This is a genomic window from Croceitalea rosinachiae, assembly GCF_031846445.1.
Taxonomy (GTDB): domain Bacteria; phylum Bacteroidota; class Bacteroidia; order Flavobacteriales; family Flavobacteriaceae; genus Croceitalea; species Croceitalea rosinachiae.
Genome location: NZ_JAVRHR010000003.1, coordinates 459,264 through 509,569, shown reverse-complemented (window position 1 = coordinate 509,569; position 50,306 = coordinate 459,264). Strand labels below are relative to the sequence as shown.

The 50,306-nt window shown below is 35.9% G+C and carries 51 protein-coding genes and 2 tRNA genes (1 of these 53 only partly in view); 30 read left to right on the top strand and 23 right to left on the bottom strand.

Going from position 1 to position 50,306, the window contains the following annotated elements:
- Positions 1-228 precede the first annotated feature (228 nt).
- The 4 genes from thrS (at position 229) to rplT (ending at position 3,408) form a co-directional block, all read left to right on the top strand.
- A complete protein-coding gene (thrS, locus tag RM706_RS14965; RefSeq protein ID WP_311352997.1) occupies positions 229-2,166 on the top strand; it encodes a threonine--tRNA ligase in 1,938 nt (645 codons plus the stop codon).
- A 36-nt stretch (positions 2,167-2,202) separates the two neighbouring features.
- A complete protein-coding gene (infC, locus tag RM706_RS14960; RefSeq protein ID WP_311353016.1) occupies positions 2,203-2,754 on the top strand; it encodes a translation initiation factor IF-3 in 552 nt (183 codons plus the stop codon).
- A 26-nt stretch (positions 2,755-2,780) separates the two neighbouring features.
- Positions 2,781-2,978, top strand: coding sequence for a 50S ribosomal protein L35 (gene rpmI / locus RM706_RS14955; protein WP_311352995.1), 198 nt, complete (start codon positions 2,781-2,783; stop codon positions 2,976-2,978).
- Positions 2,979-3,063: 85 nt separating this feature from the next.
- Positions 3,064-3,408 carry a 50S ribosomal protein L20 gene (gene rplT / locus RM706_RS14950; RefSeq protein WP_311352993.1) on the top strand — a complete coding sequence of 115 codons (345 nt, stop codon included), beginning with the start codon at positions 3,064-3,066 and terminating at the stop codon, positions 3,406-3,408.
- 78 nt (positions 3,409-3,486) lie between these two features.
- On the opposite strand, the gene RM706_RS14945 is transcribed toward rplT, so the two are convergent.
- On the bottom strand, positions 3,487-3,909 hold the full coding sequence (locus tag RM706_RS14945) for a secondary thiamine-phosphate synthase enzyme YjbQ (protein ID WP_311352990.1): 423 nt from the start codon (positions 3,907-3,909) through the stop codon (positions 3,487-3,489).
- Between the two features lie 71 nt (positions 3,910-3,980).
- On the opposite strand from RM706_RS14945, the gene RM706_RS14940 reads away from it, so the two are divergent.
- Positions 3,981-4,775 (top strand): HAD family hydrolase, encoded by a 795-nt coding sequence (locus RM706_RS14940; RefSeq protein WP_311352988.1) that lies wholly within the window; start codon positions 3,981-3,983, stop codon positions 4,773-4,775.
- Here RM706_RS14940 and RM706_RS14935 read toward each other — a convergent pair.
- The 5 genes from RM706_RS14935 to tgt all read right to left on the bottom strand — a co-directional run bounded on the left by RM706_RS14935 (position 4,772) and on the right by tgt (position 11,061).
- Complete coding sequence (locus tag RM706_RS14935; RefSeq protein WP_311353014.1) at positions 4,772-6,064, bottom strand: asparagine synthetase B; 1,293 nt, start codon at positions 6,062-6,064, stop codon at positions 4,772-4,774. The genes RM706_RS14940 and RM706_RS14935 overlap by 4 nt on opposite strands.
- Positions 6,048-7,592, bottom strand: a complete 1,545-nt coding sequence (gene dnaB, locus RM706_RS14930) for a replicative DNA helicase (protein WP_311352985.1) — start codon at positions 7,590-7,592, stop codon at positions 6,048-6,050. The genes RM706_RS14935 and dnaB overlap by 17 nt, the downstream gene beginning before the upstream one ends.
- Positions 7,593-7,760: 168 nt before the next feature.
- Positions 7,761-8,714 carry an acetyl-CoA carboxylase carboxyltransferase subunit alpha gene (locus tag RM706_RS14925; protein ID WP_311352983.1) on the bottom strand — a complete coding sequence of 318 codons (954 nt, stop codon included), beginning with the start codon at positions 8,712-8,714 and terminating at the stop codon, positions 7,761-7,763.
- An 89-nt stretch (positions 8,715-8,803) separates the two neighbouring features.
- Positions 8,804-9,886 carry an LptF/LptG family permease gene (locus RM706_RS14920; protein ID WP_311352981.1) on the bottom strand — a complete coding sequence of 361 codons (1,083 nt, stop codon included), beginning with the start codon at positions 9,884-9,886 and terminating at the stop codon, positions 8,804-8,806.
- Complete coding sequence (tgt, locus tag RM706_RS14915) at positions 9,886-11,061, bottom strand: tRNA guanosine(34) transglycosylase Tgt (protein WP_432264977.1); 1,176 nt, start codon at positions 11,059-11,061, stop codon at positions 9,886-9,888. Before tgt ends, RM706_RS14920 begins: the two co-directional genes overlap by 1 nt.
- A 116-nt stretch (positions 11,062-11,177) precedes the next feature.
- On the opposite strand from tgt, the gene RM706_RS14910 reads away from it, so the two are divergent.
- The 3 genes from RM706_RS14910 to RM706_RS14900 are packed head-to-tail and all read left to right on the top strand — an operon-like array spanning position 11,178 to position 13,638.
- Positions 11,178-12,023, top strand: a complete 846-nt coding sequence (locus tag RM706_RS14910) for a transketolase (protein WP_311352977.1) — start codon at positions 11,178-11,180, stop codon at positions 12,021-12,023.
- Between the two features lie 16 nt (positions 12,024-12,039).
- Positions 12,040-12,993, top strand: a complete 954-nt coding sequence (locus tag RM706_RS14905) for a transketolase family protein (RefSeq protein WP_311352975.1) — start codon at positions 12,040-12,042, stop codon at positions 12,991-12,993.
- Positions 12,994-13,050: 57 nt separating this feature from the next.
- On the top strand, positions 13,051-13,638 hold the full coding sequence (locus tag RM706_RS14900) for an outer membrane beta-barrel protein (RefSeq protein WP_311352973.1): 588 nt from the start codon (positions 13,051-13,053) through the stop codon (positions 13,636-13,638).
- 30 nt (positions 13,639-13,668) lie between these two features.
- Here RM706_RS14900 and RM706_RS14895 read toward each other — a convergent pair whose 3' ends face one another.
- Positions 13,669-14,613, bottom strand: coding sequence for an FKBP-type peptidyl-prolyl cis-trans isomerase (locus RM706_RS14895; protein WP_311352971.1), 945 nt, complete (start codon positions 14,611-14,613; stop codon positions 13,669-13,671).
- A gap of 83 nt (positions 14,614-14,696) precedes the next feature.
- Here RM706_RS14895 and RM706_RS14890 point away from each other — a divergent pair, with 83 nt between their 5' ends.
- Both RM706_RS14890 and RM706_RS14885 read left to right on the top strand, forming a co-directional pair.
- Entirely contained in the window at positions 14,697-15,068 is a 372-nt protein-coding gene (locus tag RM706_RS14890) for an RNA-binding S4 domain-containing protein (RefSeq protein ID WP_311352969.1), read from the top strand.
- 27 nt (positions 15,069-15,095) lie between these two features.
- On the top strand, positions 15,096-15,593 hold the full coding sequence (locus RM706_RS14885) for a phosphoribosyltransferase domain-containing protein (RefSeq protein WP_311352967.1): 498 nt from the start codon (positions 15,096-15,098) through the stop codon (positions 15,591-15,593).
- On the opposite strand, the gene RM706_RS14880 is transcribed toward RM706_RS14885, so the two are convergent.
- Positions 15,585-16,112 (bottom strand): shikimate kinase, encoded by a 528-nt coding sequence (locus tag RM706_RS14880; RefSeq protein WP_311352965.1) that lies wholly within the window; start codon positions 16,110-16,112, stop codon positions 15,585-15,587. The genes RM706_RS14885 and RM706_RS14880 overlap by 9 nt on opposite strands.
- A 110-nt stretch (positions 16,113-16,222) precedes the next feature.
- Between RM706_RS14880 and RM706_RS14875 the strand changes: the two genes are divergently transcribed.
- Both RM706_RS14875 and RM706_RS14870 read left to right on the top strand, forming a co-directional pair.
- Positions 16,223-16,295, top strand: a tRNA-Lys gene (locus RM706_RS14875).
- Between the two features lie 228 nt (positions 16,296-16,523).
- Positions 16,524-17,747, top strand: coding sequence for a site-specific integrase (locus RM706_RS14870; protein ID WP_311352962.1), 1,224 nt, complete (start codon positions 16,524-16,526; stop codon positions 17,745-17,747).
- Positions 17,748-17,928: 181 nt separating this feature from the next.
- On the opposite strand, the gene RM706_RS14865 is transcribed toward RM706_RS14870, so the two are convergent.
- From RM706_RS14865 to RM706_RS14845, 5 genes are all read right to left on the bottom strand, one after another.
- Positions 17,929-18,501: a BfmA/BtgA family mobilization protein gene (locus RM706_RS14865; RefSeq protein WP_311352960.1), complete on the bottom strand. Its 573-nt coding sequence runs from the start codon at positions 18,499-18,501 to the stop codon at positions 17,929-17,931.
- 673 nt (positions 18,502-19,174) lie between these two features.
- A complete protein-coding gene (locus tag RM706_RS14860) occupies positions 19,175-20,557 on the bottom strand; it encodes an APC family permease (RefSeq protein ID WP_311352957.1) in 1,383 nt (460 codons plus the stop codon).
- Complete coding sequence (locus RM706_RS14855) at positions 20,554-21,519, bottom strand: hypothetical protein (protein WP_311352955.1); 966 nt, start codon at positions 21,517-21,519, stop codon at positions 20,554-20,556. The genes RM706_RS14860 and RM706_RS14855 overlap by 4 nt, the downstream gene beginning before the upstream one ends.
- A 192-nt stretch (positions 21,520-21,711) precedes the next feature.
- Positions 21,712-22,446, bottom strand: a complete 735-nt coding sequence (locus RM706_RS14850; protein ID WP_311352953.1) for a DUF6090 family protein — start codon at positions 22,444-22,446, stop codon at positions 21,712-21,714.
- 201 nt (positions 22,447-22,647) lie between these two features.
- On the bottom strand, positions 22,648-22,839 hold the full coding sequence (locus RM706_RS14845; protein ID WP_311352951.1) for a hypothetical protein: 192 nt from the start codon (positions 22,837-22,839) through the stop codon (positions 22,648-22,650).
- Between the two features lie 184 nt (positions 22,840-23,023).
- Here RM706_RS14845 and RM706_RS14840 point away from each other — a divergent pair, with 184 nt between their 5' ends.
- Complete coding sequence (locus RM706_RS14840) at positions 23,024-23,440, top strand: hypothetical protein (protein ID WP_311352949.1); 417 nt, start codon at positions 23,024-23,026, stop codon at positions 23,438-23,440.
- 9 nt (positions 23,441-23,449) lie between these two features.
- Positions 23,450-23,869 carry a hypothetical protein gene (locus RM706_RS14835; protein ID WP_311352948.1) on the top strand — a complete coding sequence of 140 codons (420 nt, stop codon included), beginning with the start codon at positions 23,450-23,452 and terminating at the stop codon, positions 23,867-23,869.
- 380 nt (positions 23,870-24,249) lie between these two features.
- Here the strand turns inward: RM706_RS14835 and RM706_RS14830 are convergent, their stop codons facing one another.
- Positions 24,250-24,924, bottom strand: a complete 675-nt coding sequence (locus tag RM706_RS14830; RefSeq protein WP_311352946.1) for a DinB family protein — start codon at positions 24,922-24,924, stop codon at positions 24,250-24,252.
- Positions 24,925-25,287: 363 nt separating this feature from the next.
- Here RM706_RS14830 and RM706_RS14825 point away from each other — a divergent pair, with 363 nt between their 5' ends.
- Positions 25,288-25,485 carry a hypothetical protein gene (locus RM706_RS14825; RefSeq protein ID WP_311352944.1) on the top strand — a complete coding sequence of 66 codons (198 nt, stop codon included), beginning with the start codon at positions 25,288-25,290 and terminating at the stop codon, positions 25,483-25,485.
- A gap of 328 nt (positions 25,486-25,813) precedes the next feature.
- On the opposite strand, the gene RM706_RS14820 is transcribed toward RM706_RS14825, so the two are convergent.
- Positions 25,814-26,974 (bottom strand): hypothetical protein, encoded by a 1,161-nt coding sequence (locus RM706_RS14820; protein ID WP_311352942.1) that lies wholly within the window; start codon positions 26,972-26,974, stop codon positions 25,814-25,816.
- A 168-nt stretch (positions 26,975-27,142) separates the two neighbouring features.
- On the opposite strand from RM706_RS14820, the gene RM706_RS14815 reads away from it, so the two are divergent.
- The 9 genes from RM706_RS14815 (at position 27,143) to RM706_RS14775 (ending at position 35,282) form a co-directional block, all read left to right on the top strand.
- Positions 27,143-28,303: a BtaA family protein gene (locus tag RM706_RS14815; protein ID WP_311352939.1), complete on the top strand. Its 1,161-nt coding sequence runs from the start codon at positions 27,143-27,145 to the stop codon at positions 28,301-28,303.
- 235 nt (positions 28,304-28,538) lie between these two features.
- Positions 28,539-28,727, top strand: coding sequence for a hypothetical protein (locus tag RM706_RS14810; RefSeq protein WP_311352937.1), 189 nt, complete (start codon positions 28,539-28,541; stop codon positions 28,725-28,727).
- Between the two features lie 577 nt (positions 28,728-29,304).
- A tRNA-Leu gene (locus RM706_RS14805) sits at positions 29,305-29,388 on the top strand.
- Positions 29,389-29,499: 111 nt separating this feature from the next.
- On the top strand, positions 29,500-30,420 hold the full coding sequence (locus tag RM706_RS14800; RefSeq protein WP_311352935.1) for a MerR family transcriptional regulator: 921 nt from the start codon (positions 29,500-29,502) through the stop codon (positions 30,418-30,420).
- Positions 30,417-31,874, top strand: coding sequence for a phytoene desaturase family protein (locus RM706_RS14795; RefSeq protein WP_311352933.1), 1,458 nt, complete (start codon positions 30,417-30,419; stop codon positions 31,872-31,874). Before RM706_RS14800 ends, RM706_RS14795 begins: the two co-directional genes overlap by 4 nt.
- 2 nt (positions 31,875-31,876) lie before the next feature.
- On the top strand, positions 31,877-32,716 hold the full coding sequence (locus RM706_RS14790) for a phytoene/squalene synthase family protein (RefSeq protein WP_311352931.1): 840 nt from the start codon (positions 31,877-31,879) through the stop codon (positions 32,714-32,716).
- A 4-nt stretch (positions 32,717-32,720) separates the two neighbouring features.
- Complete coding sequence (locus RM706_RS14785; RefSeq protein WP_311352929.1) at positions 32,721-33,170, top strand: sterol desaturase family protein; 450 nt, start codon at positions 32,721-32,723, stop codon at positions 33,168-33,170.
- Positions 33,170-34,651 (top strand): 1-hydroxycarotenoid 3,4-desaturase CrtD, encoded by a 1,482-nt coding sequence (gene crtD / locus RM706_RS14780; RefSeq protein ID WP_311352927.1) that lies wholly within the window; start codon positions 33,170-33,172, stop codon positions 34,649-34,651. Before RM706_RS14785 ends, crtD begins: the two co-directional genes overlap by 1 nt.
- Positions 34,641-35,282, top strand: coding sequence for a carotenoid biosynthesis protein (locus tag RM706_RS14775; protein WP_311352925.1), 642 nt, complete (start codon positions 34,641-34,643; stop codon positions 35,280-35,282). Before crtD ends, RM706_RS14775 begins: the two co-directional genes overlap by 11 nt.
- 2 nt (positions 35,283-35,284) lie before the next feature.
- Here the strand turns inward: RM706_RS14775 and RM706_RS14770 are convergent, their stop codons facing one another.
- From RM706_RS14770 to RM706_RS14750, 5 genes are all read right to left on the bottom strand, one after another.
- Entirely contained in the window at positions 35,285-35,848 is a 564-nt protein-coding gene (locus RM706_RS14770) for a TlpA family protein disulfide reductase (RefSeq protein WP_311352923.1), read from the bottom strand.
- A 68-nt stretch (positions 35,849-35,916) separates the two neighbouring features.
- On the bottom strand, positions 35,917-38,187 hold the full coding sequence (locus tag RM706_RS14765; RefSeq protein ID WP_311352921.1) for an aconitate hydratase: 2,271 nt from the start codon (positions 38,185-38,187) through the stop codon (positions 35,917-35,919).
- Between the two features lie 165 nt (positions 38,188-38,352).
- Positions 38,353-39,306 (bottom strand): AAA family ATPase, encoded by a 954-nt coding sequence (locus RM706_RS14760; protein WP_311352919.1) that lies wholly within the window; start codon positions 39,304-39,306, stop codon positions 38,353-38,355.
- 1 nt (position 39,307) lies between these two features.
- A complete protein-coding gene (locus tag RM706_RS14755) occupies positions 39,308-40,729 on the bottom strand; it encodes a peptidylprolyl isomerase (protein ID WP_311352917.1) in 1,422 nt (473 codons plus the stop codon).
- Complete coding sequence (locus tag RM706_RS14750; protein WP_311352915.1) at positions 40,719-41,594, bottom strand: peptidyl-prolyl cis-trans isomerase; 876 nt, start codon at positions 41,592-41,594, stop codon at positions 40,719-40,721. Before RM706_RS14750 ends, RM706_RS14755 begins: the two co-directional genes overlap by 11 nt.
- 116 nt (positions 41,595-41,710) lie before the next feature.
- On the opposite strand from RM706_RS14750, the gene RM706_RS14745 reads away from it, so the two are divergent.
- The 4 genes from RM706_RS14745 to RM706_RS14730 all read left to right on the top strand — a co-directional run bounded on the left by RM706_RS14745 (position 41,711) and on the right by RM706_RS14730 (position 46,288).
- The gene (locus tag RM706_RS14745; protein ID WP_311352913.1) at positions 41,711-42,163 is read left to right on the top strand and encodes an SRPBCC family protein; all 453 of its coding nucleotides are present in this window, start codon (positions 41,711-41,713) and stop codon (positions 42,161-42,163) included.
- A gap of 9 nt (positions 42,164-42,172) precedes the next feature.
- On the top strand, positions 42,173-42,424 hold the full coding sequence (locus RM706_RS14740) for a hypothetical protein (RefSeq protein ID WP_311352911.1): 252 nt from the start codon (positions 42,173-42,175) through the stop codon (positions 42,422-42,424).
- A 14-nt stretch (positions 42,425-42,438) separates the two neighbouring features.
- A complete protein-coding gene (locus tag RM706_RS14735; RefSeq protein WP_311352909.1) occupies positions 42,439-43,578 on the top strand; it encodes a serine hydrolase in 1,140 nt (379 codons plus the stop codon).
- A 151-nt stretch (positions 43,579-43,729) separates the two neighbouring features.
- Positions 43,730-46,288, top strand: coding sequence for a cyclic nucleotide-binding domain-containing protein (locus RM706_RS14730; RefSeq protein ID WP_311352907.1), 2,559 nt, complete (start codon positions 43,730-43,732; stop codon positions 46,286-46,288).
- Positions 46,289-46,320: 32 nt separating this feature from the next.
- Here RM706_RS14730 and RM706_RS14725 read toward each other — a convergent pair whose 3' ends face one another.
- From RM706_RS14725 to RM706_RS14715, 3 genes are all read right to left on the bottom strand, one after another.
- On the bottom strand, positions 46,321-47,931 hold the full coding sequence (locus tag RM706_RS14725; protein ID WP_311352905.1) for a Gfo/Idh/MocA family protein: 1,611 nt from the start codon (positions 47,929-47,931) through the stop codon (positions 46,321-46,323).
- A complete protein-coding gene (locus RM706_RS14720) occupies positions 47,928-48,392 on the bottom strand; it encodes a DoxX family membrane protein (protein WP_311352903.1) in 465 nt (154 codons plus the stop codon). The genes RM706_RS14725 and RM706_RS14720 overlap by 4 nt, the downstream gene beginning before the upstream one ends.
- Before the next feature lie 181 nt (positions 48,393-48,573).
- A complete protein-coding gene (locus tag RM706_RS14715) occupies positions 48,574-49,092 on the bottom strand; it encodes a fasciclin domain-containing protein (protein ID WP_311352901.1) in 519 nt (172 codons plus the stop codon).
- Between the two features lie 121 nt (positions 49,093-49,213).
- On the opposite strand from RM706_RS14715, the gene RM706_RS14710 reads away from it, so the two are divergent.
- Positions 49,214-49,774: an RNA polymerase sigma factor gene (locus RM706_RS14710; RefSeq protein WP_311352899.1), complete on the top strand. Its 561-nt coding sequence runs from the start codon at positions 49,214-49,216 to the stop codon at positions 49,772-49,774.
- Between the two features lie 2 nt (positions 49,775-49,776).
- Positions 49,777-50,306: the 5' portion of an anti-sigma factor domain-containing protein gene (locus RM706_RS14705; RefSeq protein WP_311352897.1), read on the top strand. 223 nt of this gene lie beyond the right edge of the window; only the first 530 of its 753 coding nucleotides appear in the window; the start codon lies at positions 49,777-49,779; the stop codon falls past the right edge of the window.

Sequence of the window (50,306 nt, the reverse complement as noted above, 5' to 3'; positions counted from 1 at the left end):
CTTTTTGAATAAAAATTAAAAAAAAATTTAACCTTCTGTTTATCAGATAAATAAAATGATTAAAAATTAAAAAAAACGGACCAATAAGATAATAACTTTTAGTGGTTTTACCAAATACCCTTGAATACCTGTTCTTTATCTAAATTTTTATGCACACGAAACCAGCTAATATAATTGTAGCATTCGCACAAGATATTATCTTTGCGGCTATTCTAATTTTAAAGTAAGATGATTAATATTACGCTGCCCGATGGTGCTGTAAAAGAAGTTAAAGAGGGAAGTTCTCCTTTTGAAGTAGCTAAGAGTATTAGTGAAGGTTTGGCCAGAAACGTGATTTCAGCAAAATTTAATGAAACTATTGTGGAGGCCAATACTCCATTAAACTCAGACGGTAGCCTTACCTTATATACATGGAACAATAATGAAGGTAAAAAAGCATTTTGGCATTCATCCGCCCATATATTAGCACAGGCCCTCGAAGAACTATATCCAAAAGTTAAGCTTTGGGTTGGACCTGCTATTGAGAATGGGTTTTATTACGATGTTGATTTAGGAGATGAATCATTATCTGAAAAAGACTTTAAAAAAATTGAAGACAAAATGCTCGAAATTGCTAGGGGCAAACATGATTTCAAAATGAGGTCTGTTAGCAAAGCTGATGCCTTATCCTATTACAAAGAAAAAAATGAATACAAAGTAGATTTGATTTCCAATCTTGAAGATGGCGATATTACTTTTTGCGATCACTCTACTTTTACCGACTTATGCAGAGGTGGACATATCCCAAATACTGGAATTGTAAAAGCTGTAAAAATTTTAAGCGTTGCCGGCGCTTACTTTAAAGGAGACGAAAAAAACAAACAACTTACTAGGGTTTACGGAATATCATTTCCAAAACAGAAAGAGCTTACTGAATATTTAGAATTGATTGAAGAAGCCAAGAAAAGAGACCATAGAAAACTTGGTAAAGAATTAGAGCTATTCACCTTCTCTCAAAAAGTGGGGCAAGGCCTACCACTATGGCTCCCAAAAGGCGCAGCACTTAGAGAACGTTTAGAAGACTTCTTAAAAAAAGCACAGAAAAAAGCTGGCTACGAAATGGTGGTTACTCCTCATATAGGCCAAAAAGAGTTATATGTTACTTCTGGACACTATGCCAAATATGGTGAGGATAGCTTTCAACCTATACATACACCAAAGGATGATGAAGAATTTTTATTAAAACCCATGAATTGCCCGCATCACTGTGAAATTTACAATGCAAGCCCTTTCAGCTATAAAGATTTACCTAAGCGCTATGCTGAATTTGGAACGGTATATCGTTATGAGCAAAGTGGTGAACTACATGGTCTGACCAGAGTTAGGGGTTTTACACAAGATGATGCTCATATTTTCTGTACTCCAGATCAGTTAAGTGGTGAGTTCAAAAATGTAATTGACCTAACTTTATACGTATTGGGTTCTTTAGGATTTGAAAATTTTACTGCTCAAGTCTCGGTTCGTAATTTAGATCAACCTGAAAAATATATTGGAGAGGTCGAAAATTGGCAGAAAGCGGAACAAGCGATTATCGATGCTGCAGAAGAAAAAGGACTTGATTATGTTATTGAAACTGGGGAAGCAGCTTTTTATGGGCCTAAATTAGATTTCATGGTCAAAGATGCCCTAGGGAGAAACTGGCAATTAGGCACAATTCAAGTAGATTACAATTTACCTGAACGCTTTGATTTAACATATAAAGGTAGCGACAATGAGCTTCACAGACCTATAATGATTCACAGGGCTCCATTTGGGAGCTTGGAGCGTTTTGTTGCATTATTATTAGAACATACTGGTGGAAACTTTCCGTTATGGTTGATTCCAAAGCAAGCTATAATATTGCCAGTCAGCGAGAAACATGAAAATTATGCAGAAAAAGTTTTGAATTCGCTAGAAAATCACGAAATTCGCGCGCTCATTGATAATAGGAACGAGACTGTAGGTAAGAAAATTAGAGAAGCTGAGTTAAAGAAAATACCCTTTATGCTCATTGTCGGTGAAAGCGAAGAATCGGCTGAAACCATTGCTGTTCGCAAACATGGAGGAGAAGACTTGGGTAGTATAAGCATATCGCAATTTTCAGACTTGGTTTCAAAAGAAATAAATAGTACCTTAAAGTCGTTCTAAAAAATTAAGTTTAATTAAAAAGTGTAAGTCATAGCAATACGAAGAAGATTTAAGCCCCAACCAAGAAGGGAGAATAAAAACCCTCACAATATCAATGAAAAAATACTTGCTCCTGAGGTGAGGTTGGTTGGAGACAATGTAGAAATAGGTGTATACCCTATTAGAAAGGCTTTAGATAAAGCCGAAGAATTGGAATTGGATTTGGTAGAAATTTCACCAAAAGCTGTTCCCCCTGTTTGTAAGATAATTGATTACAAAAAGTTTCTCTACGAACAGAAAAAGCGCGAAAAGGTCATGAAGGCCAAGGCGACAAAGGTCATTGTAAAGGAAATAAGATTTGGCCCACAAACGGATGACCATGATTACGAATTTAAGAAGCGACATGCTGAAAAATTCTTAAAGGAAGGTGCTAAATTAAAGGCATATGTTTTTTTCAAGGGTCGTTCCATTGTGTATAAAGACCAAGGAGAAATATTATTACTAAGATTGGCCTCTGAGCTAGAGGAAGTTGGAAAAGTAGAACAAATGCCAAAATTAGAGGGTAAAAGAATGACTATGTTCATAGCCCCGAAAGCAAGTAAGAAGTAAGCGGAAATAAATCATAAAAAAGAAAAATGCCTAAAATGAAAACAAAATCCAGTGCTAAAAAGCGATTTAAGCTGACCGGCTCTGGTAAAATTAAAAGAAAGCACGCTTTTAAAAGTCATATTCTGACTAAGAAGTCTAAAAAGCGTAAACTTAAATTGACACACTCTGGCCTAGTGCACGAATCTGATGTCAATAGTATCAAAGAACAATTACGTTTAAAATAATTGTTCATTCGGTAAATTATTAACCCTGGAGTTAGGCTTAAAAAAGTGTCATAAATAGACCGCCTACTACAAAAAAATTAAAAAAATGCCAAGATCAGTAAATGCAGTAGCTTCTAGAGCCAGAAGAAAAAAGGTGATGAAGCAAGCAAAAGGTTACTTCGGAAGACGCAAAAATGTCTGGACAGTAGCGAAAAATGCGGTAGAAAAAGCAATGCTTTATGCTTACCGTGATAGAAGAAACAAAAAGAGGACTTTCCGGGCGCTTTGGATTACCCGTATCAATGCAGGTGCCCGTTTACACGGAATGTCTTATTCGCAATTTATGGGAAAAGTAAAATCTAATAGAATTGACTTGAACAGAAAGGTTTTAGCCGATTTGGCTATGAACCATCCAGATGCTTTTAAGGCTATTGTCGAAAAGGTGAAATAAAAATTTTAGTAAACTTACCCCGCTTATTAAAATCCTGTTCTGTAAAGAGCAGGATTTTTTTATTGTAGTTTCTTTTCTTCAACTTCCAAAAGCAGTTATCGTTAAATCTCTTCCTTTAGCATGGTTACGGTGCTCGCAAAGATAAATTCCTTGCCAAATACCCAGATTAAGTTTTCCATTACTTATTGGTATTTGTACTGAAGCTCCCATTAATGATGCTTTAATATGGGCGGGCATATCGTCTGAACCCTCATAATCATGTTTATAATATGGCATATTTTCCGGTACCATTTTGTTCATATGAGTTTCAAAATCTATTCGAACCGTTGGGTCAGCATTCTCGTTAAGGGTTAAACTAGCCGAAGTATGCTTAATGAACACTTGTAACATACCTATCTCAATACTGCTGATTTCAGTGATAGTGCTCAATATTTCACTTGTAATCAAGTGGAAACCCCTTGAAAATGGATTAAGTGTAATTTGTTTTTGATAAAACTTCATCTTACTAAAATAATATAAACTTAACCGCATAACCTGAACATACCTGTACATTTGCAGCTTAAATTTTATTGATGGATTTATCAAGTATAAAAATGGTCGTTACCGATATGGATGGCACCCTACTGAATGCGAATCATGAAGTTAGTAGCCGATTCTTTGAATTATTCAAAAAAATGAAACAAAGAGGTATTCAGTTTGTTGCAGCCAGTGGGCGCCAATATTCTAGTATGGTTTCAAAACTAGATTCCATAAAAGATGATATGATTTTTATCTCTGAAAATGGGGCCTATGTAAAAAGGCAAGAAGAAGTCTTGCTTACGACCCCAATCAAAACAGAAAACATTAATGACATTCTAAAATTAATGAAGAATGTAAAAGATGCTCACCCGGTCCTTTGCAGCAGAAACAATGCTTATGTGGGTGGTTCATCAAATAAATTTATAAACTTGCTAAAAGAGTATTATTCTGAATTTGAGATAGTCGAAAATCAATCAGATATTACCGACGAAGTTTTAAAAGTAGCTATTTATCATTTTGAAAGTTCAGAACAATTCATTTACCCCGTAGTAAAGCATTTAGAAGATTCCTTAAAGGTTAAAGTCTCTGGGGCTAATTGGGTCGATGTATCACATCAAAATGCCCATAAAGGCTTTGCTTTGGAAAAAGTAATGAAAGAATACAGTATCGCTTCTAATGAAGTATTAATATTTGGCGACTATAATAATGATATTGAAATGTTACGACTCTCCGATTATAGTTTTGCTATGGCCAATGCGCACTCAAATGTGAAAGAGGTCGCAAAATTTGAAACCGCCAATAACAATGAATTTGGAGTTGAGGTAATCTTAGAAAAACTATTCAATTAAGTCTTCTGCTTTTTCTTTCTCGCAGCTGGGAACAATACATTATTTAAAATAAGTCGATACCCAGGCGAAGTCGGATGCAGTTCTAATTCTGTTTTAGGGTCACCGACCCTATGTTGATAATCTTCAGGGTCGTGTCCACCATAAAAAGTAAAAAATCCTTTACCTTTTATTCCATGAATATAACGGGCTTCGGCATTTATTTTATTCTCGCCAAGTATCATAACAGTTGGTTTGACCTCACCCCTAGTAAAAGAAGTTGTTTGCCCCATAAAACCTTTTACCAATGTGGTATGATTCTGTGTTAGCATAGTGGGAACAGGATCCCACTTGGCAGAGAATTCCATTAAAGAAAAGTAATCCGATTCTTTAGGGATTTTTCTTTTTGCAGTCATATCTATAGACGAGAATTCATAGCGTAAAGGGTTTCTTTCCAAAACAAAGTTTTGAAAGGCAAATGTGCGATCAAAATTTAACTGACTTTGATAATTGGCATTGGATGGGTCATTATCAAACATGGGTTCACAAATATCAACTCCATTTGCGGCTAGAGCAATATCAAAACTATCTGTTGCCGAACACATTGCAAACATAAACCCTCCGCCAATGACATACCTCCTTATTTTTTCAGCTACCGCCCCTTTCTCTTCAGATACTTTGGAGAATCCTAATTTAACGGCACGCTCTTCCGCTAAACGTTTTCCTTCAATGTACCAAGGAGCTGCGCGATATGCCCCATAAAACTTGCCATATTGCCCTGTAAAATCTTCATGATGTAGATGTAACCAATCATACAGGGCCAATTTATCATCTAAGACTTCTTCATCATAAATTGTAACATAGGGAATTTCAGCATAGGTCAACACCATCGTAACAGCATCATCCCAAGGGAAATTATCTTTTGGTGAATACACTGCAATCTTTGGGGCCTTCTCTAAAATTACTGCATCTTGATTTTGAGACGGACTGCTGATATCATCCAAAATATTATTCGCTTCACCATCGGAAAGTATTTCAAAAGATACTCCCCTAATCTGACATTCTTTGCGAATAGCTTCGCCATCTGGCAGTAAAAAAGAACCTCCTCTATAATTCAGCAACCATTGCACTTTTTGCTGTTTGGTCAAAACCCAATAGGTTATTCCGTAAGCTTTTAAATGATTCTTTTGACTTTCAGCATCCATAGGAATTAAGATAACCGATGCTGATGTTGAGATAGAGAAAAATAATATTAAAATAGTTAGATACCTAAAATGCCCTCGAAATAGCAAACCCTTAAAAAGGAACGTCATCATCAGCATTCGCATCATCATTGAACGAACTACCAAAGGCCTCATCCGTGCTTGGAAGATTTGGACTTGCAAAAGGATTTTCTTCATTGGCATTCATCTTAGATTGAAACTCAAAAGGAGAATCAAAATCATCTAAGTTATCAAACTTCCCTAAATTTCCGATAAACTTTAACCTAATATTATCCAGTCCGCCATTACGGTGCTTTGCAACAATAAATTCCGCTTGCCCTTGTGTTGGCGTTCGTTCTTCATCATCCCATTCATCAATTTTATAATATTCCGGACGATAAATAAATGATACAATATCTGCATCTTGTTCAATAGCACCAGATTCCCTCAAATCAGAAAGAATAGGTCTTTTACTTCCTCCACGTGTCTCTACCGCTCTAGACAACTGTGATAAAGCAATTACAGGCACATTCAATTCTTTGGCTAAAGCTTTTAGATTTCGTGAAATAGTGGAAATTTCTTGTTCACGATTTCCCCCTTTTTGACTACCACCAGCTGTCATTAATTGCAAGTAGTCAATAACGATAAGTTTAATTCCATGCTGTGAAGCTAATCTTCTGGCTTTTGCACGTAAGTCAAATATGGAAAGAGAAGGAGTATCATCAATAAACAATGGTGCTTTTTCTAAGGTTTTCACCTTTACATTAAGTTGCTCCCACTCATGTTTCTCTAATCGGCCTGTTCTCAGCTTTTCTGATGAAAGACCGGTCTCCGAAGAAATTAAACGAGTAATCAACTGGACTGAAGACATCTCTAAAGAGAAAAAAGCTACAGGAATTTCAGCATTTACAGCAATATTTCTTGCCATAGAAAGTGTTAAAGCTGTTTTACCCATACCGGGTCTGGCCGCTACAATAACTAAGTCGCTAGGTTGCCAGCCAGAAGTAAGCTTATCCAATTTATCAAAACCAGATGGAATTCCACTTAACCCCTCTTTATTTGCAATCTCTTCAATTCGCTTTTTTGCCTGAATTACCAGATTCTGAGCAGTTTCTGCGGAACGTTTTAAATTACCTTGAGTTACCTCATATAATTTTGATTCCGCATTGTCCAATAAATCAAAAACATCAGTCCCTTCGCTGTAAGCATCTTCAATAATTTCATTTGAGATTTTTATGAGGCTTCGTTGAATGTATTTCTGTAAAATAATACGGGCGTGAAACTCAATATGTGCAGAAGAAGCGACTTTTTGAGTGAGTTTAATAAGGTAAAAATCACCCCCAACTGCCTCTAAATGACCATCTTTCTTTAATTGGGAAGAAACGGTTAATAAGTCAACCGGTTCAGAAGATTCGAACAATTTAAAGATTGCTTCATAAACAAACCGATGCGCATCTTTGTAAAAAACTTCTGGATGTAAAATATCGATAACTTCATCAACCCCTTTTTTATCAATCATCATTGCACCCAACACAACTTCTTCTAAATCAACAGCTTGAGGTGGAATTTTTCCACGCTCCAAGTTGATGATAGTAGTTTTATCAACCTTGCGTCCAACAATAGGGTTTGATTTGTCCATGAGTGCGAAAGTATGGAATTAACCTTTAGTTAACTTTGAATTTAGAGGTATGGATGTTCACATCTATTCAACAAAAATACTGTTGATAACTTAAAAAAGCTGTTAATAACCCTAATAAATAGGAAAAGGTTGACAAATTAGTTTTTAAGGTAAACCAAAATACAAGGCTTAGCCGTTGAATACACCCATATTGGCATATTTATCCATACGTTGATTCACCAATTCTTTTGGTGATAACTTTTTTAGTTCCGCAAAATGAGTAGAAATTTTGTTTTTTACCGTATCAAAAGTTTTCGCCCTATTTGTATGCGCACCTCCTAAAGGCTCACGCACTATTTCGTCAATAAGTTTCAACTTTTTCATGTCAGGAGCCGTCAACTTCAGTGCTTCGGCCGCTTGTTCCTTATACTCCCAACTACGCCATAAAATGGAAGAACAAGATTCTGGGGAAATTACCGAATACCAAGTATTTTCAAGCATCAATACTTTGTCACCAACACCTATGCCTAAAGCACCACCTGAAGCACCTTCACCAATAATAACAACTACTATTGGCACCTTTAAACGGGTCATTTCAAGTATATTTCTGGCAATTGCCTCACCTTGGCCGCGTTCTTCTGCTTCAATGCCAGGATAGGCGCCGGGAGTATCTATAAAGCATACTACAGGGACATTAAACTTTTCAGCTGAGCTCATTAAACGCAATGCCTTGCGGTAACCCTCAGGATTTGCCATTCCAAAGTTTCGGTATTGACGAGTTTTAGTGTTGTATCCTTTTTGTTGTCCAATAAACATAAAGCTTTGGTCACCAATCTTACCCAAACCACCTATCATCGCTTTATCATCACCCACTGTTCGATCTCCATGCAATTCTAAAAAAGTATCACCACATATAGCATTGATATAATCCATTGTATAAGGTCTATTAGGGTGCCTTGATAGTTGGACCCTTTGCCAAGCAGTTAAATTTTTATAGATATCTTTTTTAGTTTCCGCAAGCTTCTTCTCTATCTGCTGACATGTTTCAGTCACATCAACATCACTCTCTTCTCCTATTACCATGCATTTTTGAAGCTGGTCTTCAAGTTCTTTGATAGGAAGTTCAAATTCTAAATATTCCATAAAAAGTTGTTGTAGTCAAATTGGTTTGGTTGGGCAAATATATAACATGTATCAAATACTGCAACATCAACTTACCAGTTGCAGAAAAGTTAACGTTTGGCCTTTTGAAGTAACACCAACCCTAAAATGCCAAATAATACATTAGGTATAGTTACTGCCAATATGGGTGAGAAGCCTGATTGTTCCGCCATTGTGCCAAAAACTCTATCGAAAAAGATATACACCATGCCTAATGCTATCCCTAAAAGAAGACTAAAGCCCATACCTCCCCTACGCTTTACAGATGATACGGCAACTGCAATAATAGTTAAAATAAAAGCTGCAATTGGTAATGCCCAGCGCTTGTACTTTACTACCATGTAAGTATTTATATTTGATGCCCCTTTTCGTTTTTGATCATTAATAAAGTCATTTAGTTCAAAAAGATTTTTGGTGTCTGCTATATAAGAAACAGGAGTCAAATCATCAATTCTAAAATTGAACAGTGTGTCTAACCTTCGCTTTGTCTCGACCAATTCATATCCATCTTTCATCTTACGTTTTGAATACGAAGTAAGTCTATAAGTACTGTCCTTTTCGACCCACCTAATATTGGCAGCAGCTAGTTTATAATCCAGCTGATTTTCTTCATTAAAATGTTCGTATGTGAAATTATAGCCTATCTGCCTATTCGCATCAAAACTACTTAAGTAAAGAAAGTCTTTATCATTAAGCTGGGTGAATATATTCTTGTCTTGTCGATTCTTTCGACCTTTTTTAAAATATTTATATTCAAATTCGTTGAACCCAATACTGGCATGCGGTACAATAAATTGCCCCATAACAAATATTAAAACGGCTACTATACTAGCCCCGATCAAATAGGGTCTTAAAAAACGCCAATACGAAATACCCGAGCTCAAAATGGCAACAATCTCCGTATTTCCTGCAAGTTTCGCAGTAAAGAAAATAATGGAAAGGAATAGAAGAATTGGCATTAAAATATTGCCTAAAACCAAGCTAAAATTTCCATAAAAAACTATTACCTCTCCTAGCGGAGCCTCGTTATCTATAATCTTGCCTATCTTTTCGGCCAGACTGATCATTATTCCTATAGGAATAAATAGTAATAGAATCCCAATAAAGGTGAACAAATATCGCTTTAAAATGTATTTGTCAAGTATGGTTAGCATTACAATCTTTTATCCATTTGTTTGACCATTGTATTTTTCCAAGAGGCAAAGTCACCCGCTATTATATGTTCCCTAGCTTCTCTGGTTAACCACAGGTAAAATCCTAAGTTGTGAATCGTGGCAATTTGTTTGCCCAAATACTCATTTGCGGCAAAAAGATGCCTCAAATATGCTTTTGAATATTCCATATCAACAAAAGTAATTCCCATTTCATCAATTGGTGAAAAATCATTTTCCCATTTTTTATTCTTGATATTAATTGTTCCGTGCGCAGTAAATAACATTCCATTTCTTGCATTTCTGGTAGGCATAACACAATCGAACATATCCACACCAAGGGCAATATTTTCCAAAATATTGATTGGAGTACCTACGCCCATAAGATATCTAGGCTTATCTTCAGGTAGAATATCACAAACAATTTCTGACATTTCGTACATCTCTTCTGCAGGCTCACCAACAGATAACCCCCCAATCGCATTTCCAACTGCACCTGCCTCGGCGATATATTCTGCCGATTGTATTCTTAAATCTTTATAGGTAGATCCCTGAACAATAGGAAAAAAAGCCTGACCATAGTCATATTTCATAGGCAATTTTTTCAAGTGATCAATACACCTATCCAGCCAGCGATGTGTCATGTGCATTGACTTTTTTGCATAACCATAATCACATGGATAAGGTGTACATTCGTCAAATGCCATAATAATGTCTGCCCCAATTATCCTTTGTATTTCCATTACACGCTCTGGGGAAAAGAAATGACTGGAACCATCAATATGGGATTTAAAACTAACCCCTTCCTCCTTTATTTTCCTGTTTCCAGAAAGGGAATATACTTGATAGCCCCCACTATCGGTAAGTATATTTCTATCCCAGCCCATAAACTTATGCAAACCACCGGCCTGTTCTATAATTTCAATTCCTGGTCTTAAATAAAGATGATACGTGTTCCCCAATATAACATCGGGCTTAATATCGTCTCGTAGTTCACGTTGGTGAACACCTTTTACTGTAGCTACAGTGCCAACGGGCATAAAAATTGGTGTTTCAATAGTACCGTGGTCTGTTGTTATTTCCCCAACTCTAGCTTTTGAGCCAATATCTTTATGTAAAAGGCTATATTTCAAAAGTGATTTTTTGAATGGCAAATATAGGAATCTCCTACGCAGCATGTCCTTAACAAAAAAATAAAATTATGTGTGTAAATGGGTTCATAAAATATTGGTTTTTGGTTTGTTTACTCAACTGAATGCGATTACATTTGAAAAGGTTCAATAAACTAAATCTAATGGCAGAAATTAAAGAATTACAAGATCTCGTAGTTCAAGTAAGGCGAGACATTCTAAGAATGGTTCATAAAGTTAATTCAGGACATCCAGGAGGTTCTCTTGGTTGTACCGAGTTTTTTGTTGCATTATACAATGAGATAATGGAACTTAATGATGGTTTTGATATGGATGGAAATGGAGAAGATTTATTCTTTTTATCTAACGGACATATTTCTCCAGTTTTTTATAGCGTTCTTGCTCGCAAAGGGTATTTTCATGTGGATGAGTTAAACACTTTTCGATTAATCAATTCAAGATTACAAGGTCATCCAACAACTCATGAAGGCTTACCAGGAATAAGAATTGCTTCAGGTTCTTTAGGACAAGGAATGTCTGTTGCCATAGGTGCCGCCTTAGCAAAAAAATTAAATGGTGATAACCATTTAGTCTATAGTTTACATGGTGATGGGGAATTACAAGAAGGTCAAAATTGGGAAGCCATTATGTATGCGGCAGGGAACAAGGTTGATAATTATATTGCTGCCATCGATTTAAATGGTCAACAAATCGACGGAGCTACCGACGATGTTTTACCTATGGGCAACATAGCAGAAAAGTTTCGAGTATTTGGATGGGATGTTCTAGAAATTGAAAATGGGAATGACCTACAACAAGTTATTGACGGTCTTAGCGAAGCCAAAAGCAGAACGGGTAAGGGAAAACCAGTTTGTGTAATCATGACAACAATGATGGGCAATGGTGTAGATTTCATGATGCATACTCATGCTTGGCATGGCAAAGCACCAAGTGATGAACAGCTCGAAAATGCACTATCGCAAAATCCAGAAACTTTAGGTGACTATTAATCTTTAAGAAATTGACATGACAAAATATATAGATCAAGGAAAGAACGATACCAGAAGCGGTTATGGGGCCGGTATGACAGAACTTGGGAGAACCAATCCAAATGTGGTAGCATTATGTGCCGACCTTGTGGGATCGCTGAAAATCCAAACATTTATTGATGAGAATCCTGAACGTTTCTTTCAAGTGGGTATTGCCGAGGCAAATATGATGGGGATTGCTGCTGGCCTGACCATTGGAGGAAAAATTCCGTTTACGGGCACTTTTGCAAATTTCTCAACAGGTCGGGTTTACGATCAAATTCGACAATCCATAGCATATTCTGATAAAAATGTAAAGATTTGTGCATCTCACGCTGGTATTACTTTAGGGGAAGACGGAGCAACACATCAAATTCTCGAAGATATTGGCCTAATGAAAATGCTACCGGGAATGACCGTTATCAATCCATGTGATTATAATCAGACCAAAGCTGCGACTTTGGCCATTGCAGAACATCACGGACCAGTTTATTTACGTTTTGGAAGGCCAAAAGTTGCGAATTTTACTCCATTTGACCAGAAATTTGAAATCGGTAAGGCCTTAATGCTCAGTGAAGGTACCGACGTTACGATTATTGCAACAGGTCATTTAGTATGGCAATCATTGATTGCTGCTGAAACACTAGAAAACCAAGGGATTTCTTGTGAGGTTATAAATATCCATACTATAAAACCCTTAGATGAAAAAGCCATCTTAAATTCTGTTAAAAAGACAGGATGTGTTGTGACCGCAGAAGAGCATAATTTTTTAGGTGGATTGGGAGAAAGCGTCGCTAGAACATTAGCGATACATCACCCAACGCCGCAAGAATTTGTGGCTACTCAGGATACTTTTGGCGAAAGTGGCACTCCTGAACAATTGATGGATAAATATGGGCTTAACAATAAAGCCATCGAAGCGGCCGTTTTAAAAGTGTTGAAAAGAAAATAGTCTTTGGTATCGTCTTTGATACCTCTTTTCATCGTAACTATTAAAACGAAACACATTATGAAAAAAACACTTCTAGTTTTAGTTATGGTGCTTTTTAGTACTACCGCTTTTTCGCAAGCAGGTTCAGGTTTTGGTATCAAAGCTGGATTAAATTACAATGGCAATGGAGATTATTTTGATGATGCTCAAAGCGCATTCGAAAACCCGGATAGAAATGCTGGTTTTCACATCGGGGTATATGGAAAATTAGGAAATCGAATATATATTCGTCCTGAAATTGTATATACCAGCACCAGTTCTGGATATAATGAAGGTGATCTTAAAATCAAGAAATTAGATGTTCCTGTACTAGTTGGCACAAAAATAATCGGACCCCTACATGTTTTTGCAGGGCCAGCTTTTCAATATCTTTTAGATACTGAATTTGATGGAATTACTTTTGATGATGTTGAGAATGATTTTTCAGTTGGGCTTAATCTAGGAGCTGGGGTCAACTTAGGTAAGTTCGGAATTGACCTTAGGTATGAAAGAGGTTTTAGCGAAAACGAAGTGAGTTTTATCAATTCAAATATTACAAATTTAAATGGCGATCGTGTTGATACAAGACCTGATCAACTCATACTCAGCTTTTCTCTAAAACTATAAAATTAAAAAGCCCCGAATTTGGGGCTTTTTTTAACTATTATCCGGGTCTAAATAATCTGGGGTGCCATCACCATCAGTATCCGGATATGGAATAATGACGTTACCTTGCTCGTCAGTAATTTCGTCAATCGTAAATGTACTATCACCATCATCGTCGAAATCTAGATAATCAGGAATACCATCCTCATCGGTGTCGTCATTAAAAAGGTTTTTATCGTTATCCCTATCTTCTTCTATACTCGGCACGCCATCTCTATCATGATCAGCAGTTTCCACTGCCAAGAGATTGACGTTAAAAATAATAGGAGCATATGAACTGCCTGGCTGTGTACCATTGAAATAAGCAAGACCAGAGGGCATAATAATCAGACCTGATCCAAAATCTTCAATAGTAAAAGTACCGTCTTCCATTTCGATAACCGTCGTCCCTGACCTAAATTTTGAAATCCCTTCTTTAAAACCCGTAATTGCTCCAGGAATAGTAAATGTTCCTTGTAAGTCAAACCATATACCGCTACCTAAAGCACTGTCAAATATGCTTCCGTCCAAATTTGTTCCATCATAAGATACAAAGGTAGAATCTGCAATAGTTGGAAAGTCTCCACCACCTTCTCTAGCTAACAAATAATAGTAAGTATGTGGTATATCTTCTTCATCTTCATCCAAACCAAAATCGGCTGAGGAAATATTAATAACCTCTGAATTTAATTTATCTGATTGAGATAAAGGGGTTTTTGTTGCATTTTCGCCCGCAATGGTATCTATTACAACCCTGTAGTCAAAACCCGCCGGAGGGTTTTCAAATTCTTCATAATTATAAAAATGGGTATCCAAATATTCTTGTATCTCCATTTCATCTTCTGGAGCAACCTCGCTCAACAACCTTGGAGGCACAAACTCCGCGCTAATTCCATCATCATTATTACATGACCAAAAAACTATTATCATGAAAACAACAATCAAATATCTAATCATTTAGCAACATTTTTTGTTTAGTCGCGCAAGATACAATTTTCCACTATTTTTGCTTATTACCTTAACAAACATTTGCATACTAAATGCGTATTGACAAATATCTTTGGAGCGTTCGTTACTTCAAAACTAGAAATATTGCCACAATAGCTTGTAAAAAAGGACAAGTGAAAGTCAATGGATCTCTAGTAAAACCTTCTCGCGAAGTTTACCCAACTGATGGTATTGTAGTAAGGAAGAATCAAATTAATTACCAATTAATTGTTTTAGATATTCCGACAAGTCGAGTTGGTGCAAAACTTGTTGACATATATCGAAAAGATACTACCCCAAAAGAAGCCTTTGAGCATGATGAGCTTTTAAAACATGCTAAAGACCACTACAGAAAAAAAGGAATAGGACGCCCAACAAAAAAAGATAGACGCGATATTGATGACTATTTAGACGAATCAGAATAGTATTATCTTTACTGAAATCATTGACTTATGGTAAGCCAGATTCTAACACACGAGCAAATTCATCATAAAACCAAGCGCATAGCCTATCAAATTTACGAAGCCAACGTGGATGAGACTGAAATTGTAATAGCTGGTATTGAAGGGGGTGGATTAAATTTTGCAAAAAAAATAAGTACAATTCTTCGTAAAATCACTAATGCCCAAATTACGCTATGCAAAGTACATATGGACAAGCAAAACCCATTAAAAAGCGGTGTTTTTACTTCTTTAAAAGAACACGATTATGCAAATAAATCTGTAATTCTTGTAGATGATGTTTTAAATTCTGGCACAACACTTATTTACGGTGTTCACCATTTTTTAAGAACACCCTTAAAACAACTAAAAACTGCTGTTCTAGTCAATAGAAATCATAAAAAATATCCTGTTAAGGCAGATTTCAAGGGCATTTCTTTATCCACTTCGTTAAATGAGCATATAAGAGTAGTCTTTGAAGCTAAAAATGATGCTGTCTTTTTAAATTAAAGTTCTTGAAATTTCTTTGGCAATATCTTCAACTGATTTTTGATTACAATCAATTATTTGCTTCGCCAACAAATAAAATTGATTTCTTTCGAAAATGTGTTTTCCTACAAATTCTGGTAAATCATGGTCCATAATATTTGCAACTAAAGGGCGCTTGTCCTTTTCTCTTGATATACGACTTACCAATGAGCCAATGGTCAATTTTAAGTAAAAAGTATTTGAGGTATTTATATGAACAATATCAATATTGTTCGCATAACATGGGGTACCACCACCCAATGCGAGTACAAATCCATCTTCACTACCCATAACTTGCTTTAGTATTTCAGTCTCTTTTTTTCTAAAAAACAGTTCTCCTTTTTTATCGAAAATTTGTTCTACTGACATTCCAACAACCTGTTCAATTTCATCATCAAGATCTTTAAAAGGTAGATTTAATTTTTGGGACAATAGTTCGCCAACAGTAGATTTTCCACTCGCCATATAACCTAATAACACTATTTTCAAGCCCTTACTCATCTTATAAATTTAAAAAGACAAATTTATTACTAAATCAGCTTGATAAATTAATATTTGATATTATATTTGCAGCCGCTTAAGGCAATTATTTTTTTGCAAAAAGTGCAGATGACCTGATAGCTCAGTTGGTAGAGCATCTCCCTTTTAAGGAGAGGGTCCTGGGTTCGAGCCCCAGTCAGGTCACTTTTAAGAGTCCATAATTATTCAAAAAGTCTGTAAATCGTTGATTTACAGACTTTTTTGTTTTTTCTGATTTCATTTGATATCAAATAATGCCATTATTCGCGGTGTACAAATCGGTGTACACTTTGTTGAATTCGAAAAGTGTACACCACGAGGCTGTTAAAATTTGTGATTATCAAGTTCTTACAAAGAAAATTTAACATTTTAAAAATCAGTAAAATCACTGTTATGGAAACAAATTCTTTCTCCATTTTATGCTACATCCGCAAGGCTAGAATAAACCAACAAGGCGAAGTACCTATCTTTCTTAGAATTACCGTAAACTCAAAAAGAGCTGAATTCAGTCTAAAAAGAAAAGTGAAACTGGAAAAATGGTGTTCAATTAAAAGCAGGGTAAAAGGTTCTAATACTAAGATTAAAGCTCTAAATCACTATTTAGATGAATTGGAAGCCAAAGCCTACAACATTCATTCAAAATTGGTAATCAAAAAGAAACCTTTTTCAGCCGAAACCATAAAGAATAAAATTATTGGCACAGAGACAGTTCACAAGACCTTACTAGAAGTTTATGACGAACATAATACTCAAATTGAACAGTTATTAGGTATAGAATACTCCTATGGAGCATACAGAAGACATATTCGTACTAGAAATCATCTAGCAAACTTTATGGAAAAAGAATATAAGCTGAAAGACCTATTTATTAGAGATGTGGACTTAAAGTTTATCAATCGTTTTCATCATTTTTTAAAAACTCGGAAAATTGGTAATCAAAATACCATTACCAAATATGTGGTCAACTTTAAAAAGATAATGAGGATAGCTGTAGCAAACAATTGGGTGAATAAAGACCCCTTTTATCACTGGAAAGCAAAATGGAAAAAGGTAGAGCGAGATATTCTAACGGAACTGGAACTACGCTCATTAATTGAACAAGAGTTCGATATAACCCGCTTGGAACAAATTAGAGACATTTTTGTTTTCTCATGCTTTACTGGTTTAGCCTATGTAGATGTCAAAAAATTATCATCAGATCACATCGTTATCGGTATGGATGGGCAACGATGGATTAAAATAAATCGTTCAAAAACTGATTCTCGAAGTGTTGTCCCCCTTCTCCCAACTTCGGAAGAAATTTTAACCAAATACAAAGACCACCCTTTGACCAAAGAGAATGGATTGTTATTACCCGTAATCAGCAATCAAAAAACCAACGCCTTTTTGAAAGAAATTGCCAAAGTTTGTAAAATTCAAAAGAACCTAACCTTTCACTTGGCAAGACACACATTTGCCACTACTGTAACTTTAGCTAATGGTGTACCAATTGAATCCGTCAGTAAAATGCTGGGGCACCAATCATTGAAAACAACTCAGATCTATGCCAAGGTGATTGATAAAAAATTGATGAAAGATATGGAGGTTGTCAAGGCTAAATTCAAATTGGGTTCTTGATTTTGGTACAATATGAGCGAGCGAAACGAGGTTTCGCGCTGCAAGTCCCAAATACTTACCCAGAACTTTGCACAAGGATCCTGTTCGATTTTTGTAGTGTTCCGACAGATAAACGTAAAGCAAAAATCGGATAGGGTGCACTACTTAGTATGGCTTGAATCGAAGTTTCAAACCTTGGTCGTTACCCTTTAAAGGTATTTTTTAGACCTCGCTTGTATCTTTCGAGTTCTTCTTCGGTAATTTCCAGTCTTACGTAGGACTTACCAAAACCTTTCTTTATCATCTTGGCATTGTCCAAGACATATTGAAAATCCCTAACGGTAAGGCTCAGTTTGTCAGCCAATCGTTCATAACGGATTTTGGGCACTGTGATTTCCATTTCTCCGAAATCCTTATCAAATTCTTTTTTCAAAAGTTTCTTTTCTCTCCTTATCGGCTTTTCTTCCTTTAAACTTCCACCAAAAAGGGAAAGGAGCATGGCATTGTTGGGTTTAGTCTGGGTAATCTCAATATCTCGGAGTATGGCAATATTGGCCTCAGTTCGTTTGCGGTTCTTGCGTATCTCATCCAAGATACTGGGCACAAATCGGTCATTGGGCTTGAAGCCGTGCCACTCAAAAAAATCAATCATTTTTTCCAAAGCCTCGGATTGTGAACCTGAAATCTTTTTGGCAAACGAACGGAACCGTTTTACGACAGATGCCTTTAGGTTCAAGGCGAGATATTTGTACTCATATTTACCTTTTACACGCATTTTTCAACAAACTTTTTCAATGTTCATGGGGTATATGGAGCGTTTTTCAACAAACTTTAAATTATTTTTCATTTTTAAAAACCTCCAAAACCTCCTAATAATCAACTATTTGCGAAGCAAATCAACCCCGTAGCGTCGCCTTGGCGCGCTACCCTCTTGCTAATCCGAATTTTCGCCAAGGGCGAATTCAGATCAGCCTTTCTAGAAGATAGGTATCATCTCCCATTATAGGTTGGGCGTCATGCGATTTTAAGAACTATTGAAAAGAAAATGTAATAATATTTTGGTATTCGAGTGAAATCCTTCAACATCCTTCAACATCCTTCAAAGAAGTTTAAGGATTGATTTTGAGGCAGAAGTTAAATATGCATTGCTTGTCTAACAGGAAATAACTCATAGCGTTATTCTATTTCGACAATGTAACAAAAAGTATAGTTGATTGCAGCAATCATGTTTTTTGCCTTCTATAAGTCCCAAAAAATGTTGGTTTTAGGGGACTGGAAAGACTGGTAGTAAAGCGTTCTCATATATGGCTTTTGCCAATTGTTTTCTACACAAGGTTATACTAAAATTAGCTTATGAAGAAGTAAACTTTTTTGAGTAAAACAGGAAGTATGGACTCTACAATTATGCTTTTCGGTTTCTTGTACACTTTTTAGGTGTAATTACTTTTCTAACTCTTTAATGCTTTTTCAATAGGTTCGGGCTCAAACCAATCTTTTTTCATTTTAAACTTAACCCATATGGCTGCGTAGATGGTGGCAATAAGTACCATAAGCCCAGCATTCATATATACTTGTAGCGTCATTTCTGGCGAAGGTGAATTATTCAAGATCATATAGACCATTCCTATAATTCCCAATATTTGAGGGAAAGGATACCAGGGGCTTTTAAACGGACGCTTATAGTCCGGATACCTTTTACGCAATACAATAAGATTTATGTGTGAGATAACATAGGCAACCAGCCAAATAGTAGCGGCAGAAATCACCAAAGTCAATATGATATCATCTTGACCACCAAGCAGTATTGTTGGGATCATTATGAGTGAAGCCACAAATACAATGGCCAACCAAGGCGTATTTGTCTTAGGATGCAAGCGGGTAAACAGGGTAGGTAATTGTTGGTTACGGCCCATACCATAAAGCATGCGCGGAATGGTTGCCAATACTGTATTGATGGTACTGCAGGTGGCTGTGACAGCCAAAACTGCAAGGATCATTTTTCCTGATTCACCAAAAAGGGCGGTTACCAATACGGCATGCGGAATCTCAGATTCGGACAAGGCCGTTTGAGGAACAGTCAAGTACCCCGCCAATGCAACCAAAGCATAAACCACCAACAAAACCACGGCGGCCAATATCATGGAGCGGGGTATATTTCTGCTAGGGTTTTTGGTCTCCTCTATCATCGGGCAGACGAATTCCAATCCAAAAAAGGACCATAGTGCCAGCATAGTAAGCGACAGCACGCCAATATCCAGATCTTTTAACCCTTCCAAAATGGACATTACCGATCCGCCTTGGGGTTCGCTTTGCGATAATCCGGCTATGCCAATTACCAGTAATGAGACTATCATTAAATAGGCAAACAAATTCTGAACTTTAGCAAAAAAGTCCACGCCCAGAATATTCAAGAACATCAAAACTAAAATGATCAACCAACCTATTTGGGTAAACGACCCCGGAAATAAAGAATCCAAAACAGCTTCCAGTAAAAATAATTCTGCAGGCAAACCAAAAATTGCCGGTGCCAGGTATCCGGCAATCGTAGCTACAATAGCAGGCATATGTCCTACTGCTACTTCCGTGTAAGCGCTAATGCTTCCGGCTTTGGGAAGCATGAGTGCCAATTCAGAGAATGTAAATACATAACAGAGCGTCAGAACAAATGCTACAAGAAGCGCAACAAAAAAGTCACTTCCTCCCAGCCCCACGCCTTGTAGGATACTAATGAATACTACCTGTGCAACTACAACCCCCACGGCAATGGCAAACAAGGAGCGAAGGCCCAATATTCTTTTCAATGCACCTTGTTCACTTTGAGCAGTCTTCATCTGTGTAGTTTTAAAGCATAGATCATCAACCCGCTGTCCTTGTTAGAAATAAAGCCATCTGACGAATAAGGCTCATTTTTATTGGCTTCAATCGCTTTTGCAACCCTTCTCTTGTCCCTAAAAGGAGAGAAATAAATCCGGGCTGCACCCAAGGCTTCACAAGCAGCACCGGTCCATTGATTGGTGCCGGTAATTAGCATGTATTCATATTCTTGTTTCTGAAATTGTTCAAATGAGGCCGCAAAGAGTTCAAAGGTGTGTTCGGTGGGTAGTTCAGCAGATCGAGCAATCATGGCGATGTATCCTACTTTTCCAACCTGCAAAGCTCTTTCGAAATTAGGATACTTGTCAATAAGTGCATGAATGGCCACATGTTCTTGCTTATGGATAAAGTCGAGTATTGGATCTTGATACGAAAACATCGCCCGGAGGAAAGGATCATCCTGTCTTAATTCATCTTCTTGGGCAGGCAGCGTGACGTTCAGAGCACCGCCAATGGGTTTGGAATGGCTATCTGTGATCATAAGTGAATGGCGCAAAAGATCTTCGTTTATCTCCATGCTACCTATTGGTTGGGAGGGATTTGTTAGCATAATCAGTCGTATACACCAAAATAGAATGTTTTCTGTTGTCCAGGGCCCAAATGGGTCATTTCCCAATGCATCAAGGTGTTTGGTATTGATTATTTCTGTAGGAACTTTCACAGGAGGATGTACGTGCCTGTTCATAGGCTCATTAATGGCAAACGAACTGGCAATGATATGGGCTAATTCTAAAATTTGGGGTTTGTCAAACCCATCAAGCGGTATTGCGGTGTATTTGTCGCTGCGGAAATTATGGGCCAACTCAAAATCCACAAAGGGTAACTCTCCTTGAAGATTGTATAGTCCATGCTGTTGAATATCACCAACTGTAGGATAATCGCACTGGGGCAATTTTAATGGAATGGTTGGCTGGCTCATGCATTGAAGGTACGTATAATTATCAAATTCTGAATGATATAGGGTAATTGCACCTAACAGTGTCGCATATACTGTGCGGCCCACTTTTGCTAGGCATGACCGCTATTGGCATTGTTAGCCTTTCGTTATTTTATCTCTTCAATATATAATTGTTTTGTACAAAAAAATATTCGGAGAAATGAGTTAGTTTGTTTATCTCATATCCAATTCTGATTGAAGCCTAAATTCTATGTCTTTCATGTTATCGTAAATAGAATTGGCCCAATCTATTTCTTGTTTTCGATTTTCAATGTTTGATTTGAGAATGTTCATATATCTTTGATTACTTAATAGGCTTTCATAATTATTTGGTTCCACACCTTCATTGTACAAATAAGGAGCACTAGTGAATTCAAAAAGCTCGGTCATTTCAGGTATTACGGTTTGGTAATAGTACTGAGTTTGTCTATTGTCTAGTGTGTTACTCCAAACCATTTGATACTCGTATAATTTTGAAAGTAAAGTTCTAGTGGAATCGCTCTTTATAAAATTCAATCCATAGGACTTTGCATTATCATAAGGACCTTTTGCAAGCATCAGCTTTGTCCAATTGTTTGATTCCCGAAAATGCATTGACAATGAATCATGGTATGGCAGATTCTTGTTCAAGTGTTTCAAAATAATTTTACAAGATGATTGGGCACTTTGATTTAATTGAAGTACCATTTCTACTTGAAAATAATCATTTATGATTGCTTCTTTCAATTCTGTCAAGAGTTTGATCTCAACTTTATCAGCTTTCCGGGCTTCATTCCAATTATTTACACTTAATGCTAATAGAATCCCTATCATAACCAAGAAAATCTCTCCTATGGCATAAAGCACATATTTTTGAAATCGATTCTTGACCAGTAATTTTTGTCTAATTTTCCGAAAGAATTTTATCATTGGTTTTTCTTTGTTTTACTGGAGGCTGAGATATCCATAAGTTATTAACTAATATATGGATATATAGTTAATGATTATATCCAACTTAAACGAGTCATAGACCTGATAGTCCAAGTTCTAAAAATCGGCCTTTTAATAATACTCATTTCTAAACATTAGAAAGGGTGAAAAACAAGAACTGATATCGCCTCTAATTCACAATCAATATTTCTTATATCGACCCCCATTGGCAAACCATTTCCTTGCAATAGAAAGGGCCTTTTCAAAAGCTTCCTCCCTCTTAAAGCCGTGAACATCAATCATACCATTGGAAAGCAATAGTACTTTTTCCCTGATTTCCTTTTCTTCCTTACCAACCTTTTTCTTGATCTCGTCAGGGGTAAACTTTTTCAAAATAGCGTTGTTTTAAAACAAAGTTAATTTAAAGTAAATAAAACGCAATGTTAAGTTTTTTGCATCAATCTTTTGAATTAGGTTAATCCAAACTTAAAGCAACGATATACATAAATTAAATGCTTATGGGAGTATCTTTCTGCAACCTTTTCTTGTTTTTATTATCTTCAAAAAAAACAAATCGATGAAATGGTTAAGAAAACTTCTATTGGTTCCTTTGCTAATGGCATTTCAATGCGACGATGAGATAAATGCAGAGGAGGATCTACTTTTTGAGTCAGGAATCTATGCTGGCTGGCAATTAACTAGTCAAAGTATTGATGGAATATCAGACTTAACTCCACTACCTGAAACGCTTCTAGAATTTTATCCTGATAACAACACTCAAGACAATAGAGGAGAATATAATCTCGAGGAGCTCTCAGCAAATATTGTTGGTGTTTTTATAATGGATCAAACGGAACAGACAATCACATTTAAAAGGGAGGGCAGCAGTGATGTTATTTATGATTATACTATCAACAGTGATAAAGACTTTATTACGTTTAGCTTTACGGAAAGCGATGCTCAATTCGAACAAGGGTGGACCAAGAGATTTTAAATTAAAGACATGAATAACCAAATCCAATTTGCTTTTGGTCTAATTACATCAATAACCCTCCTTTGCATTAGTTCATGTACAGAAGATCCTGTAACCAGTTTTAATCGTTTCATAATAGATAATCAGTCTTCTACTGAATTATTCTACAATACAGGTACGGGGCTTGACGCTCGAACGATAGAAATCGCAATTCTTGATCAAACCGAGATAGAGGTTGTCGAATTTGATGGGGATGGGATAATGCTCATTCAGGCAGAGGAATTCTTTAGCCAAAACGAAGAGGACATATATCTCCTTAAAGAAATGAATGGAAATTTTATCCAAGCGTTGCAATTGAATACCACTGGAATTTTAATTTGGCGAACGGATAAGGTGAGCAATGATACATATGAACACATCTTGCAAATTACTGATGAAATGCTTGATTAGAATTTACTCCCTCTTTTAAAAGATATAGAACGATTGATGTACCTCAATTCAACCCTAGAAAATCAATCACCATGGCGGTTATGTGCAATTGAGGATATCAAGGTGATTGGTTTAAAACTCATCGTATTTGATGTTTGAATTGTTAAAATTTAGTCAAACATGTGTCCCCCTTCGGCATCAGCGAAAATTTAATCCTTTTGAAGGTCACAAAAACATCGAATATTTTCGATTAGAAAAAGGCCCTCCTTTATACGTCCATACAAAGTGTACCTTAAATCGTTCGATTTAAAGGACTCGAAAGAATTACAGTCTAATGGTTAAGTACGTGAGTAGTGCTACCGTTTAGGCAGCATTATCCCATAAACGGATGTTAGCATTGGTTATCTAGTTGCTTTATATCCCAATAACTTTCTAATCAGCATTAGTTGTCCCAAATGCTCGAAACTATGGGTAAGCCCCATATGAACAAGGAACCAAGCCTTTTGCTTGGTTTGGTAAAACTCTTCAACCCATAGTGCATTCTTGTGAAGCACTCCTTCGTCAATCATCACTTTGTGCAAATAATCCTTGTCCAAATTTTCGTAAAGGGGCATGTCAGCAACTTTTTTAAAGACTTTTGTTGTTTGTTCGCCTACTGCTTCGTGATAGTTTTTCAGGGCCTCAATATCAATACTGTTACTTAGTGATTCCACTTCCTCCTTAGTCATTCCAGTTCCGAAATGACGTATATCTATGTTTAAATTTCCCATCCAATCAGATTGGTCAAAAACCTGTTGTCCATCTGTAACCAATCGGTTTATACCAACATCTTCAGCTCTTGCCATATGCCATATGTTCCAAACAATGGAATTCATATCTGCCGGTCTTTTCCTTACGTCTTCCTCTGAAAGTCCATCCCAAACGCTCGATTTAATGTTTCTTCTAATGCCGGGGTAACGCTGCATCAAAAGTGCGTCTAATCTAAGGTCGTTCATATTTCTTAAAGGATTTGATGTGATGACTGGAATGCCAAGAATTCCAAACAAGCCATTCTTTAAGATTTTTCTTCTGTTCATATTAAAATAAGTTAATTGTCATGCGGCAATTTGGTTAAGACTAATGGCCTTTGTTCATGACGTGTGGAGCATGCCCCAAGGGGAGCCGTCATAGCGCTTCATTCATCATAAATGTAGTCGATGACTGCACCTTTTGCTGTTAGCCCATTGTTAAGTTTAGGAAAAACTTTGGTTGGAGATGAGGGGTAATGTACAAAGCCCATCAATGACCATGAGCAAAATGGGAGCGTGCTGCTAAACTCGCAGATTAATGGGACTGTTTTCACGGAAAGTGCCAATTCCCAAAAAATGTTTGATTATTGAAAACTTAACATTGCAATTTATTTACATTAAATTAACTTTGCATTTATTAAAAAAGATGCTTTGAAAAAGTTCACCCCCGAAGAAATAAAGAAAAAGGTAGGTAAGGAAGAAAAAGAGATTAGGGAAAAGCTACTGTTGCTGTCCAATGGTATGATTGATGTACATGGATTAAAAAGGGAGCAGGCCTTCGAAAGGGCTCTTTTGATTGCAAGGGAGTGGTTTGCCAATGGCGGTCGATATGAACATAAAAAACATTGATTGGTTTTTAAATGCTAATGTGCTCTACATTGGGGTTTTAATCTATTTAAATAATTAGAAAATTCAGCTTTATAAAACGGCCAGTTCTTGGGACCGTTTCAGAAATTCATCAGAGTCCTAAAATATGTTGCTTTCTGGGACTTTGATAGTTTATCTGGAATTGCTTGTTTAATGATTAACAAATAGCGGAAAGCCACTTTAGAATCATTTAGATCTATTTTATTGCGCTACAATCAATGCGATTTCCATTATTAGATATATGGCGGAGAACAGGTATAAGTTTTATCGCTTTTTAATGAAATTTAAATAAAGTCTTTACATCCAGTTTTCATACCTTAAGATTCTTCATAGCTGGTTTGATTATAGATTCGGAAATTGAATATAATTGTTTCCAAAACCATTGGACTCTTTTTGGCAGGTGATCAATGAAAATGATATGATAATCAAAACAGGGCACTCCACCCCGTTGTTTCTTGAATGTTGAAGCGCCGCTACTCATATTGAATATTTTATCTTCTTCAATAGCAATTTCGGAGAGTTTCAAATGCATTAAACGATAAAGTCCAATATTCTTTGGCTTCATATGGTCATATCCAATAAAAGGCGTGCAAACTACATGTTTAGTTCGTTCAACAGCCTGCACCGCAAGGGGCACATCACTGCTTATTTCTCTTAAGATATAGAAGTCTAGAATTTTTGAGTTCATGGAGGCCTCAAGAAAATCTGCAGAATAATCTGGGTTCAGTTGAGAATATTTTTTTAAGTACAAATCCCTGTAAAAGGTGAGGAGCGTGCTAATTTCAATTTTATCAAATCTTAATACCTTTTGCCAATACAAATCTTTTGTTTTCTCCCATAATTTTCTATCCCTAATTACAGGTCTTTTCTTCTGAAAGTTATCATGCTTAGGGTCGAGTATATACAACTGCCTGCAAGCCAAAGGTAAACCCCCATGAAGTTTTAATTTGTTTAATAGGTGGGAATCAGTTGATTCGTTGATTGACCGAAAAGCTATTACACAATTGGGGTAGTACTCCTTAAGATACTGGGTTACCATTGTGTCGCTAAGCAAAGTATCCTTTTCATACAAGTTAGTTGCCAGAAAGAAGTTGTTTACAAAAACGGTCCTTTCCATACCCATCCAACTTCCAAATACCCGGAGAAAAGGAAAAAAGAACTTTACAATGGCCTTTTGCGATTTATTGTAGCTGCTACCCTTGAGAACCTCTTCCCTGGTATAATCAATATATTGGGCTTTTAGGCTAAATAAGTAACATGTTTTTTTATTTGATTTTCTTCCAATGGTCAATGGATACAGTTCTGTTCCTACTTGAAGAATTTCCACCTGGTGGTCCGAATTCCGAACAAAAATCTTGCTTGAATTTTTCACCAACGGTTCATAGTACTTACGAAGTACTTTACCATTTTTAACAGAATCCCAATCTAACCTAGTAATTGATTCCTTACCAAAAACCTGAATAAACATCATTGAAAAGTAATACGATATTGAGATATATTAAATGAAGTACCACGATTTCTCAATTTAATAATTTTAAATTTAACTTTCCATAACCTTGTCGATAGTAACTTTCAAGTTTATTAGAACTTCAATCCTATCCTTCGTTTTCTTACTTACCGAATTCCTTAATCAACTTAAATGCAAAAGAGAATAAACAAACTAAAAGATAAGATTTTCTCTAAAGTTCATTCCAATAATCTCATTTATAATACCTGCTGGGAAGATTCACGTATTGATAGGCAACTGCTAAATCTAAACGACACAAGTGAAGTGGTTATGATTACCAGTGCGGGTTGTAATGCTTTGAACTATTCTTTGGACAATCCCAAGACAATCAATTGTATTGATGTAAATCCGAGGCAAAACTCACTGCTGGAATTGAAAAAGGCCAGTATCAAAAATGGCGATTTTAATTTGCATTTCAAGATGTTCGGTCGAGGTCGCTATAAAAATGTTGATGAATATTACCAATCAAAACTTAAACCCTTGCTGCCTGATTATGCCATTAAATTCTGGGACAAAAAAATAAACAAGTTCAATGGAAGAGGAACAAAAAAATCATTCTATTTTTTTGGAACCTCAGGTAATTTTGCTTGGCTTTTCAAAAAATACTTTGATTCCAAACCTGGTACACATCAATTAATAAATAGACTATTGAACTGTGAAAGCCTTGAAGAGCAGAAAGAGGCCTACTTCAAACTGGAGTCAAAATTCATGAATAAAATAATACTATGGCTCATGAACAGGCATTTGACAATGATGCTTCTTGGTGTCCCGAGGGCTCAAAAAGATCTTATATTGGAAAAATACCCTGATGCCATGGTGGGTTACATTAAAACCAACCTAAGACATGTCTTCACAGGAATCCCTATTAGGGATAATTACTTTTGGCGGCTCTATTTGACTGGTAGGTATACAAAAAACTGCAGTCCAGAGTATTTAAAGGAGAATAATTTCGAGGTTTTACAAAATAATATAGATGGACTAAAAACACATACAACAACGATAAGTGATTTCCTTAAGAAAAATCCAGGTAAATACTCCCATTATGTCCTTTTGGACCATCAAGATTGGTTAGCTTATCATTTGCCTGAAGCATTATACGAAGAATGGGAACTTATACTTAATAACAGTCTACCTGGCACAAAAATTCTAATGCGTTCCGCAGCGCTAAAAATAGATTTTTTCCCTGAATTCATTCAGGAAAGAATCGAATGGAAAACTGAGATGACAGAAAAAGCGCATTCTTTTGACCGTGTAGGCACTTATGCAAGTACCTACTTGGGAATCGTTAAATAAAAACTCTTAATCACAGGTGTCCTTTCGAGCATTAATGAATTGTCTTTAGTTAAAAATTATGTCTTTGCCGAAAGGACACCGTCTAAAGACCTAGCCCATTTACCCCGGTTTTTCCAACTTTTCATTGGTACTCACGTTTACAAATCGATGAATACTTTAAGAAATCGAAAAACTTAACATTGCAATTTATTAACCTTAAATTAACTTTGCGAATGAAATAGAAAACCTGACCAAATTGAAAAAGTTCACCCTGAAAGAGATAAAGAAAAAAATAGACAAGGAAGAAAAGGAAATACGAGAGAAAGTCTTGCTACTAGCTAATGGTATGATTGATGTGCATGGATTTAAACGGGATGAGGCTTTTGAAAAGGCTCTTTCAATCGCAAGGAAATGGCTTGCCGATGGAGGACGATATAATTACTGATTAGACACTACAGGTAAAAGGTAATCGTATTATTTACAGCATGCTTCATTAAATGGCTGTTTAATGGTACGGATTGAGAAGAAGGACCAGATTCCCTCAAAATGTTCCTTTTCAAACTACTAGAAAAATTACTATTAACGACCTGCTAATAGTAGTTCTAGGATTTTTAGGAAAATATAGCTAAATCGTTACACAAGGTTATAAGAAGGGTACGTCGGTTTTCTCTTGTGACGTTGTTTGCCCTGCAGGTGCCAATGCCCGAAGCTTATTTACCCTTGTTCAAACAATAAGGATATATGCTACTTTACAAAAGACATCTTGCTGATGGAAATATTGGAAAAGTAGGTAAGTAAAACATATATTTGCGCCATTCATTGTATTTGATAATAGATACAAGCAAATAAGTTCATTTGATTAATCAATTTAAACTGGTGCGCAATTCGGTGCACACGTTTAAATTTTGAATTTTAACTTTTTGAATATCAAATGATTGGAGCTTAAGTTCGAGCCCCAGTCAGGTCACTAAAAGTTAAGTCAAAAGACTTAACTTTTTTTGTTTAAATTCATATTTCCTATAGCGCACGTGGCGGAATTGGTAGACGCGCCAGCTTGAGGGGCTGGTGGCCACTAGGTCGTGGAAGTTCGAGTCTTCTCGTGCGCACAAACCTCTTATATAACTATAAGAGGTTTTTTTATTCAACAAATTTTAACTCTTGCTTATAACTATGATAGCATTAAAAGTGTAAATTTGTTTAACGATTTTTATAAAATAATGAACAACGTAAAGAAATTATTCAGCATCCGAGATATGGAAAATTTATCCGGAATCAAGGCTCATACGATTAGAATATGGGAAAAGCGATATAATCTCTTCTCACCAGAGCGAACTTCAACAAACATCAGAACATATAGTTTAAAGAGTTTGCAAAAATTATTGAACATAACATTGCTATATCATAACGGCTATAAAATTTCCAAAATTGCAAAACTTCCAGAAAGTGAAATTGCCGTTATCGTTCGTGAAATTGTAGCCAAAAACAGTGAGAAGAGTCATGCAATCAATGCCTTCAAACTGTCAATGATAAATTTTGACCAAACACTTTTCTTTAATACTTACAATAGTCTATTGTCTGAAAGGTCTTTTAGAGATATTTTTAACGAAGTGTTTATACCGCTTTTGAATGAATTGGGGCTTTTATGGCAGACCGATACCATTAGTCCTTCTCACGAACATTTTATCACCAACCTGATTAAACAAAAAGTATATATTAATACAGAGAAGCTACAGCTTATAGAACCAACACGAAAGGACAAGGTTTTTGTATTGTTTTTACCTGAAAATGAGATACATGAACTCGGTTTGTTATTCCTAAATTATGAAATCATTTTAAAGGGTTACAAGTCAATTTATTTAGGGCAAACAATGCCGATTGATAATTTGGTCGATTTATTAAAATATTATGATAACCTGCACTTTGTTTCCTATTTCACAGTATCCCCGAATAAAGATGAAATCGGCAAGTATATTCAGAAGTTTACTTCAACCTTAAATGAAACCGGAAAATCAAAGCTCTGGATATTGGGTCATCAAGTTCAGCATATTGCCCAACACACCTTGCCTAACTCAATTAAAACTTTCAATTCTATTGAAAAACTGACCAATAGCTTGACGCCGTCATCTATTATTGTATGAAGAAAGTAATTGTCATTGGTTCTGGTTTTTCATCGTTATCGGCAGCATGCTATTTGGCTAAGGCTGGTTTCGATGTGTCCTTATATGAAAAGAATTCAACCATTGGCGGTAGAGCAAGACAACTCAAGAAACAAGGTTTTACCTTTGATATAGGACCCAGTTGGTATTGGATGCCCGATATATTTGAAAAATTCTTTAATGATTTTGGGAAAAATACCTCAGATTTTTATAAACTGAAGAAATTAAATCCTGCCTACAAAATATTCTTTACGGATGATGTGATTACAATTGGGGATTGCATGGACAAAATATGCGAGGAGTTCGAGCGCATTGAAAATGGAAGTTCAAAACACTTAAGAACTTTTATCTCTAAAGCGCAAGACAACTATGATATAGCAATCAACAAAATTGTTTTAAGGCCTGGTATATCTCCTCTTGAGCTAGTTACAAAAGATACTGTGTTAAGGGTCGATCAATTTTTTAAAACAATAAGTCAAGAAGTCAGAAAGCGATTTAAAAATCCAAAATTGATATCAACGTTGGAGTTTCCAGTATTGTTTCTTGGAGCCAAACCAAGCAATACCCCATCTTTTTATAGCTTCATGAATTTTGCAGATTTTGGTTTGGGAACCTGGCATCCTGAAGGGGGAATGTATGAAATTATTAAAGCCATGAAAGCTCTTGCAGAAGAATTAGGTGTGGTCATACATGTAAACGCCGCAATAGAAAAAATAGAAGTAACCAATAGAACCACTTCTGCCGTTGTCGTTAATGGTAAAAACATCAAAGCAGATATTATAATAAGTGGTGCAGATTATCATCATTCAGAAACGCTGCTAGATAAAGAATACAGACAGTATTCTGAAAAGTATTGGAATAAAAAGACTTACGCTCCATCCTCATTATTGTTTTATGTTGGTTTTGACAAAAGACTAAAGAACATTGAGCATCATAATCTTTTTTTCGATACCAATTTCGAAAAACACGCGGAAGAAATATATGATAATCCTCAATGGCCTTCTGAACCATTATTTTACGCCAATTTTCCATCTGTAACCGATAAGAGTATGGCACCCGAAGAGTGTGAAACTGGTTTTTTCTTAGTTCCAATCGCTCCTGGTCTAGAAGATACCAGAACGTTGCGCAACCAGTATTTTGATATTATCATGAATCGATTTGAACTTAGAACCAATCAGGTTGTTAAAAATAATATTATATTTAAAGAAAGCTTCTGCATAAACGATTTTATTGAAGAATACAATTCGTTTAAAGGAAATGCTTACGGAATGGCAAATACTTTGACCCAAACAGCCTTTTTAAGACCTGGGTTAAAAAGTAAAAAAGTAGAGGACCTATATTTTACCGGACAATTAACCGTTCCAGGTCCTGGTGTTCCCCCGTCTTTGATTTCGGGGAAACTGGTTTCCGAATTGATTATTAAAAAACATCTTTGAAAATGAAGTCTCTTTTTGATACCGTATCATATAACTGCAGTAAAATAGTTACCGAATCATACAGTACTTCTTTTGCCCTAGCAACAAAAATGCTAGGAACATCTATTAGAAGTGATATCTATAATATCTATGGTTTTGTAAGATTTGCTGATGAAATAGTTGATACTTTTCATGATTACAACAAGGAAGAATTGTTCAATAATTTTGAAAAAGATTTACAACATGCCATTGACCACAAAATTAGCTTAAACCCTATTTTAAACTCTTTTCAATACACCTACCATAAATATGACATTCCATTTGAACTAGTGGCTTCCTTTATGAAGAGTATGCGAATGGACTTGGTCAAAAAACAATATAAGACCACTGCTGAATACAAAGAATATATCTATGGTTCAGCAGACGTAGTTGGTCTTATGTGCTTATGTGTTTTTGTAAATGGTAATAAAGAACAATATGATGAGTTGAAGGAATCGGCCATGGCTTTGGGTTCAGCTTTTCAAAAGGTGAATTTTTTAAGGGACTTAAAAGCCGATTTTGAGTTATTAGAACGCTCATATTTTCCTAATACTAACCTTTTAGAACTTGATGAGGCATCAAAGAAACGAATTGTTGATGAAATTAAGGAAGATTTTGTATTAGGTTATTCTGGTATTGAGAGGCTACCCGATGATGCAAAATTTGGAGTTTATACCGCTTACAAATATTACAATAAGCTTTTACAAAAATTACAGAAAACACCACCCTTAGAAATAAAAAATACCAGAATACGTGTGCCCAATTATCAAAAATTTGGACTCTTAGCCAAATCGTACGTCAACTATAAACTTCAATTGGTTTAGTAAAATGAAAGTTTTTATCTGGATAGTCATTTTCCTTACGACTTTTTCAATAATGGAATTTATGGCATGGTTTACACACAAATACGTTATGCATGGTTTTTTATGGAGCTTACATAAAGATCACCACAAAAAAGACCATAATTCTTGGTTTGAGCGCAATGACGCATTTTTTATTTTTTATGCTATCGTAAGCATGACTTGTTTTTACATAGGTGCTGAAACCACTTTTTGGTATGGTTTTCCTCTTGGTTTTGGTATTCTTGCCTACGGAATTGCATATTTTGTTGTTCATGACATATTTATTCATCAGCGGTTCAAGCTGTTAAGAAGTGCTAATAATTGGTATGCAAAAGGTGTTCGTCGTGCTCATAAAATACACCATAAACATTTAGGCAAAGAAGATGGTGAATGTTTTGGTATGCTTATGGTACCCTTTAAGTACTTCAAAAAGTAATGCCAAGAACGGCGATTGTAATTGGTTCGGGAATCGCTGGCTTAGCCGCTGCTATTCGATTGGTCAAAAAAGGTTATGTTGTAAAAGTCTTTGAGTCAAATTCATATCCTGGCGGAAAACTTCATTCAAAAAGAGTCTCAGGTTTTCGTTTTGATTTAGGCCCCTCTTTATTTACTATGCCTTGGTTGGTGACAGAGCTTTTTGAATTACATGGTAAAAATCCGGTAGACTATTTTCAATATGTAAAAAAAGACGTTATCTGCAACTATTTTTGGGAAGACGGAACTTTTTTTCCCGCCGAATCAGATAAGGATTTCTTTATTCGCAGAGCTGCAGCCACTTTTGATGAAAATCCCAATAAATTAAATCGATACCTAAAAGATAATAAAAAAAAGTATGATCTTACAAGCTCCATATTTCTTGAAAATTCTTTGCATAAGACTAAAACCTACTTTTCTAAAAAGACTCTAAAAGCTATAGCAAATATAGCTACTATGGGAATTTCAAAGTCTCTAGATGTAACAAACAGGGCCTACTTTAACAGTCCAAAACTTATTCAACTTTTTAATAGGTATGCCACTTATAATGGCTCTTCACCATACAAGACACCAGGTATAATGTCTATGATTCCTCATCTTGAAATGGAAATGGGCACTTACTTTCCAAAAGGAGGAATGCATAGCATTACCAAATCATTATTTCAATTGGCCAATGAGATAGGCGTTCAGTTTTATTTTGAGGAATCAGTAAAAGAAATTGTTGTTAAAAACAAAAAAGCAATCGGTATCAAATCTTCTAAAGAAACATATTTTTCGGACTATGTAATTAGTAATATGGATATACATCCTACTTACAAAAAACTCCTGCCACTTGAAAAGCATCCAGATCGTATTCTTAGACAAGAAAGGTCAAGCTCTGCATTAATATTTTATTGGGGAATTCAAAAGGTTTTTCCCGAATTAGACTTACATAACATTTTATTTAGCAATGATTATGAAGATGAGTTTAACCACATTTTTGATAAAAAGAACCTTTACAATGATCCTACCGTCTATATTAATATTACTTGTAAAGAAAATAAAAGTGATGCACCTGAGGGCTATGAAAACTGGTTTGTAATGATTAACACTCCTGCAAATTATGGCCAAAATTGGCATAAACTAGTAGCTAAAGCCAGAAGTAATATTATCTCAAAAATCAACTCCATCTTAAATATAAATATTGAAGATTATATTAGTACAGAGTTTAATTTAGATCCAGTTGCCATTGAGCAAAATACATGTTCATACCGCGGAGCATTATATGGTGCAGCCAGTAATTCAAAGTTTGCCGCATTCTTGAGACATCCCAATTTTAGTAATAATATTAAAAACCTTTATTTCTGTGGTGGATCCGTACATCCAGGTGGAGGCATACCGCTATGCTTATTATCATCAAAAATTTTAAGTGACCAAATTCCTAGTTTATCCAATGGAAAATAGCAACATCAAAAAAATCAAATTTGGAGTGTTTTTGATATGGCTATTTCATATCTCTGGTCTTATGGGTATTTATTTTGGCAATCAAGATTGGTTCATTTCTAAATCTCCACTAAATCTTTCTGTGAGCCTTATAATTTTCATTTGGCTCTACCCAATAAATACTCTAAAAAAAATTAGCACTCTTAATATTTTCTTTCTGCTCGGTATGTTTGCTGAATGGCTTGGTGTAAACTTTGGGGTTTTATTTGGAAATTATAGTTATGGTGAAAATCTTGGATTTAAACTGGGTGGTGTTCCCTATTTGATTGGGACATATTGGGCGTTGCTTACATTTATAACGGCTGAAATTGCAAAAAAATTAGTTGCTAATCATTGGCTGAAAATAACCACAGGTGCCCTTTTAATGGTTCTTTTAGACTTTTTGATGGAAAAAAATGCTCCTGTGTTTGATTTCTGGCAGTTTATCGGTGAAGTACCAGTAGAAAATTATATTACTTGGTTCTTAATAGGTTTTTTAATGCATTTGATTTTTGAAAAAACTAAAATTAAAGGAAACTCGCTATTATCAATACACCTATATTGTGCTCAGATAATTTTCTTTAGTTTCTTCTATCTATTCCCAATCAATTAAAACTAATTTGCTAACAATTCATCCAACAAATTTCTTACTGTAGCGGTATTCCAATCAGCTATACCATCTTGTTCAATAACGATATAACCTTCTTTATCGATGACATATGAATACGGAGGCTTTTCAGGTATTTCAACAGCGGACTTATCACCAACAATCAAATAAGTAACAGGAAAACTTAGCTTTTGTTTCTCCATGAATTCTTCAACTGGAGGGCGATTTTCATTGGTAATGATATAAAAATCAACCTTACCCTCATACTGATCATATAAGTCTTGAACACTTTGAAGTTCTGCTTCGCTCGGCAATCGCCATGATGCCCAGAAGTTAATTACAATTACATTTCCTTTAGATTTTTCAAAATTGAAAAAATCCCATTCGGCATCTTTCAAGCGCCAGTTATAATCAGTGATCTGTTTTCTATTGGATTCCTCAACTATATATGGAGAAAACGAAAAAACACGATTTAAAAATAGCTTCCCGTAATGCCCAAGTGGAGTCACGAAAAAGGAAAGTATAAATAGTATTAGAATTATGTTTAAAACCGTCTTTTTCTTTGCCGCCATATTTAAGTTAGGTCAGAACTAAAAAGCTCTTGAAAATTCAAGAGCTTTTTAGTTCTACTTATTTTTATTTATGCATTTTCTTGTTTGATAACATTCAGTGCCGAACCTTCATTAAACCACTCAATTTGAGATTGGTTATAGGTATGATTTGCCATAATTATGTCTTTACTACCATCGCTATGCACTGCTTCTAAGGTAAGTGGTTGATCAGGAGAAAAAGATGCAATATCAACAAAATTAAAGGTATCATCCTCTTGAATCAAATCATAATCACTTTCATTAGCAAAAGTCAACCCGAGCATTCCCTGTTTCTTTAGGTTAGTCTCGTGAATTCGGGCAAAAGATTTTACTAAAACAGCAGCTACCCCAAGATGACGCGGTTGCATTGCTGCATGTTCTCTTGAAGAACCCTCTCCATAATTATGATCCCCAACTACAATAGATTTTATTCCTGCTGCCTTGTATGCCCTTTGCGTATCAGGCACCCCTCCATATTCACCGGTTAGTTGATTTTTGACAAAATTGGTTTTCTTATTATAGGCGTTAACGGCTCCTATCAAGGTGTTGTTTGCTATATTATCTAAATGCCCTCTGTAACGTAACCATGGTCCTGCCATTGAAATATGGTCTGTCGTACACTTACCAAATGCCTTTATCAATAGTTTTGCTCCTTGTAATTCTTCCACTTTTATTGGAATGAATGGGTCGAGCAATTGCAAACGTTCTGACGTTGGTGAGACTACAACTTGAACTCCACTACCGTTTTCAATTGGCGGTATAAAGCCCGCATCTTCCACTTCAAAACCTTTTGGCGGCAATTCCCAACCTGTAGGTTCCTCAAACTTAACTTCTTCTCCATTTTCATTAATCAATGTATCTGTCATTGGATTAAAATCTAACCTTCCAGCCACAGCTATTGCAGCTGTTATTTCTGGTGAGGCCACAAAAGCGTGCGTATTTGGATTACCATCTGCACGTTTAGCAAAGTTTCTGTTAAAAGAGTGTACTATACTATTTTTAGGCGCATTCTTAGGATCATTATATCTAGCCCATTGTCCAATGCATGGCCCGCAAGCGTTTGTAAATATTTTGGCATCAAGCTCTTCGAAAATTCCTAAAATTCCATCGCGTTCAGCAGTATACCGCACCTGTTCAGAACCAGGGTTGATTCCTAATTCAGCTTTCATTTTCAAACCTTTATCCAAGGCTTGCTGAGCAATGGACGAAGCTCTAGATAAATCTTCATAAGATGAATTGGTACAAGAACCAATCAATCCCCACTCTACTTGAATTGGCCATTCATTTTCTGTAGCTTTTTCGGTCATTGAGGTTCCAACCTGAGTTGATAAATCTGGAGTAAAGGGCCCATTTAACAATGGACTCAACTCCGACAAATTAATTTCTATTACCTGATCAAAGTATTGCTCTGGATTTGCATATACTTCACCATCAGCAGTTAAATGCTCTTTAACAGCATTGGCGGCATCTGCAACATCAGCTCTTTCAGTAGCTCTCAAATAACGCTCCATAGACTCATCATATCCAAATGTTGAAGTAGTCGCTCCTATCTCTGCACCCATATTACATATGGTTCCCTTACCTGTACAGGACAATGCCTTGGCTCCCGGTCCGAAATATTCTACAATTGCTCCTGTTCCACCTTTTACAGTAAGGATTTCAGCAACTTTTAAAATAACATCTTTAGGTGCAGTCCATCCAGAAATAGTACCAGTTAACTTGACCCCAATCAATTTCGGAAATTTCAATTCCCAAGCCATACCTGCCATAACATCAACAGCATCAGCACCACCTACTCCAATTGCTACCATGCCCAATCCGCCGGCATTTACCGTATGTGAATCAGTACCTATCATCATCCCACCAGGAAAAGCATAATTTTCTAGCACTACTTGATGAATAATTCCAGCTCCTGGTTTCCAAAAACCTATTCCATATTTATTGGATACAGATTCTAAAAAATCAAAAACTTCGGCACTTGTGGTATTAGCCGATTTTAAATCAACTGCTGCTCCACTCTTAGCTTGTATTAAGTGATCACAATGTACCGTTGTTGGTACGGCAACTTTCGTTTTCCCAGCCTGCATAAACTGGAGTAGAGCCATTTGGGCAGTAGCATCTTGGCATGCAATGCGGTCAGGAGCAAAATCGACATAATCCTTGGCCCTTTTAAATACTTTGCTGGGGTTACCATCCCAAAGATGGGAGTAGAGTATTTTTTCAGCCAATGTTAATGGTTTGCCTACTAATTTTCTCGCTATATCTACCTTTTCTCCCATGGTAGCATAGACTTTTTTGATCATGTCAATATCAAACGCCATTACGCAAAAGTGTTTTTATAATTACAATTTGCTAAAATTACGAAAATGAAGTCGGGTATAAAATACTAGTTTGATTAATAGGCCTACTTTTATTAAAAGATAAAAAGCTTTATTTCATCTTTATCATTTTAACAACTAAAATCATAAATAACTATAGTCGTTAGACTATAGCAGCTCTTGAATAATAGCATCTTCTGATATACCCTCCGCTTCTGCTTTGTAGTTCTTTAAAATGCGATGCCTTAAGATTCCTGTAGCGACTGCCTTTACATCTTCAATATCAGGTGAGAACTTTCCGTTAACGGCGGCATTAGCCTTAGCTGCCAAAATTAGATTTTGTGAAGCGCGTGGTCCAGCACCCCAATCCACATAATTTTTAATGTAGTCAGATACCCCATCTATATTTGGTCGTGTTTTGTTGACCAAACGTACTGTGTAATTAACAACATTATCAGCCACCGGTATACGGCGTACCAAACTCTGTACATCATTAATAGCATCCGCACTAAAAAGTGTATTTAAGATTACTGAATTGTCAGTAGTGGTTGCCTTTACAATATCAATTTCTTCTTCTATAGAGGGATAAGTCAATTTAATGGCAAACATAAAACGATCTAATTGCGCTTCAGGCAAAGGATAAGTCCCTTCTTGTTCAATCGGGTTTTGTGTGGCCAAAACAAAGTACGGCCTTTCTAATTTATGTTGTTGCCCAGCAATAGTAACTGCCCTTTCTTGCATGGCTTCTAATAAAGCTGCTTGCGTTTTAGGCGGAGTACGATTGATTTCATCTGCCAAAATGATATTTGCAAAAATTGGACCTTTTATGAACTTAAAATTTCTGTTTTGGTCCAATACCTCGCTTCCTAGAATATCACTTGGCATTAAATCAGGTGTAAATTGAATCCGTTTAAAATCCAATCCTAAAGTTTGAGCTATCGTATTGACCATTAATGTTTTAGCCAAGCCAGGAACTCCAATTAAAAGTGAATGTCCACCAGTGTAAATTGATAGAAGAATTTGTTCTATCACCTCATCTTGACCCACTATAACCTTCGCAATTTCTTTCTTTAAAGTTTGATGTTTTTCAACAAGGTGCCCAATGGCAACTACATCTGTCATACTAATTCTTTACCCAATTATTAGAGAAATCACAGTCTTTATTTTCACTATCCACATGAATATAGACATCCTCAATTTTCTCTGCCATCCATTCTTGAACTGCTTTATACTGTTTGTCACGAAGCGCTAATTCTTGAATTTTGATGTAATCCCTAGCAAAGTCCGCTTTATGCTCGTCATATCTGTTTGAGATTTGCATAATTTTGAATTTAGAAGGGCCGCCGCGAGGATCATCTTCTCGAGTTGGTCTTGAAATTTCGCCATCTTTTAAGTTGCGAACTTGATTGTAAAGCGTTGGGTCCATTTTTGTAAGTTCAAATTTTGAATCAAAATTTACCGGATTTCTTAACAAGCCGCCATCAAACTTTGTCTCTTTTTCATCTGAAAAATTAAGAGCCGCCTCAGCAAAAGTATATTTACCATCAAGAACCTGTTGTCGTATAGAATCTAATTCTTTGGAAGCTTTTAACATAACCTCATCTGAAACCTCAGGTTGCAACAAAATATGACGTAAATCAACCTCTTGACCGCGAATCTTTTCTACCAAAATAATATGATATCCAAACTGGGTTTCAAAGGGGTCAGAAACCTCACCTTCCCTTAAACTAAATGCTACATCTTTAAACTCTTTTACAAAGGGGGTTTGCCGTGTCATACTGTAAAAACCGCCTTTTGATTTAGATCCAGGGTCTTGTGAATACAGAATAGCCTTTACATTAAAACTGGCATCGTTTTCTTCAACATCTTGTTTAATAGTATTCAATCTATCTACAACTTTCTGTTTTTCTTCATCCGATGGCTCTGGTTGTTTTACAATTTGAGAAATTTCTAACTCCGCTCCAAAGACTGGTCGTTCATCTTCAGGAATTTTATAAAAGAACTGGCGTACTTCTTCTGGAGTAACTTCAATTTCTTCAACTATTTTACTTTGCATTTTTTCAGAAAGCATACGCAATTTGTTAATCTCAAAAAGCTCGGCCCTAAAACTTTCTAAATCTGGTTTTTTATAAAATTTCAACACTTTTTCAATAGAACCAACCTGAGAAGTCAATTGTTGTATTTGACGATCACTAGTGCCATTTACTTGATCATCAGAAACCAATAAACTATCTTGTACCGCTTGGTGCGCATATAAACGATCTTCCATCAATTTTCCTAATAGTTGACAATGTGTAACATCTTCGGTAGATGCCCCTTGACTTCTAAGGTCTATCAATGTTTTCTCAATATCAGAATCTAGAATTACATAGTCACCTATTACAGCAGCAATGCCGTCTAGTTTAAATCTTTTTCCAGAAGTAACCGTATCTTTTACAGTTTCAGTTTGGTTAGAGGTTACCTCACTACTATCGATTTCTTGAGCCGAAACACTCAATGCTGCTCCAAATAACAAAACGGAAAAAATTCTAATCTTATTTTTCATAAATCTCAAATTCATTTTTCTTGATTCCTTCATCTATAATTTCTGTTTCCAGTTTTCGTACATATTCCAACCGTCTTCTATTGAGCAAAACCCTTTTAATATCAGGTTCAATATAAGCTAACGGCGCTATATCATTAATATCTAAAACATTAGTAACCTTTCCCAAATATACCCCCAATGAATCTTCTAATTCAAAAAATTGTGATTTCTTTAAGTGCTTGTCTTGGTTGCTATAGTTGAGCGGCCCTATTTGAGCCAAAACCCTCGAAGTACTTACCCAAACAGAATCATTAAAATGTATTTTTTTGAATTGTACAGCAATGGAGTCTAAATAGGCTTTATCTTCACCTTTAAATGATTTGATTTTGTCCACTACATCTTGCTTATCTAAAAACTGGTTTGGTAATACCACAAATCTTAACTGTACCAATTTTTCGTTCAGTTTAAAATTCTCTTTTTGACTTTCATAAAAACTTTCAAGCTGCGATTTGCTTACCGCTGTATCATTTGATTGTTGAACTAGAGCTTCAATGTAAGCACGGGTATACAAATCAGCTTTGTAATCATTAACTAGCCGATTGAACTCCTCTAATTTTTCTTCGGAAAGATTTATTTTAGATTTTGAAAGCAATAGCTGTTTTGAAGCCCATTTATTAATATAATTTATGGCAAAGGCAGTGCTATCTTGCTGCGACATATCAGGCGTGATAAATGATTGAAGATCTTTAGCATACAAATAAGATTCACCAACTCGAGCGATTGGCTCAACTTCAGTGTCATCTTTTAAAAAAGAACCGCAAGAAATCAAAAAAAGTACGCCAATTATTAAAAAGTACTTATTGGAATGATGTTTTAAAAAAAGCATTTCGCAAAAATAACAATTACTTAAAGCCACACAAGTTGTTATATATTGATTAACACATTTTTAGTGCTGCCAGTATATCAAGATTTTAGTACTTTCAGATTCTAAATCCACCTATAATGAAGTACACAACAGAGATAACTATCGATTTACCTCGAAAAGAGTTCATTAAAAAACTTGATAATGCAGAAAATATGAAGCATTGGATGCGGGGATTACTAGGTTATCAAGTACTTTCGGGTGAACTCGGACAAGAAGGTGCTAGAATGAATATGAAATTTAAAAGAGGAAAAGGGGAAATGGAGATGGTAGAAACCATTATAACAAGAAATTTTCCTGATGAGTTTCATGCAACTTATGACACAAAAGGCGTGCATAATATACAGAAAAACTATTTTAAAGAAGTAGATGGAAGCACCAAATGGATATCTGAGAGCGAGTTTCAATTTGAAGGTATGGGAATGAAATTGATAGCTTTTTTGATGCCTGGAGCTTTCAAAAAACAATCTATGAAATATGCCAAAGATTTTAAGAACTTTGCAGAAAATGGTATTTCTGTACTTAAATCATAAAAATAAAGAATGGAAAAAGTTTTAGATCGTAAAATCAAACTTATTTGGGATTTTAAAGGCCCTAATGCTGCCAAAACAGCTGAACACTATGAAAAACACCTACAAGAATATATTTTTCATGAAGAATTAAAATTTGATACAACTGGCTTTAACCATTTAAGTGATATGCATAGCATTACTTTTTTAATAGTTGCCGAATTTGAAATGATTCAAGCCCGTGATGACCTTAGACCTCATAGGGGTGAGATTTATCAAGATTAACTAAAGTTTAATTAATGCGACTTCAAAAAATAGTTGTTTTAGTCATTATTGCTATAGTACTGTTCTCTTGTAAAGAAAAGGAAAATAGAAATCCATTATTGATTTCATTGTCCTCTCAAGTTAACAACATCAAAATAGTTATGGACAGTATTGAAAACTATGAAGTTCAAATTCGCTATACCCAAATTGACCGAAAAAATGACAGTATTATTTTTACTGATTATGACTTTCAAGTTGATGAAAACAATTATTTCTATCCAGCAAGTACTGTTAAATTTCCAGCAGCAGTAGCTGCATTGGAAAAACTTAACGAACTTGACACTTTAGGTAGAAATACCGCTTTTTATGTTGAGGGTGATTCAGTCAATACCACTATAGCTAAAGCTGTTTCAGAAATTTTTGCGGTCAGTGATAACCAAGCTAACAATCGATTAGTAGAATTTTTGGGCTTTGACGATTTAAACAATCGAGTTAAAAAGAAAGGCTTGCGGCCCTTCAGAATATCGCACCGCTTATCAACTAGAGATGCCGATGAGGTTACTACAAAACCATTGGTTATTTATGTCGATGATAGCACTACAGCTACTTCAGAGTCGATTATAAATGCGGTTCCGAAACAGTTAGATTTAAATCTTATAAAAAAAGGAATTGGATTTTATGCTGGCGATTCGCTTTATGAAGAACCTTTTGATTTCAGTTACAAGAATTATTTTCCCGTTAATACTCAACATGAGCTCCTTAAAAAGATTATCTTTCCTAGTCAATTCTCGGAAAACGAGCGCTTTAATTTGAACGAGGACCAATATAGTTTTTTACTTGAAGCCATGCATACATTACCAAAAAATGCAGGTTATAATGAAGAAGAATACTATGATAGTTATGGCAAATTTCTAATGTATGGTGATCGCAAAGACCCTATTCCTAATCATATTGAAATTTATAATAAGGTTGGTTACGCTTATGGTACCTTAACAGACTGCGCATATATCAAAGACACAAAAAACAATCTTGATTTTATGGTCACTGCCACCATTTTGGTCAATAGAGATGGTATTTTTAATGATGACAAGTACGAGTATGATGAGATAGGAATCCCATTTTTGGCGCAATTGGGAAGGGAATTGTACAACCACGAATTAAAACGAAAAAGATAGATTCAACGAATATCATTTTTGACCCCTGTTTTTTCAAAATCTAGCAATCATTTTTATTTAAATTTTCACATTCTCTTTAATTCCAGTTTAAACTTTCTATCTACAACTATTTTGATATGTTCGTTTCCGAAACTGACTAATATAAGGAGCATTGAAAGGAGATATTGATATCAAATTACTTGAAAGTTTATTTGCTGGCGGAAAAACCCAACATTACCTTAAAGGACATACTATTTGTGACATTCATAGAGAAATAAAAAAGTTCCGTTGGTTGGTAAAAGGGTCTCTTGATTATTTTATCCCTTTACAAGAATCAGAAAATGAAATTCTGGTATGTCAAATTTCAGAACCGATGAGTACCATTGGTTTAGGTGGACTAAACGCACCTCGTCGCTACACTTATAAGGCCATGGTCTCTTCGGATAGTGCAACTTTCTTTGAGATTGCTATAGATGAGCTTGAAGAACACCTTAAAAAAGATACAGAAAACAAACTATTCAAAAGCATTTCTTCTAGACTATATCATCAACTTAGGGCAGCACTTTTAAAACAGATGGATTTATTGCAACCTGTACGATTTCATCCGCTAATAGGCGATAAGGAATTCTTTATGACCCCTGAGACCGAAAGTACCGAAGTAATCTCATTAATGCGGTGCTCTCCTTTTCTAGATCAGTTCAATGAAGACAGACTTTCAAAATTGGCATCGATTGCTGAAAGACGTGAATATGAACCATATGAAATTTTATATACCCAAGACCATTCTGCAAATGGGCTTTTTATTTTAATTGATGGAGAAGTAAGTATCAAAAGAATTGAAGGTAATATTGAAATCAAGCAACGTGCAATAAACAATTCGGGTTTCATTTTTGGCTGGTCTTCATTAATTGGTGAAAAAGACATTTGTTCTGCGATGACCACTAAAAAAACAGCAACTTATTTCATACCTTTTAAGGGCTTTTTAGAACTCTTTAGTGCAGATAAGTCTTTCGAGAGACAATTTCACAAACGGCTTTTATGGCTTATCGGTAATCAAATTAATGCAGCCTTTCTAAGATTTGTTGGTTTACTTGGCAAGCATAATTTACAAGCTGTTTTTCAACTTATTGAAAACAATAAATCTAGACTACCGTTAACTTCCCATCTGCATCAGGTAGCCCACCTTTTAAAGAATACTACAACCAAAAACTTAGCTTATACTGCTTTGCAGCAATTGCTTTCTCAAGGAACTTCATTAGAGAGGCATTTAGCTTCGCTAAGTTTAGAACTTCTCAAAGATGATCAAGAAGAACTTCAATATATAAATGGATTACACCATATCTATGAAACTGTTGCGCTGCACAAATCGGATAATCCAAAGGAAGTTAGAAAAGCATGTGCCCAAGCCACAAAAAAATTGTTTTCTACCCTTAAGTATCATATTGAAGGGCAAGAAAACATTCCTGAAAAATCAGGTAATATATTTATTTACAATCATTTGGTCAATGATCGATATTATACATTGAACAATAACTTTCAAATAACACTAGATTCTCATTTCATAAGTGCAATGATTTTAGATGAAAAATACGGGGAACCCGGCATACGTACAGTAAGAATTGGGCAGGGGCAAGAATATGGACATCAGAATTATTACAAAAAGCTCGGGCACATAAATGTTTATACTAAAGAATCCGCACAAACCTCATCAGAGACAAAAAAAGAATCAAGAAGTATTTTTTATAAGGAAAGTGAACAATATTTAAAAAAAGGATACAATCTCATCATAAGCCCCGAAGGTACCTCTTACCGCACCGAAAATTCACCAGGTCCATTCAAACTTGGAAGTTTTAAGCTGGCGCTGAACGCCCAACCTGAACCAAACATCATACCTATTGTTCTTGTAAATTTTGACCATAGGATAAAAGACACTCTCTACTATTGTAAAATTTTACCCCCATTTAAAATAAGTGAATATGTAGAGCGAAATAACATTGATAGCTTGATAGATTTTGTTGAGTCATACCAAAAAACATATACAACTTATGTCCAGCAAGCTCGAGAAGAGGCCGATAAGCTCAAATTAAATCTGCCAAGCCAAGAAAAAATAACAAATCCCCCCGAAATCTGGCACAATGAAATCAGAAGGTTGAAACAACGAGTCGCCAAATTAGAGCATCAAAATGAACTCACCGCTTTTTATGGTAGCTCATCAATACGCTTATGGGTCAACATGAAAAAAGACTTGAATCCGCTTCATGTTTTGAACTTAGGTTTTGGTGGTTCTTCGTTTGCCTGGTGCACTCATTATTTCACTGAAATATTCAAAGATGTCAACCCAAGTAAAATAGTGCTTTACGCAGGGGAAAATGATTTATCGGAGGGAAGGACCCCACAAGAAGTTCTAACCGATTGCAAAGAATTGGTGGAACTAATCCTTGCCAAATACCCAAGAGCCGAATTAGCATTCATAAGTTTGAAACCGAGTGTAGAAAGAACACATTTAATCCCTCAAATTATGGAGACCAATCTATTGTTATCTAAATATGTCATCGGAGAACTAAATGCACAATTTATCAATGTATTTGCCAGAATGATAACCTCAGACAATCGCCCTAGGCCAGAACTATACCTAAGCGATGGGCTACATTTAAATAAAAAGGGATATACCATTTGGAGCAATGTAATACAAGAGGCTTTGGTAATCAGCGAACAAATTTTTAGTGAGTAAAAATAGCCACCGGCTGGTGGCTATTTTATATTTTAAACGGACGTATCCAAACTATAATTTGATAACAATACTTCATCAAAATCAATTCCTTCGATAGGTTTTATTATCTGTCCTTGTTTGTCCCATTCAATTCTTCGTCCTAATTTCCAAGAAAGTCCGGTCATATGGGCAGTTATGGCTTCTTCGAATCCTTCTTTAATACCACAACTTACCTCTCCTCCATTTTTTATGACGCTCAGCCATTCTTTTAAATGTAAAAATGTGGAATCTACCCTTACCCCATCAATATAGGTCCACATTAAACCTTTATCAGCAAAGTACTGAGAGGTTGCCGAAGAAACCGCATCTGGCATGTTCGTATTACTGCCCGGGGTGTATTTAAAAATGGGAATATGGGGCTTCATTTTATCTAACTCCAATGATGCTGCATATCGAGTGGACGAGCTATCTGGCCAAACAGTTAAATTATTCCCCAACTCTAAGGTCGCATCGTGCCCCATCAATATGGTTGGTCTATTAAAACCATTTCCCAATGTAGCGCTATAGCAGAATGTCATTCCTTTTTCTTTACCCTTGGTTTGACTACTTCCAGTACTAAAATCCGGAAACTCCATATTTGCCTGTAGCACATCAGGAACATTTCGGCCATCATTATGCGTATAAATGCCACCCGATGCCATTATTGATTGTGGAATGCCCATATTGAGCACACAGTTCAATCGGTCATAATCATGTGTCAGTAAATCTCCAGAAAGCCCCGAACCATAAGCCCACCATTTGCGCCATCTAAAAAAATGGCTTTTGTTGAATGGAACTTTTGGCGCCGAGCCCAAGAACATCTCCCAATCTATAGTATTCTCATTTGCTTTTTCATCTAAAGCATAATTCCACGCTCCATTATCATCATTTCTATTGGTATTTGTCTGAATCAAGGATACATGTCCTAAAGTACCTTTTGATACGACATCTTGGGCAGTTTTAAAACTAAGGGTCTGGCGATGTTGGTGACCAACCGCGAAGGTAGCTTTGGAGCTTTTGGCCGCTTCTTGAAGGCGATAGGTTTCTTCAATGGTATGTGTCATTGGCTTTTCAACATAAACACTAATGTTATTGTTCAATGCATCTATGGCCATGGGTGCATGCCAGTGATCTGGTGTTGCAATAATCATAGCATCTATCTCACCACTATTTATCATATCAAGATGAGTTCGATATCTTTTAATTTGATTATCAGGTGTAGTAAAAGAATTCAAGGCTTTCTCTGCCCTAACATCGAAAATATCACAGACTCCAGCTAAACGAACATTCAGTTTGGCCTGATTCCTATAAACCTTTAGTGCCGTATGATCAGGATTCTCTGAGGCTTCTAATTCCATTTCTTCTATCCATTCATTGGTTGCAAAACCCAAAGAACGACACAACTGCTCACCACGAATGCCAAAACCAACAATACCAACACGAACCGGAATGCCCGTAATTTCGGGCAATGTTGATGGCAATGATGGACTGATGTTCAATTGTTCTAAAAGTTCATTTCGTTCTTTTCTACTGCTTATTGTGTTTGCAGCACCTGCCCACCATACAGCCCCTAGTATTGGTAAACTACCCAGCCCTTTCAACAGGTCTCTTCTAGTCCATTTCATACCTTTTCAGTTTTTATTGGTTTCTTATCTTTTTTCCAGAAATATCGTATTCCAAAAATCTCACCAGTAGGGTTTTGAAACAAGATGACACAAGCAACAAGCTCAATAAGGTTTTTGTTCACAAACCAATAATTTCCTTCAACATTCAATTGTTGTAAACCAGGAAATGGAGGGTGTGCAAAGTAATACATAGCCAATAGGACAATGGCCGCTAAGGCACCTTTTTTTTCGAATACACCAAGTAGCAATGATATACCAACAAAAAGTAAGGTCAATACATTTAATGTATCTACCCAATCAATAATTCCAGGTTTAGCTAGTGGCGTAAACAAAAAACTTAAAGGACCTTGTGCAGTGGCCAAATAGCTAAAGGCGGACCAATCAGGATTATAAATTTTGACGGCACCCTCATATAAAAAATGCCACCCAATCAAAATCCGCAGTAGTATGATACTATTCATTTTCATTCTGTTAGGTTTAGTTATAAATTCAGTTTCTACCTTTAAAAGTAACCCTTGAACTAACTAAATACAATGACATATGTCATATATGGAAAGTACCAGAAAACAATGAAGGCTTATACTTAAACAAAAAAACCACCGCAAAAAAGCGGTGGTTTTATAAATGAATAAACACTGTTGCCTATTCAGGCATTACAACATCTTCAATAATGTGTATTACACCATTTGAGGCCATTACATCAGTTTTTGCAATTTTACTGTAGTTACCATTCGCATCCATTAAAAAGATTCCTCCGTCTTTGCTAACGGCAGTAACTTTACTTCCATTTAATGTGGTAAGTTCAGCCTTACCATTTCCACTTTTAAGTGCAGACGCAACATCGGCAGCAGCAAGCTTTCCAGCTACCACGTGATACGTTAAGATGGCTGATAGTTTCTCTTTGTTTGCAGGTTCTAATAACGAGTTTAAAGTATTAGCATCAATTTTTGCAAATCCTGAGTTTACTGGTGCAAAAACTGTAAATGGACCTTCGCCCTTTAATGCACCAACCAAATCAGCTGCCTTAAGAGCCGTTACCAAAGTTGAGAAATCATCGACTGAAACCGCGACATCAACAATATCTTGCGATTTTTGCGCGGTTGTTGTTTGTGTAAAAAGGACTAATGCCACTGTTGAAAGGATAAAAATTACTTTTTTCATTTTTTGTGTTTTAATTGTTTAATAGAATGATTAATTTTTCAATGTTATACGTTAGTATGTACACCACGAAAATCGCGTTGGATGAGTTCCGCTTTATTTTATCATATCTTTAACATAGTATATGCCCCATCACTTAGATGACATTCAAATAATCAATCGCTTATCTAAAAAGGATAAAGATGCATTGTACTTATTATATGACAAGTACTCTGGTGCTCTTTACGGCGTCATTGTACGAATGTGTCGGAATCAGGTTTTGGCCGAAGATTTATTACAAGAGACTTTTATTAAAATTTGGCAGAAAATTGATTCTTATGATAGTTCAAAGGGTAAATTTTATACTTGGGCATATCGTATTGCCAAAAACGTTACTTTAAATTCTTTAAGAAAGCCAGATTTGCTCATCCAAAGTGAAGAATTAGGTGTAGATACCAATAAAGCGCAGTCAGAGCAAAAAATTGATTTTAATGAACTAAATGGTGCAATAAGTAAATTAGAACCGCATCATCAAGAAGCTATTTCTTTGGTCTATTTTAGGGGATACACGCATCGAGAGGCTTATCAAGAGATGGGTGTGCCATTAGGGACGTTCAAATCATATATTCGGCAAGCAATACAATTGCTTCGAGAAAGTTATAAGCATGAGCTGATAATCATTTGGTTACTATTAGAAACTTTTTGATGATGGATAGAAAGAAAATATTGGAAGAAGGATTATTAGAAAAATACCTCTTAGATGAACTTTCTGCAGAAGAGCGGCAGCAGGTTGGCATGGCTATTGACAATGATAAGGGTTTAAAGAAACAATTTGAACTTCTAGAAGAAGACTTTGAAAAAATGGCATTAGAAAATGCTATTGATCCTCCAACCCGGGTCAAAATGCGACTAATAGAGCAGTTGCAAGGTTCTAATGTAAAAACAATGCCGAAAACATGGCTCTATGCCGCTGCTAGTTTAGCACTGTTATTTTTGCTTTCTTCTTTTTGGATGTTCAATCGCTGGAAAAGTGCAGAACTAAATTTTGAATCACTTCAAAATCAGACTACAGTGTTACAAGAACGTTTAAATGCATTAGAAGAAAATTATCTGTTGACCAATCAACGTTTAAAAACCATCAACGGACCCCAAACTATTCCGCTGATTCTCCATGGTAATGAATTAGTGCCAAATTCAAGAGCTGTGGCCTACGTCAACCATGAAAATAAAATGGTAGT

What these genes read in the sequence shown, in the direction of transcription:
- RM706_RS14725 (WP_311352905.1), bottom strand. Translation starts at nt 47,931, where the DNA reads ATGAAATGGACTAGAAGAGACCTGTTGAAAGGGCTGGGTAGTTTACCA.
- RM706_RS14770 (WP_311352923.1), bottom strand. Translation starts at nt 35,848, where the DNA reads ATGGCGGCAAAGAAAAAGACGGTTTTAAACATAATTCTAATACTATTT.
- RM706_RS14835 (WP_311352948.1), top strand. Translation starts at nt 23,450, where the DNA reads ATGAATAACCAAATCCAATTTGCTTTTGGTCTAATTACATCAATAACC.
- RM706_RS14745 (WP_311352913.1), top strand. Translation starts at nt 41,711, where the DNA reads ATGAAGTACACAACAGAGATAACTATCGATTTACCTCGAAAAGAGTTC.
- RM706_RS14785 (WP_311352929.1), top strand. Translation starts at nt 32,721, where the DNA reads ATGAAAGTTTTTATCTGGATAGTCATTTTCCTTACGACTTTTTCAATA.
- RM706_RS14870 (WP_311352962.1), top strand. Translation starts at nt 16,524, where the DNA reads ATGGAAACAAATTCTTTCTCCATTTTATGCTACATCCGCAAGGCTAGA.
- RM706_RS14765 (WP_311352921.1), bottom strand. Translation starts at nt 38,187, where the DNA reads ATGGCGTTTGATATTGACATGATCAAAAAAGTCTATGCTACCATGGGA.
- RM706_RS14885 (WP_311352967.1), top strand. Translation starts at nt 15,096, where the DNA reads ATGGTAAGCCAGATTCTAACACACGAGCAAATTCATCATAAAACCAAG.
- RM706_RS14890 (WP_311352969.1), top strand. Translation starts at nt 14,697, where the DNA reads ATGCGTATTGACAAATATCTTTGGAGCGTTCGTTACTTCAAAACTAGA.
- RM706_RS14855 (WP_311352955.1), bottom strand. Translation starts at nt 21,519, where the DNA reads ATGAGCCAGCCAACCATTCCATTAAAATTGCCCCAGTGCGATTATCCT.
- RM706_RS14740 (WP_311352911.1), top strand. Translation starts at nt 42,173, where the DNA reads ATGGAAAAAGTTTTAGATCGTAAAATCAAACTTATTTGGGATTTTAAA.
- RM706_RS14800 (WP_311352935.1), top strand. Translation starts at nt 29,500, where the DNA reads ATGAACAACGTAAAGAAATTATTCAGCATCCGAGATATGGAAAATTTA.
- rpmI (WP_311352995.1), top strand. Translation starts at nt 2,781, where the DNA reads ATGCCTAAAATGAAAACAAAATCCAGTGCTAAAAAGCGATTTAAGCTG.
- RM706_RS14900 (WP_311352973.1), top strand. Translation starts at nt 13,051, where the DNA reads ATGAAAAAAACACTTCTAGTTTTAGTTATGGTGCTTTTTAGTACTACC.
- RM706_RS14735 (WP_311352909.1), top strand. Translation starts at nt 42,439, where the DNA reads ATGCGACTTCAAAAAATAGTTGTTTTAGTCATTATTGCTATAGTACTG.
- RM706_RS14935 (WP_311353014.1), bottom strand. Translation starts at nt 6,064, where the DNA reads ATGACGTTCCTTTTTAAGGGTTTGCTATTTCGAGGGCATTTTAGGTAT.
- RM706_RS14945 (WP_311352990.1), bottom strand. Translation starts at nt 3,909, where the DNA reads ATGAAGTTTTATCAAAAACAAATTACACTTAATCCATTTTCAAGGGGT.
- RM706_RS14795 (WP_311352933.1), top strand. Translation starts at nt 30,417, where the DNA reads ATGAAGAAAGTAATTGTCATTGGTTCTGGTTTTTCATCGTTATCGGCA.
- RM706_RS14880 (WP_311352965.1), bottom strand. Translation starts at nt 16,112, where the DNA reads ATGAGTAAGGGCTTGAAAATAGTGTTATTAGGTTATATGGCGAGTGGA.
- RM706_RS14850 (WP_311352953.1), bottom strand. Translation starts at nt 22,446, where the DNA reads ATGATAAAATTCTTTCGGAAAATTAGACAAAAATTACTGGTCAAGAAT.
- RM706_RS14760 (WP_311352919.1), bottom strand. Translation starts at nt 39,306, where the DNA reads ATGACAGATGTAGTTGCCATTGGGCACCTTGTTGAAAAACATCAAACT.
- rplT (WP_311352993.1), top strand. Translation starts at nt 3,064, where the DNA reads ATGCCAAGATCAGTAAATGCAGTAGCTTCTAGAGCCAGAAGAAAAAAG.
- RM706_RS14775 (WP_311352925.1), top strand. Translation starts at nt 34,641, where the DNA reads ATGGAAAATAGCAACATCAAAAAAATCAAATTTGGAGTGTTTTTGATA.
- RM706_RS14895 (WP_311352971.1), bottom strand. Translation starts at nt 14,613, where the DNA reads ATGATTAGATATTTGATTGTTGTTTTCATGATAATAGTTTTTTGGTCA.
- RM706_RS14815 (WP_311352939.1), top strand. Translation starts at nt 27,143, where the DNA reads ATGCAAAAGAGAATAAACAAACTAAAAGATAAGATTTTCTCTAAAGTT.
- dnaB (WP_311352985.1), bottom strand. Translation starts at nt 7,592, where the DNA reads ATGGACAAATCAAACCCTATTGTTGGACGCAAGGTTGATAAAACTACT.
- RM706_RS14940 (WP_311352988.1), top strand. Translation starts at nt 3,981, where the DNA reads ATGGATTTATCAAGTATAAAAATGGTCGTTACCGATATGGATGGCACC.
- RM706_RS14830 (WP_311352946.1), bottom strand. Translation starts at nt 24,924, where the DNA reads ATGAACAGAAGAAAAATCTTAAAGAATGGCTTGTTTGGAATTCTTGGC.
- RM706_RS14860 (WP_311352957.1), bottom strand. Translation starts at nt 20,557, where the DNA reads ATGAAGACTGCTCAAAGTGAACAAGGTGCATTGAAAAGAATATTGGGC.
- RM706_RS14715 (WP_311352901.1), bottom strand. Translation starts at nt 49,092, where the DNA reads ATGAAAAAAGTAATTTTTATCCTTTCAACAGTGGCATTAGTCCTTTTT.
- tgt (WP_432264977.1), bottom strand. Translation starts at nt 11,061, where the DNA reads ATGCTGCGTAGGAGATTCCTATATTTGCCATTCAAAAAATCACTTTTG.
- RM706_RS14905 (WP_311352975.1), top strand. Translation starts at nt 12,040, where the DNA reads ATGACAAAATATATAGATCAAGGAAAGAACGATACCAGAAGCGGTTAT.
- RM706_RS14720 (WP_311352903.1), bottom strand. Translation starts at nt 48,392, where the DNA reads ATGAATAGTATCATACTACTGCGGATTTTGATTGGGTGGCATTTTTTA.
- RM706_RS14920 (WP_311352981.1), bottom strand. Translation starts at nt 9,886, where the DNA reads ATGCTAACCATACTTGACAAATACATTTTAAAGCGATATTTGTTCACC.
- RM706_RS14755 (WP_311352917.1), bottom strand. Translation starts at nt 40,729, where the DNA reads ATGAAAAATAAGATTAGAATTTTTTCCGTTTTGTTATTTGGAGCAGCA.
- RM706_RS14750 (WP_311352915.1), bottom strand. Translation starts at nt 41,594, where the DNA reads ATGCTTTTTTTAAAACATCATTCCAATAAGTACTTTTTAATAATTGGC.
- crtD (WP_311352927.1), top strand. Translation starts at nt 33,170, where the DNA reads ATGCCAAGAACGGCGATTGTAATTGGTTCGGGAATCGCTGGCTTAGCC.
- RM706_RS14710 (WP_311352899.1), top strand. Translation starts at nt 49,214, where the DNA reads ATGCCCCATCACTTAGATGACATTCAAATAATCAATCGCTTATCTAAA.
- RM706_RS14910 (WP_311352977.1), top strand. Translation starts at nt 11,178, where the DNA reads ATGGCAGAAATTAAAGAATTACAAGATCTCGTAGTTCAAGTAAGGCGA.
- RM706_RS14865 (WP_311352960.1), bottom strand. Translation starts at nt 18,501, where the DNA reads ATGCGTGTAAAAGGTAAATATGAGTACAAATATCTCGCCTTGAACCTA.
- RM706_RS14790 (WP_311352931.1), top strand. Translation starts at nt 31,877, where the DNA reads ATGAAGTCTCTTTTTGATACCGTATCATATAACTGCAGTAAAATAGTT.
- RM706_RS14820 (WP_311352942.1), bottom strand. Translation starts at nt 26,974, where the DNA reads ATGATGTTTATTCAGGTTTTTGGTAAGGAATCAATTACTAGGTTAGAT.
- RM706_RS14840 (WP_311352949.1), top strand. Translation starts at nt 23,024, where the DNA reads ATGAAATGGTTAAGAAAACTTCTATTGGTTCCTTTGCTAATGGCATTT.
- thrS (WP_311352997.1), top strand. Translation starts at nt 229, where the DNA reads ATGATTAATATTACGCTGCCCGATGGTGCTGTAAAAGAAGTTAAAGAG.
- RM706_RS14925 (WP_311352983.1), bottom strand. Translation starts at nt 8,714, where the DNA reads ATGGAATATTTAGAATTTGAACTTCCTATCAAAGAACTTGAAGACCAG.